The sequence below is a fragment of the Methanococcoides seepicolus genome (assembly GCF_023684405.1).
Taxonomy (GTDB): Archaea; Halobacteriota; Methanosarcinia; order Methanosarcinales; family Methanosarcinaceae; genus Methanococcoides; species Methanococcoides seepicolus.
Map to the genome: position 1 here is coordinate 1 of NZ_JAGSOI010000006.1, position 57671 is coordinate 57671.

47 protein-coding genes and 3 pseudogenes (1 of these 50 running past the window's edge) are annotated in these 57671 nt (G+C 40.7%); 27 read left to right on the plus strand and 23 right to left on the minus strand.

The window, feature by feature from the left end; translation table 11 throughout:
- The 3 genes and pseudogenes from KDK67_RS02480 to KDK67_RS02490 all read left to right on the plus strand — a co-directional run.
- Window positions 1-145, plus strand: a pseudogene (locus KDK67_RS02480) (IS1 family transposase); the annotation flags it as partial.
- Window positions 146-1074: 929 nt separating this feature from the next.
- Window positions 1075-1320 (plus strand): winged helix-turn-helix domain-containing protein, encoded by a 246-nt coding sequence (locus tag KDK67_RS02485; RefSeq protein ID WP_250867261.1) that lies wholly within the window; start codon window positions 1075-1077, stop codon window positions 1318-1320.
- Between the two features lie 230 nt (window positions 1321-1550).
- On the plus strand, window positions 1551-2228 hold the full coding sequence (locus KDK67_RS02490) for a right-handed parallel beta-helix repeat-containing protein (protein WP_250867262.1): 678 nt from the start codon (window positions 1551-1553) through the stop codon (window positions 2226-2228).
- Window positions 2229-2495: 267 nt separating this feature from the next.
- Here KDK67_RS02490 and KDK67_RS02495 read toward each other — a convergent pair whose 3' ends face one another.
- On the minus strand, window positions 2496-2693 hold the full coding sequence (locus tag KDK67_RS02495) for a hypothetical protein (RefSeq protein WP_250867263.1): 198 nt from the start codon (window positions 2691-2693) through the stop codon (window positions 2496-2498).
- 126 nt (window positions 2694-2819) lie between these two features.
- Here KDK67_RS02495 and KDK67_RS02500 point away from each other — a divergent pair, with 126 nt between their 5' ends.
- The 5 genes from KDK67_RS02500 to KDK67_RS02520 are packed head-to-tail and all read left to right on the plus strand — an operon-like array spanning window position 2820 to window position 5719.
- Window positions 2820-3248 carry a thioredoxin family protein gene (locus KDK67_RS02500; protein WP_250867264.1) on the plus strand — a complete coding sequence of 143 codons (429 nt, stop codon included), beginning with the start codon at window positions 2820-2822 and terminating at the stop codon, window positions 3246-3248.
- A gap of 12 nt (window positions 3249-3260) precedes the next feature.
- Window positions 3261-3545, plus strand: coding sequence for a ferredoxin-thioredoxin reductase catalytic domain-containing protein (locus tag KDK67_RS02505; RefSeq protein ID WP_250867265.1), 285 nt, complete (start codon window positions 3261-3263; stop codon window positions 3543-3545).
- Window positions 3546-3600: 55 nt separating this feature from the next.
- Window positions 3601-4059, plus strand: coding sequence for a (Fe-S)-binding protein (locus tag KDK67_RS02510; RefSeq protein ID WP_250867266.1), 459 nt, complete (start codon window positions 3601-3603; stop codon window positions 4057-4059).
- Window positions 4060-4075: 16 nt separating this feature from the next.
- Window positions 4076-5320 (plus strand): formylmethanofuran dehydrogenase subunit B, encoded by a 1245-nt coding sequence (locus tag KDK67_RS02515; RefSeq protein WP_250867267.1) that lies wholly within the window; start codon window positions 4076-4078, stop codon window positions 5318-5320.
- Window positions 5321-5719, plus strand: a complete 399-nt coding sequence (locus tag KDK67_RS02520; protein WP_250867268.1) for a formylmethanofuran dehydrogenase — start codon at window positions 5321-5323, stop codon at window positions 5717-5719.
- Between the two features lie 76 nt (window positions 5720-5795).
- Here the strand turns inward: KDK67_RS02520 and KDK67_RS02525 are convergent, their stop codons facing one another.
- Window positions 5796-6644, minus strand: coding sequence for a methanogenesis marker 8 protein (locus tag KDK67_RS02525; RefSeq protein ID WP_250867269.1), 849 nt, complete (start codon window positions 6642-6644; stop codon window positions 5796-5798).
- A gap of 75 nt (window positions 6645-6719) precedes the next feature.
- The gene (locus KDK67_RS02530) at window positions 6720-8021 is read right to left on the minus strand and encodes a phenylacetate--CoA ligase family protein (protein ID WP_250867270.1); all 1302 of its coding nucleotides are present in this window, start codon (window positions 8019-8021) and stop codon (window positions 6720-6722) included.
- A gap of 263 nt (window positions 8022-8284) precedes the next feature.
- Here KDK67_RS02530 and KDK67_RS02535 point away from each other — a divergent pair, with 263 nt between their 5' ends.
- Both KDK67_RS02535 and KDK67_RS14230 read left to right on the plus strand, forming a co-directional pair.
- Window positions 8285-9079, plus strand: a complete 795-nt coding sequence (locus KDK67_RS02535; RefSeq protein WP_250867271.1) for a UbiA family prenyltransferase — start codon at window positions 8285-8287, stop codon at window positions 9077-9079.
- A gap of 9 nt (window positions 9080-9088) precedes the next feature.
- Window positions 9089-9223 (plus strand): hypothetical protein, encoded by a 135-nt coding sequence (locus KDK67_RS14230; RefSeq protein ID WP_276575040.1) that lies wholly within the window; start codon window positions 9089-9091, stop codon window positions 9221-9223.
- An 81-nt stretch (window positions 9224-9304) separates the two neighbouring features.
- Here the strand turns inward: KDK67_RS14230 and KDK67_RS02540 are convergent, their stop codons facing one another.
- Complete coding sequence (locus tag KDK67_RS02540) at window positions 9305-10474, minus strand: ABC transporter permease (RefSeq protein ID WP_250867272.1); 1170 nt, start codon at window positions 10472-10474, stop codon at window positions 9305-9307.
- Between the two features lie 300 nt (window positions 10475-10774).
- On the opposite strand from KDK67_RS02540, the gene KDK67_RS02545 reads away from it, so the two are divergent.
- Together KDK67_RS02545 and KDK67_RS02550 are read left to right on the plus strand one after the other, a co-directional pair.
- Window positions 10775-12058, plus strand: a complete 1284-nt coding sequence (locus tag KDK67_RS02545) for a gluzincin family metallopeptidase (RefSeq protein WP_250867273.1) — start codon at window positions 10775-10777, stop codon at window positions 12056-12058.
- 146 nt (window positions 12059-12204) lie between these two features.
- Window positions 12205-13224, plus strand: a complete 1020-nt coding sequence (locus KDK67_RS02550; RefSeq protein ID WP_250867274.1) for a hypothetical protein — start codon at window positions 12205-12207, stop codon at window positions 13222-13224.
- Window positions 13225-13551: 327 nt separating this feature from the next.
- On the opposite strand, the gene KDK67_RS02555 is transcribed toward KDK67_RS02550, so the two are convergent.
- Together KDK67_RS02555 and KDK67_RS02560 are read right to left on the minus strand one after the other, a co-directional pair.
- Complete coding sequence (locus KDK67_RS02555) at window positions 13552-13740, minus strand: CxxC-x17-CxxC domain-containing protein (RefSeq protein WP_250867275.1); 189 nt, start codon at window positions 13738-13740, stop codon at window positions 13552-13554.
- A gap of 383 nt (window positions 13741-14123) precedes the next feature.
- A pseudogene (locus KDK67_RS02560) lies at window positions 14124-14471 on the minus strand (potassium transporter TrkG); the annotation flags it as partial.
- Window positions 14472-15435: 964 nt separating this feature from the next.
- On the opposite strand from KDK67_RS02560, the gene pscS reads away from it, so the two are divergent.
- From pscS to metX, 3 genes are read left to right on the plus strand one after another with little or no spacing between them, the layout of a single operon-like run.
- The gene (pscS, locus tag KDK67_RS02565) at window positions 15436-16815 is read left to right on the plus strand and encodes an O-phospho-L-seryl-tRNA:Cys-tRNA synthase (protein ID WP_250867276.1); all 1380 of its coding nucleotides are present in this window, start codon (window positions 15436-15438) and stop codon (window positions 16813-16815) included.
- Window positions 16816-16825: 10 nt separating this feature from the next.
- Window positions 16826-18121: an O-acetylhomoserine aminocarboxypropyltransferase/cysteine synthase family protein gene (locus KDK67_RS02570; protein ID WP_250867277.1), complete on the plus strand. Its 1296-nt coding sequence runs from the start codon at window positions 16826-16828 to the stop codon at window positions 18119-18121.
- Between the two features lie 2 nt (window positions 18122-18123).
- Window positions 18124-19590: a homoserine O-acetyltransferase MetX gene (metX, locus tag KDK67_RS02575; protein WP_250867278.1), complete on the plus strand. Its 1467-nt coding sequence runs from the start codon at window positions 18124-18126 to the stop codon at window positions 19588-19590.
- A 134-nt stretch (window positions 19591-19724) separates the two neighbouring features.
- Here the strand turns inward: metX and KDK67_RS02580 are convergent, their stop codons facing one another.
- The 10 genes from KDK67_RS02580 to KDK67_RS14405 all read right to left on the minus strand — a co-directional run bounded on the left by KDK67_RS02580 (window position 19725) and on the right by KDK67_RS14405 (window position 33744).
- Complete coding sequence (locus KDK67_RS02580) at window positions 19725-20270, minus strand: IS1096 element passenger TnpR family protein (protein WP_250867279.1); 546 nt, start codon at window positions 20268-20270, stop codon at window positions 19725-19727.
- A 180-nt stretch (window positions 20271-20450) separates the two neighbouring features.
- Window positions 20451-22856, minus strand: coding sequence for a phosphoenolpyruvate synthase (ppsA, locus tag KDK67_RS02585; protein ID WP_250867280.1), 2406 nt, complete (start codon window positions 22854-22856; stop codon window positions 20451-20453).
- Between the two features lie 175 nt (window positions 22857-23031).
- Entirely contained in the window at window positions 23032-23778 is a 747-nt protein-coding gene (locus KDK67_RS02590) for a hypothetical protein (protein WP_250867281.1), read from the minus strand.
- 146 nt (window positions 23779-23924) lie between these two features.
- Complete coding sequence (locus tag KDK67_RS02595) at window positions 23925-26441, minus strand: vWA domain-containing protein (RefSeq protein WP_250867282.1); 2517 nt, start codon at window positions 26439-26441, stop codon at window positions 23925-23927.
- Complete coding sequence (locus KDK67_RS02600; RefSeq protein WP_250867283.1) at window positions 26438-28309, minus strand: DUF7408 domain-containing protein; 1872 nt, start codon at window positions 28307-28309, stop codon at window positions 26438-26440. The genes KDK67_RS02595 and KDK67_RS02600 overlap by 4 nt, the downstream gene beginning before the upstream one ends.
- Window positions 28309-29190: a DUF58 domain-containing protein gene (locus tag KDK67_RS02605; RefSeq protein ID WP_250867284.1), complete on the minus strand. Its 882-nt coding sequence runs from the start codon at window positions 29188-29190 to the stop codon at window positions 28309-28311. Before KDK67_RS02605 ends, KDK67_RS02600 begins: the two co-directional genes overlap by 1 nt.
- Before the next feature lie 60 nt (window positions 29191-29250).
- Window positions 29251-30225: an AAA family ATPase gene (locus KDK67_RS02610; RefSeq protein WP_250867285.1), complete on the minus strand. Its 975-nt coding sequence runs from the start codon at window positions 30223-30225 to the stop codon at window positions 29251-29253.
- Between the two features lie 175 nt (window positions 30226-30400).
- Window positions 30401-31402, minus strand: a complete 1002-nt coding sequence (locus KDK67_RS02615; protein WP_250867286.1) for a DUF7502 family protein — start codon at window positions 31400-31402, stop codon at window positions 30401-30403.
- A 60-nt stretch (window positions 31403-31462) separates the two neighbouring features.
- Window positions 31463-32317, minus strand: coding sequence for a prephenate dehydratase (gene pheA, locus KDK67_RS02620; RefSeq protein ID WP_250867287.1), 855 nt, complete (start codon window positions 32315-32317; stop codon window positions 31463-31465).
- Between the two features lie 47 nt (window positions 32318-32364).
- Entirely contained in the window at window positions 32365-33744 is a 1380-nt protein-coding gene (locus KDK67_RS14405; RefSeq protein ID WP_250867288.1) for a sulfatase-like hydrolase/transferase, read from the minus strand.
- Between the two features lie 668 nt (window positions 33745-34412).
- Between KDK67_RS14405 and mtaA the strand changes: the two genes are divergently transcribed.
- The 11 genes from mtaA (at window position 34413) to KDK67_RS02680 (ending at window position 51182) form a co-directional block, all read left to right on the plus strand.
- Window positions 34413-35429, plus strand: coding sequence for a methylcobamide:CoM methyltransferase MtaA (gene mtaA, locus KDK67_RS02630; RefSeq protein ID WP_250867289.1), 1017 nt, complete (start codon window positions 34413-34415; stop codon window positions 35427-35429).
- Window positions 35430-35573: 144 nt separating this feature from the next.
- Window positions 35574-37184, plus strand: a complete 1611-nt coding sequence (locus tag KDK67_RS02635) for a methylamine methyltransferase corrinoid protein reductive activase (RefSeq protein WP_250867290.1) — start codon at window positions 35574-35576, stop codon at window positions 37182-37184.
- Window positions 37185-37486: 302 nt separating this feature from the next.
- Window positions 37487-40837: a PAS domain S-box protein gene (locus tag KDK67_RS02640; protein ID WP_250867291.1), complete on the plus strand. Its 3351-nt coding sequence runs from the start codon at window positions 37487-37489 to the stop codon at window positions 40835-40837.
- A 120-nt stretch (window positions 40838-40957) separates the two neighbouring features.
- A complete protein-coding gene (mtaC, locus tag KDK67_RS02645; RefSeq protein WP_250867292.1) occupies window positions 40958-41722 on the plus strand; it encodes a methanol--corrinoid protein MtaC in 765 nt (254 codons plus the stop codon).
- 12 nt (window positions 41723-41734) lie between these two features.
- A complete protein-coding gene (gene mtaB, locus KDK67_RS02650; RefSeq protein WP_250867293.1) occupies window positions 41735-43117 on the plus strand; it encodes a methanol--corrinoid protein co-methyltransferase MtaB in 1383 nt (460 codons plus the stop codon).
- A 792-nt stretch (window positions 43118-43909) separates the two neighbouring features.
- On the plus strand, window positions 43910-44680 hold the full coding sequence (gene mtaC, locus KDK67_RS02655; RefSeq protein ID WP_250867294.1) for a methanol--corrinoid protein MtaC: 771 nt from the start codon (window positions 43910-43912) through the stop codon (window positions 44678-44680).
- A gap of 13 nt (window positions 44681-44693) precedes the next feature.
- Entirely contained in the window at window positions 44694-46079 is a 1386-nt protein-coding gene (gene mtaB, locus KDK67_RS02660; RefSeq protein ID WP_250867295.1) for a methanol--corrinoid protein co-methyltransferase MtaB, read from the plus strand.
- A gap of 381 nt (window positions 46080-46460) precedes the next feature.
- A complete protein-coding gene (locus KDK67_RS02665) occupies window positions 46461-47015 on the plus strand; it encodes an acetate uptake transporter (protein WP_250867296.1) in 555 nt (184 codons plus the stop codon).
- Between the two features lie 108 nt (window positions 47016-47123).
- A complete protein-coding gene (locus KDK67_RS02670) occupies window positions 47124-47972 on the plus strand; it encodes a cation diffusion facilitator family transporter (protein ID WP_250867297.1) in 849 nt (282 codons plus the stop codon).
- A 39-nt stretch (window positions 47973-48011) separates the two neighbouring features.
- Window positions 48012-49928 carry a hydantoinase/oxoprolinase N-terminal domain-containing protein gene (locus KDK67_RS02675; protein WP_250867298.1) on the plus strand — a complete coding sequence of 639 codons (1917 nt, stop codon included), beginning with the start codon at window positions 48012-48014 and terminating at the stop codon, window positions 49926-49928.
- A 108-nt stretch (window positions 49929-50036) separates the two neighbouring features.
- Window positions 50037-51182, plus strand: a complete 1146-nt coding sequence (locus KDK67_RS02680; protein ID WP_250867299.1) for a GTP-binding protein — start codon at window positions 50037-50039, stop codon at window positions 51180-51182.
- A 466-nt stretch (window positions 51183-51648) separates the two neighbouring features.
- On the opposite strand, the gene KDK67_RS02685 is transcribed toward KDK67_RS02680, so the two are convergent.
- The 6 genes and pseudogenes from KDK67_RS02685 to KDK67_RS02710 all read right to left on the minus strand — a co-directional run bounded on the left by KDK67_RS02685 (window position 51649) and on the right by KDK67_RS02710 (window position 56845).
- Entirely contained in the window at window positions 51649-52347 is a 699-nt protein-coding gene (locus KDK67_RS02685) for an ATPase domain-containing protein (protein ID WP_250867300.1), read from the minus strand.
- Between the two features lie 70 nt (window positions 52348-52417).
- Complete coding sequence (locus tag KDK67_RS02690; protein ID WP_250867301.1) at window positions 52418-53485, minus strand: hypothetical protein; 1068 nt, start codon at window positions 53483-53485, stop codon at window positions 52418-52420.
- 61 nt (window positions 53486-53546) lie between these two features.
- A pseudogene (locus KDK67_RS02695) lies at window positions 53547-54011 on the minus strand (DUF835 domain-containing protein).
- The gene (locus tag KDK67_RS02700) at window positions 54002-55189 is read right to left on the minus strand and encodes a PAS domain S-box protein (RefSeq protein WP_250867302.1); all 1188 of its coding nucleotides are present in this window, start codon (window positions 55187-55189) and stop codon (window positions 54002-54004) included. The pseudogene KDK67_RS02695 and the gene KDK67_RS02700 overlap by 10 nt, the downstream one beginning before the upstream one ends.
- 151 nt (window positions 55190-55340) lie before the next feature.
- Window positions 55341-56447 carry an MFS transporter gene (locus tag KDK67_RS02705; RefSeq protein WP_250867303.1) on the minus strand — a complete coding sequence of 369 codons (1107 nt, stop codon included), beginning with the start codon at window positions 56445-56447 and terminating at the stop codon, window positions 55341-55343.
- Window positions 56448-56617: 170 nt separating this feature from the next.
- Window positions 56618-56845, minus strand: coding sequence for a hypothetical protein (locus KDK67_RS02710; RefSeq protein WP_250867304.1), 228 nt, complete (start codon window positions 56843-56845; stop codon window positions 56618-56620).
- A gap of 196 nt (window positions 56846-57041) precedes the next feature.
- Here KDK67_RS02710 and KDK67_RS02715 point away from each other — a divergent pair, with 196 nt between their 5' ends.
- Entirely contained in the window at window positions 57042-57563 is a 522-nt protein-coding gene (locus KDK67_RS02715; RefSeq protein ID WP_250867305.1) for a shikimate kinase, read from the plus strand.
- A 21-nt stretch (window positions 57564-57584) separates the two neighbouring features.
- On the opposite strand, the gene KDK67_RS02720 is transcribed toward KDK67_RS02715, so the two are convergent.
- Window positions 57585-57671, minus strand: partial view of a PFL family protein gene (locus KDK67_RS02720; protein WP_250867306.1) — the 3' portion only. Its footprint extends 1275 nt past the window's final position; the window shows 87 of its 1362 coding nt (coding positions 1276-1362); its start codon lies off the right edge, out of view; it ends in the stop codon at window positions 57585-57587.

A 57671-nucleotide genomic window follows, 5' to 3' on the forward strand; every position in this document is an offset into this window, starting at 1 on the left:
TGAAGGATATAACAGCATAATTAGGCACTTTCTGGCAAGATTGAGAAGAAAGTCAAAGTGTTATACTAAGAGTCTTGAAATGCTGAAGTACTCTGTTCTTCTTTTGATGAAGTACAGAAATAAAGAGTTAGCTATGTTTAGTTAACAATGCCAAAATTTCATTTGAAAAAGAAAAGTAAAACAAATAAAGCTCCATAAAGGAAGGAAGATGATAGCGATTTTCTAAATCATGCTACATCTTCCAAAAACCCGATGGATAAGGTCTATGAAAAATCCAATAAATTCGGATATTGACCTTCTCAGTTATAAGCTTACAGGCGATTTTACTTTTACTTCTTGTATTATCAGATAAATGAATTAGTGAGGGGACCAATTTTTGGTTTGCTTTTTTTTATAGATGAAACAGATAGTGTAAACCTTTTATTTTTGTCAATAATTTATAGTGAGATGTATGGATATGAATTTGTTGACCTTTTTGCTTACTCTCGTCCATCCCCTGAATTGAAACATATCTTTTACCATATTAGGGTCATTGGTGTAATTGATCGCAAAGTCATATTTTTGATTAGATTTTGATAATCGAAGGAGTAGTTGCATAAGGATCTTGTAATTTGAGTTTATGAATTGTCCCACATCGATCCTTTGAAGATATCTCAGAATGATGTTTCACAAGTTATCTTATAATAGTTTTTTGAAAAAGGCTATCTTGAGGCTTTCCTATTGCCATGCCTATGACAGCATGAAATAGATCTTACTATTAAGTCCATTTATTGGAATTTTAATAGGTTGATGTGGATTGTGGTGCATTTTTGACATATTTAGTAGGATTTAATTCAAATCGATCAGTAAGTGACCTTATTTTTCGATTGGAAATGCATGTGCAGGGAATTTTGCCACCTATAAGTGTATCGTCTGATGCCGCTTATATTAGTTTGAACTGTAATTTGTTCACTACTAAATTTTCTCCTAATCATTATGATGAGTATATATAAGGATTTCGTAACCTTTAAATAAAAGAAACACCCAGATTGATTGGGGATAATTAAATCAAATTAAAGATGTGGTGTAGGGAAAATGCGTCGTGGAAAGATTGAAATAATGGTAGATATTTTAAATGTTGTAAAGAAGTCACAGGTGACAAAAACTGCAATAGTTTATAATGCAAACTTAAATTTTAACAGGGCTGATCAGTATATCAACATGATGATGGATGTTGGTCTTGTAGAAAAAACTTCAAACAAGTATTCAATAACTGATCTAGGGTCTGAATATCTTTATAAGATAAATGATATGGGTTCGATCTTTTCTGCTGAGTTTTGATTTTAAATCCATTTTTTTTAATTTTGTTTTGATCAACTTTACCAGGTATCAATCCTAATTAATAGTTCTGACTATTGGTCATGACCTCACGTACTAATTATCCGTTCTAAAGTATAGTTCATTCTTCTTTATTACTTTTTTTAGCATTCTATCTACTGCAATTGGGGTGAAGGTACATAATGAACATTAGAATACATGTTATGATCAAATTATTCTTGTTACCATTACTTATGTCAGTCATCGTAACAAAGGTAAATTCAGCCACTATTGAAGTAGGGCCTGGAAAAGAATATTCCTGTATACAGGATGCTGTAAACAATGCAAATGAGGGGGACAAGATCATTGTCCATAATGGCATTTATGAAGAGAATGTGATCGTAAATAAGCAACTGACATTACAGGGAGTGGGAAGTCCTGTCATAGATGCAAAGGGATTCGGAAATCCCATTAATCTCTATGCCGGAAATTCGGTAGTTGATGGATTTGTTCTTTGCAACGGAAGAAGCGGATTATATATGGTTTCAAAAGATAATGTCATAAAAAATAATACTATAAAAGAAAACCAATATGGAATCTATCTTTTCAAATCCGGGGGAAATGTAATTGAACAGAATCTTATTGACGGGTACCTGAGGGATGGTCTATACCTTCTGACAAAAAGCAATAATAATGTGATCAGTGGCAATATGATCAATGATAATAATGGAAGCATCCGCATAATTGCTTCTGATGACAATAAGATATCCCTAAATAGCATGGTCAATAATTCTGTAGTTTCAAAAGGAGATCACCAGTGGGACAATGGAATTGGAAAAGGTCGATATTATAGTTTCTTTGATGAAGGCAGTGAAGGCTTCATCGATACAGTCGATGATAACTCTCAGATGTCTCTCACAAAATACCGGTAAGAGATGCTATTGGTATGTGTATGCTGACTCAGTATTGAATCCACACAAACAGCAGTATGCACACAAAATGAACCCGTTGAATGGGTGAAATTATGATCTCAGGGATATCTGAGTTCCCTGCTGCCACATTTCCTGTATTGAGTAGGATGGAATTATTCCTTACACTCAACAAAAAAAGAATTCATGTTCCGTCACAAATGCGAACTTTCTTTTTTTATAGTTCTACTTTATGTACTTACTTAATACTACCATCTAAAAATAAGTGATTCATTCACTCATTTTTCTGTGAATTAAGCCGCCCAGCCAGTAACCCACCATTCCTATAGCAAAAGCCAGTGGTACAAGAATGAGCATCTTGAAACCCATGGGGATGAGTAGGGGGAATGCTATCAGCACAAAAATAAATATAAATATGGCATATCCGCCATACTGCGCTTGTTTTTTGCTAATATTTTTCATCGACATAATAAATTCTCTATAAGCTGATACTATTTAAATGAAGCCTAAATCTCAAATGTGCAATGTTAAATAATTTACGTGCATATGATTAATGGTAGCATAAATTACATTTTAAATAAAAAGGTGTTATAAATGGGATTGGGAAGTTTTATCGGAAGCATTTTCGGGAAACAGAATCAAGTCAAATTTAATGAACCCGTGGTTGAGGAGTTGAACAAGAATCTCTTCATGATAAATACCCTTGCTTTTGAGGCAGAGGTGGAACATTCAGAATTGCCCGTTGTAGTTGATTGTTTTACAAAGACATGCCCACCTTGTAAAAAGATGGGGCCTGTATTCGAAAAACTGGCAGGTGAATACGAATCAAAGGTAAAGTTTATTAAGATTGACCTTAAAGGTTCACCTGAAATCGGAAAAAGGTTCAATATATTAGGAGTCCCTACTCTTCTTTTCTTCAAAGATGGGGATCTGGAGAATAATGTTGTTGGCTACACCAACGAAGATAAACTCCGAGAACATCTTGATAACTTACTGGAACAACCGTCCGGAAATAGTTCATGAGAAGTGAAAAACATGACAAATAATGAATCTACTAAAGAAGACATGCACGTATGGACATCCAAATATGCCGATAAGGCTGGATATATGTTAAATCCCGACGATGAGTCGTTGCATCTTGTTCTTGAAGGACTTGCAAGGAACAGGAACAAACACGGGAAGAACTACTGTCCCTGCAGGATCGTGACCGGTGATGATCAGGAGGACAAAAAAATAATATGTCCCTGTATCTATCATAAGGACGAGATCAGTAATGATGGCTCCTGTCATTGTGATCTGTTCTTTAAGAAAAAGGACTGAAAAGAAAGATAGCACATCTTTCCTTCGTTATTTTTAATATTTTTCAGGTGAATTCATGACAAATGCATTGGAAATATACCAGTTACTACCAAAAACAAATTGCAAACAGTGTGGTAAAGCGACCTGTATGGCGTTTGCAGCAGCACTTCTTTCAAGAGAGGTCGTGGTCGATGATTGCCCGCCTCTGAAAGAGGACAAGTTCAAAGAGAACTATGAAAAACTTTCCGAGATCATCACACCTGCAGGAGAGGCTTCTGAGTCGGGTATGATCGTGCATACTGAAAAATGCATTGGGTGCGGTAACTGTGTTGTTGCATGTCCTGTTAACGTGGCTGAAGATCCGTATGGTGCAGGTTCAGGAAATGCACCCACCAGTGACAATGTGATCCTTCGGGTAGAGGATGGTGTCGTACGTCTATCCAATGTAAGTCAGTGTCGCCGATTTGGTAAGAATAAGATACTATGCAATGGTTGTATCGTTACATGCCCCACAAAAGCAATTGAATTCGTCTGATCATGGTGTGAAACAAATGGAAAATGAATATTACGTTTGCACAGGTTGTGGACTTCTCTGTGATGATATAGAGGTCGAGCTAGAGGATGGTAAGGTTTCAAAGGTGAACAATGCATGTCTAAAGGGTGTAGCTCGCCTGAAAGAATGTAATAGACCTGCTGAGTGTAGGATCGATGGCGCACCCGCATCTCTTGAAGATGCTATCATAGAAGCTGCCCGAATACTCAAGGAAGCCGATTCTCCGGTGCTCTTTGGAATGGGGAACTCGACCAGTCAGGCACAGAAAAATGCTATTGAGGTAGCAAAAAGGACTGGTGCTTATTTTGATGATACTTCTTCGTTCTGCCAGGGACCTGTCGTCGAAGCAATACTTGAGAATAAGATAAGGACCTGCACACTTGATGAAGTAAAGGACAAGGCGGATGTTATTGTCTACTGGGGAGCAGACCCCTCTAACTCACATCCGAGACATCTGTCCAAATACACCTATTTCCCCCGTGGAAAAGAAAGACAACGTGGTTGGGAGGAAGATCGTACAGCTATTTGCATCGATGTGAGGAAGTCTGATACTGCTACTATCTGTGGTGATAAGTTCTACCAGATACCGCCACAGGCGGATGAAGAGCTGCTTAATGCACTCGCAAATGGTCTTTCCGGCAAGGTCCCCAAGGTTTCTTTCGGAATGGGTCCGAAGAAGATACTTGAACTTGCGAATATGCTTAAAAAAGCTGAATTCGGGGTGATCTGTGTTGGCTTGGGCCTTGTTTATTCACTTGAGGAAATTGAACCGCTAGTCCGTTTAATGGATAAGCTCAATGAAGTTTCCAACTTCCATCTCATCCCGATGGTAGGTCAGTATAATATGCGGGGATCCAATCATAACCTGCATGAGGAAACCGGATATATAAACCGTGTCAAATTCACAGGGAATGATGTTGAACATGGGGCACACTGTTCTGTTGTGGAATTGCTGAGGGCAAGAACCGTTGATGCAGCGCTAATAATAGGGTCTGACCCGATGTCAAGTCTTCCAGGCAGTATTGCAAAAGAGCTGTTGGACATTTCGGTAATCACTATTGATCCATGCAATACTCTGACGTCCCGAAAAGCAAAAGTGTCAATTCCAGCCGCAACTGCAGGATCCGAGTGTGGGGGAACTGCTGTCAGGATGGATGGTGTTGAAGTGGAGTTCAAAGCCATGACTGAAACTGATCGAATGTGTGATGCAGAGATACTGGAACGCATTATGGGGGAATTATAAATGGGATTTGGACAATTTCTCAAAGCTCCTGAATACGATATCAAGATAATAACCTACAGGGATATCTTCCAAAGCACCGCTCTTGAATCATCAGGATGTGGGGATGAATATGCCGAACGTTCAGCTGTAATTCTGCTGGATAAAGGTGACATGAAGAAGATGGTGCTTAAGGATGGAAGAAAGGCAGTTCTTAAGAACAACTTCGGAAGAGTTGTTGTGCATCTCAGACCTTCCGACTACGATGAAGGGCATGAAGGCATCGGATACATGACCAACAGCCCCTGGTCAAATGCCCTGGTATCTTCTGAGACCGGTGGTTCCGGAGTACCTAAATTCAAAATGATAACTGCATCCATCTCTGATGCAAAGGATGAAAAGGTCACCAGTTTTGATGAGTGACCTTATTCTTTTATTTATTAACAACTTGTTCTGGGCGTTGTCTATCAAAAGTTAGGGTACAAAGCCCGACTAAAGTTCAGATAAGTTCCTTAGGCTGCTTCTTTTTTGGCAATACTGGCAATGACATAGTATTAACAAGAATGGGGCTTTCAACTTCCTTTGCACGCTCAAGTAAAAGCTCTTTTCCTTTCTGTGTAAGTGCAAAAAGAGGTACTGCAGTACCTACCTGTGCCAGAGGTTTGATGACATCCCGTATCGCTTTTGATGCACAGGAAGTAATGATGTCAAGGTACTTTATTATCTCAAGGGCATTTTCCCTGCTAAGACCTGTAGTATGAGCTCCGATGATCATTAGCTCAAGGTCGTTCTCACCCTCAATTTCGCGAAGCATTCTGGCAGTTCCGGGGTCAACAACAGTAACAGCAATTCTCTTGAAACCGAGTTCAATTGCCTTAAGGACTCCTCCGACAGGATCGATTATGGCAGTAGATGGATTAAGCACAATACCGCCCATCTTCCCAATGCGGTCCATGACCTCATCAATAGGTTCGGTCTCCACAAGTCCCGAAATCCTTGCTCCCATTCCCTGAACAAGCACCGGATTGTTCGTGATAACAGTGCCTGCACCGTCACAAACTGTCACTGTAGTATCGAGGATGTCCCTTCCAAGTCCTGTCATCATAACTTCCGAAGCGCCAAAACCCACGAAAACATCCATCTCAAGCATACGGTCCTTTGTAAAAAGACCAAAATCCTTTATGCGAAACTCCATATTCTCCTTAACAGCCTCGCGTGTGATCCTTTTAATGCCTCTTGCTTTCTCGAACAGTGGGCACCAGTCTATTTCCGGTTCACCGACTTCAACCACTTCGCCATTCTCTACAACGACTTTCGTCTTTCCAAGGATCTCCATTACATGTGGCATTATCGCAACCTCACAACTGATATTTGAGAACAATTATTCTTATTGGCATGCAATATCTGGATGCAAAAAAGGGACTCAGATAGCTTCCCTTCTGTCAAAGACCCTCTTTGCTTTACCTGTGCTTCTTGGAATTGTTCCCTTTTCCACAAGTTCGACATTGGCCCTGATGTTCAATACGCTCTTAAGCTCGCTTTCAACAAGTCTTCTTGTTGATTCGAGGTCCTGTATCTCACCTGTGAATGCACCTTCATCGAGTTCTACCCTGACTGTTATCTCGTCCAGTTTCTTCTTGTTCCTGTCAAGATATATCTCGAACTGGTCGGTGATCTTCCCGATCCTCACAAGAACATTCTCTATCTGTGATGGGAAAACATTGATGCCTCTTACAATAAGCATATCATCTGCTCTTCCGAGTATCCTTGAGATACGGTTGCTTGTACGTCCACAAACACACTCGCTTTTAAGAAGTCTTGTGATGTCGCCGGTACGATATCTGATCACAGGAAATGCTTCCTTTGTTAATGAAGTAAGCACAAGTTCGCCCTTCTCACCTTCAGCAACCTGTTCGCCATCCTCGTCAAGCACTTCAACAAGATAATGATCACTCCATATGTGAAGACCGTCCTGCTCCTGGCACTCGAATGCGATACCAGGCCCCATCATCTCGGATAGGCCATAGGAATCATACGCTTTAATGTTGAACGCATCTTCAAGTTCCTTTCTGGTACTGGAAGACCATGGTTCTGCACCAAAGCATCCTACTCGTAATGATAATTTATCAAGGACATTCATTTCCCTGACAGTTTCTGCAAGGTAAAGTCCATAAGAAGGAGTACAATGAATAGCAGTAACGCCAAAGTCCTGCATCATTTCGATCTGTCTTACTGTATTTCCGGTCCCGCTTGGTACGGCCATGGCGCCAAGTTGTTCGATACCATAGTGAAAACCCAGTCCGCCTGTAAAAAGGCCATAATTAACGGCATTCTGGAAAACATCATTCGCGTCCAGACCGACCATAGTAAAATTACGTGCCATCATATTTGCCCATGTTTCGATATCATTGGCAGTATATCCGACAACCGTTGGTTTCCCACTTGTCCCTGAAGAAGCGTGGATACGCACAATATCTTTTTTTGGGACTGCGAAAAGACCGAATGGATAGTTGTCACGAAGGTCCGTCTTTTTGGTCATTGGTAACTTTCTGATATCATCCAGTGATCTGATATCATCAGGAGTGATACCCAGGGCTTTGAACTTCTCTCGATAAAAAGGCACATTATTATAGACTGCTGCAGCCGTTTTCTTCAAGCGATTCAATTGCAATTCAAGAAGTTCATCATGTTCCATCGTTTCATATTTTGGCTGCCAGTATTTCATGATGTGATCACCTTTTCACGTCTGAATGAATTCAATCTTTAAATGATTTACTATGCTTCGTTTAATGTCTTGCAGGTCATGAGCATTATCCAATTGATCAAAATATGGTGTCTTAATATCTTTATTTTTTTGAGAATGTATGAAATCCTTATCTCAAATCTCAATAAAATGTTCATGTAATAAGTTATTTTGTACATAATTATAGTTTTTGTGGGTAGATAGTTCTAATACGTGTGCAAAGATGTTTATGTTTGAGGATGTCGATGAGCAAAGGATGTACATTATTTAGAGATAGCACCAATAATCTGAACTTCCACGATATTACAAAGGCATTATGGAAAGATTTTATCTATGGAGGGCATATTTTTGCATTTGGGGCTATCTGCGTAGCTATTATGGCATCGATTATATTCGCTATTCCGATAACCTGGGACTTTATGTTGATCATCTACCTGATCTTCTATACGATATATGTGTACGACTATTTTACTGGTGCAGAGGAAGACAAGAACAATTACTCAAGTCGTTCAGAATATCTGCAGAACAATGACGAAAAAATGCTGTTAGCTACTATATATGGTTCCATTGTGGCAATAGCTTTCACATATTTAATTTACAGTGATATCAAAAACATGTTCATTGGGTTTGGGATCCTTGTACTGGGGCTTATGTATCATTCACATTTTAAATCCATCACAAAAAAATTGCCAGCATTCAAGAATTTGTTCGTATCACTCGTATGGGGACTCCTCATCTTCACCATGTTCGTCTATTATGGATATCAAATTGACATATCTGCAATGGTCATATCAGCTTTCGTATTCCTTAGAATGGTAGGTATCCAGATAATGTTCGACATTCGGGATATAGAAGGGGATCGAATAAAAGGGCTGTTGCCCATACCGGCAATATTTGGCCATGATAAGAGTATATCGTTGCTCAAAATGCTCAATATTGTAACCTTGATATTGCTTGCAGTTGGTGTCTATATGAAAATATTGCCAATTTTTGTCTTAATGATAATGTTGGTAATGGCTTATTCAGTAATGTATAAATGAAAAGTTCTAATGTCAAGAACTGATAACAGATGCTACATACTTGCAGCAGGGGAGCCTTTTGTGTGGGCAGTTCTTGTTTGCGGGGGCATAGTGCTCTCCAGACTAGTCCCTTATGCAGCCGACATCGGTACTATGATATTTTGAGGACCAAAGGTGTCAGCATCTGGCACTTATATAGGGCAGTTTCATTTAAACCGGCAGATAATACATCCAATCATTGAGCGTTCAATCGCCTTCAATGGATTCAACAGGATCGAGTCTTGAAGCACGTCTTGCAGGATAAACACCCGCAAGAACGTTCAGGACGAACGCAAAGGTTGCAGCATAAAAGAAGTTACTGGCAAGGATCGTAATTGGCATCGTCTCCAGTCCCAAATACATCTCACTGGGCAATTCAAGTTGATATGCTCCAATTGAAACAGATGCGATGTAGCCAATAATACAACCTGCAATAACGCCAAAAGCTCCGAGAACCGCTGATTCTATCAGAAATATGGAAGTGATGCTTCTTCGTGATACTCCCATGGCCATGAGCATGCCTATCTCTTTTTTCTTATCCATGACAACGGTAACCAGGGTGTTGGCAATACCGAATCCGGCAATGATGTAGATGAGTGCATAAAATATCCAGATGAATACACGCTGTGTATTAAGCAATTCCAGGATCTCCCTGTTGGCTTCCAGCCAGCTTGCCGCATCAGCACTGGTGTCGGTTTCAATTGAATCTGCAATTGCTTCCGCTTGATATGGATCGAACACTCTGACACCTATAGAAGTGACGACACCATTCTTCCTGAAAAGCTCCTGCAATGTTCCCAGTCTGGCATATGCAATACTTTCATCGATCGGAGTGCCGGTGTTGATTATCCCCACTACCTTAAAGACCCGTTTATTTGAACCTGGATAAATTGCTTCCACATTATCTCCGAGACCAACCTCAAGGTTGTCTGCAAGTTTATCACCAAGAACAATGCCATGGCCCGTAAGTGCAAGCATCGTAAAGCTTCCGGAAACGATGTCCTCACTGACATGCATTACATGATCTTCAGCTTCTGGCTCTATCCCTTTGAGCAGGACTCCTTCGGCATTGTCCTTATATTTTAGAGCCGCCTGTCCCGAAAGATAAGGTGATACTGCCACAACACCTTCTTTCTCGCTTATCACTGACATGAGATACTTGTAAAGGTGCAGTTCGTCACCATCTTCGGATTGTGGGCTTATTACGATATGTGGGGCGTTTTCGATAGTAATTTCAAGGAGCTCTTCCTGCAAACCGGTCATCATCGACATCAGGACGATTATGGTACTCACAGCTAATGCAACTGCCATTAAAGAAAAAAATGTATGGCGACGGCGTGAGTTTATGTGGCGTATTGCTATGGTGAACTCGAACATCAAAAAACTCCCAATAAACACACAGATACTGATATAGCAATAGTATTTGCTTCGATTTAATACTTGTTTGTTTTGTCTGTATCTAATTTATAACTTCTGAAAAGTTATGTGCAGATCTCATGTACACACAGCTGAAAGATATCATTTTCTTAAATTTGCTTAATGCATATTGAAAATTGTGCATTTATATATTATAATCAATCTTCGATTTTTATATATGCATTAAATCATGTGCACGAATTATATAATTCATGCCATGCAAGTTAAGTCTGTGTCCATGCGAACTTCTTTCTCATGAGGGTGTCTGAAAAGAAGGTCCTTGCAATAGATGCAGCAATAATACTTTTGCTCAGTTTTCTGTTCATAGCATCAGTAACTATCGTTGCAGCCGGGGGGGATGGAATCTCCACATCTGCTGAACTTAGTTACGAGCTTCTGGGTGACGAGAATATTGTCCATGTGACTAAAGAAATCACATTCACTAACCTCGATGAAAATACTCGTTACTGGCAGGGTTATTATGACACCTATAATTATTACATCCCCGATGGTGCTGAGAACATCAGGGCATATGATAGTTCCAGCAGTATGGAATATACAAAGGGTGATGGTGAATTTTATATATTTAATTTCAATGAACGAATGTGGTATGGCGATGTTTTCAAATTTAGAGTTGAGTATGACCTAATGGTCAACCAAAATACCGCTGTTTTCAATATATGGGATAACACTGATAGTGCAACTGCAAAGATCATCATACCTGATGAATATGAGGTGTATCTGAATAAACAGAATTGTGTGGTAGTACCTCTGAAAAACATGTATGTAATTGATCCCGGCAATTTGGGGATGAGTGTTGCACCAATAACAGTTGATCTTGTAAGGCATACTGAATTGAACAGTATGACTGAAACTGTGAAACTAAAGAAAAAAGATGTCCTCGTGACAGTCAGGTACTGGGATGGGGAAGAGCAGTGGGCGGAACATGTTATGGATACGACATCCAGTAGCCTTGTAATTCTCGAAGATCTGTGGGGTGTTGCATATCCTGCTGGTTATGGCATAACCATTACTGAAAGCAGTATGGAAGATACTGGTGGTTATGGGGGTCTTAATAACTGGAGCAAGGGTATATCACTGCTTCATACGTCAAGGGACATAACATTGATACATGAATTGGCCCATTACTGGACAGAATGCTGTTCTTTCGAACAACTGTGGATGGATGAAGGTTACGCTAATTTCTATGCTATGAAGGTTCTTGAAGAGCTCGACCCTTTGCAAGCCACGAAGGAATTGGATCGACTCTCAGATATTGGAGCTGATGAAAGGAACGATGGGAAGCTTGCCGATTGGTCAACACCTTCTGAATTAGCTTCAGGCTATGCATATCAGACCAAATTAAATTACAAAAGGGCATTTCTTTTAACTTATTCCCTCTACGGGGATGTTGGCATGGATACTTTCAGGGATGCTGGTGTGGAATTCATCAATATGGGGCATGTTGATAAAAGTGACCACATAAGTATCATGGAAAGTATTTCAGGCAAAGAGCTTGATGCTATCTATGATCAATATCTCTAACTCATTAAATCTGGTGAAAATGGGCATATGTTTTTAATTTAACAAGGAACATATTTTTATAGTTATCAAAGACTATTATGTTAAGCAAGTCTGCTCATGCATATATTCCGACAAAACTGCAGGTTTTGTTCCAAGGGGTGTCTCAAATGGATTTTATTGAAAAGCTTAAGGAAAAACAAAAGGATCAAAGTGCTAAGAACTGGTTTGACCTTGGGGTTCAAACAAAAAGTCAGGATAAGAAAGTGAAATATTTCACAAAATGCCTGTTGATAGAACCGGGAAATGCGCAGGCATTAAGACTTATGGCAGATGCTCAACAAGAACTGGGGCTGGTAGATGCAGCACTTGGTTCAAGAGCAAAGGCAGATGAAATGGAAGGTCTTGCAAGTGGTTTTGAGCAGGATGATGATGTGGCCCTTGAAACAAGCTCCTTTGAAAATGTAAACTTTGGCTCAGATACCCTTAATTTTGAAGAAGAGGCCATACCTGCACAACAAAGTTTTTCTTTTTCAAACGATTCTCCTATGGCCGGAGTTTCCGCAGATGAGGCCATTCCTGCTGATGATGTGATAGGGATAATAGAAGAACCGCAGGAAGGGCTGAAATCGGTGAATCCGGTAATCAAGGACAACAAGTGGACTGCGTTCGAAGATGCAAAGAACAAAGAGCTGGAATGGGAATCCGATGCACATGTTGAATATGATGCTGGGGTCCACACGCAAGATGAGTCTGAAATGGCTGAATCCCTCGTAATTCCAGAAGAGGATGGTGGGGGTAAATTCGTTGAAGCTGCAGAAGAAAAGAGCGAGAGTACCTTTGTTGAAGCTGTGGAAGAAAAGAACGAACCTACATTTGTTGAAGCTACAGTAAAAAAACCGACTATGGTAAAAGCAGAACCTGTTGTTGCAGTAAAGGAACCTGCACAAAAAGTTATCCGACAAGCAGATGAGAAAAGGGTAAATGCCTCTGTAACAGAACCATCTGTTAAAAAGGTAACAATGGTCCAGACTGCGCCTACTGAAGTTGCTCCTGCAATATCTCAATATAAGGTCACGGATACTGTACCTTTTACATTACCTATGAAAGAGATAATCAAGTTCTGGGTTGTAGGTATTGTTGCGATATTAGTTGCAGGGTTTATAATGACCGCATTAGTTGGACAATAAAGAAGAGTGCCATTGTTATGTGGTACCCTTTTTCACCATATTTTATTTTCCATTGTCGCTAATACGATCTATTTCGTATGGATTGGATAATGGTCTGAGGCTGCAAGGTCATTTTTCTGATAAATATGGGAATTCAATTAGATTTTTAGTTGTGACTGATCTGAGTTTATTCACTGAACGCTGGGATGGTCCAATTAGTCTATAAATTAATAATCGGTAGCACAAAAACCAATTAAAAATAGATAGCGGCGATCATGTCAGAAACATTTTATCTGATCGCACACCTTAATTTTGATTGTTTAAAAGAATAGTAAGATTCACATCCACTTAATATCGTTTAGGTGGTCTGTGGCTCTGGTAGCATTCCTTGCAGTATACTGGCCTGTCAGGGTCCGGTACGAAAGGCACTTCTGTTTCCTGACCGCAGTCAGCACATTTAGCTTTGTGCATCTCTCTTGGTCCACTGTTGAAACCACCGCTTCCGCCGCCTCTGCCGTTAAAGCTTCTTCTTTCCATCTGTTTTCCTCCCTTTATATTTTATACCAAATTCATCCAAAAAGATCCGCACGTGTAAATTCCTTATTCTTGGGAGGTCTTGATGGATTCGTTGACTGTTTCAATTCATGGTCTGATTATATATAGCACTGTTGGTTTTTTAGGTGCCTGGATATTCTAAATAAGTCAATGAAGTCTTTAGCTCCTTTTTTTATATGGTCTTAGGGAATTGTCTTTGAATAATTGATTGATCATAAAATGGACATATTGGTGAAGTAACTCATTATTTCAAGCTTTTAAGCAGGGGAATAATGCATTATGTGGGACATGTTTCTTTTCAAAAAATCCGATCTCATCATCGAAATCCTGCTCGGGATATTTCCTGCATGATACAATTATCATGTTCAACGCTTCCAAAAAGCTGGTGTTAACAACACAATAACTGTAAAAACCTCGAGCCTTCCAATCCACATATTAGCAATAAGGATTAATTTGCCAGGGTCAGGGATAGAATCAAAACTAGCCATCGGGCCTACGAGGCCGAGGCCGGGACATACATTGCCCAGAGTTGCAATGGAAGCACTCAGGGTAGTAACGAAATCCATTCCCATTAATGAAAGCAAGGTTGAGCTGGCAAAAAAGATCATGAGGTAAATTACCATGAAGGATACGATGGAATGTATGTCTTCTTCGGGGACTGTTTTATTATTGAAGCGGATCGGGATGATGGCTTTTGGATGAATTACCTTAAAAGTACTTTCTGTGGCCATACCCACGAACTGGAAATTATGCGAGCCAATGATCTATATCGGGGTCATTCCTTTACCCATTTTATGTGCGGCAGTTTGTCCGCTAGTAATCATCCCAAAGATGATAATATGTTCTTGTATTATGAAAATGTGGGTAGCGAGGATATGCATCTGCATCTGATACGAATCTTTTTGGAAATGGGTAAGGTGCATTTCAAACAGGAAAAGGTCTTTTAAAAGAAATGGTGCAGTGAGAGAACCATTATGGAGTGGTTTTTTAGATGGTTGAAAATGGAATTTTGAAATGGACTCAATAATTAAAGATGAGTTCGAAAATTGTCAACAATTTGTTCTATCAATTGATAATCGATGAAAAAATGTTAATGGTAAGTTGTTGATGTATCAGCATGCTGAAATTTTGAAGTTCCAGACATGCCAATACGGTTAGCCCCCACGACTTTTCAACCCCGAAAAGTTAAGGCTTTTCGACAATATTGCTTTAGGTCAAGAGAAACGGCATAACTCTTGACCTCTATTTATTATATAAATTTTTTAGTACTTAAAGCAAACGTTGTTAACAATGAATGTATTTTTAATAAATTTGCAAAAAATAATACTATTTATATGTTATCGTATTTTATTGTCTAAACTTCTAATGCGTTGAATTCTATTTTTTTGCTATTGGCACTTATAATGATACCTCTCTCTCAATTAAATTGCTCTTATATATCATGGAAGACTAAATTTATTTGAGTGCGGGAAAACTTCGGCAATTTGCATATATTGTCACGATAGGTAAATATAAATAAGAACTGAAGTAAAGCTACAGGTTGTTAACACCGTTAACCGCGCATCAGAGCCGGATAATCTTGCCGGTACATGTACAGCAAGCCGAACGCGATGGGAATTTGTAGCATTTGTAGCATTTGAAGCTTCACATATCCCGAACGAACAGGTGGTAACTGAATTGGATGAACAGATGAACAAAAAATATCTCGCCAACAAATTATTTGAAACCCAGTTTGCACTGGAAGATCTCAGGGAGATAGTCAGGCAGTCTTTACCTACGGGTATGAGCAATGATCAGTCTGCACGCTACGATGAGATCGTATCTGGTCTTGGCGGCCTTCTTGAGGATCTTGGTAAAAAGAATGGTCAAACACAACCCGTAAAGATCGTGGGTGACCTTATGTGCCGGACAAGGGAAGAGGAGTTCATAAATATCCAGCCTATCCAGGCCGGAGGAAGACTTACCCCTGAAGCACGTAAAGCGGTCATAGCCTATGGGGATGGATACTCTACTTGTGACAACTGCCGAAAACCGTTCAGGCTTGATAAGATCGATAAACCTTCTATCTCAACCTTCCACACGGACCTTGCAGAGTTTGTAGGTATGGACCAGGCACGTGTGGTTCCCGGTGCAAGAAGGGGATTCCAGGCTGTTGCTTCATCGATTATTGAAAAAGGCGACACTGTGGTCGTATCGGCATTTGCTCATTATACTGAGTTCCTTGCCGTAGAAGGTGCCGGAGGTATCGTAAGGGAAGCTCCTGTGAACGAGCACAACATTCTCACGGCTGAATCAGTTGCCCACAAGATCGATGAAGTGAAGAGAGAGACCGGAAAACTTCCAGCTCTCATAATGATTGATCACTTCGACTACCTGTTCTGTAATGAACACGACATCTATGGTATCGGAAAGGTGGCACAGGAATACGGCATCCCGTTCCTCTACAATGGTGCATACACTGTGGGCATCATGCCGGTAAATGGCAAAAAGATAGGTGCGGATTTCGTGGTAGGTTCAGGCCATAAGAGCATGGCATCAGTAGCTCCTTCTGGAGTGCTGGCGACCACTGAAGAATGGGCTGATAAGATATTCAGGACCACTCAAATGGTCGGAGATGTTACCGGAAGAAAATTCGGTATAAAAGAGGTCGAGTTCCTTGGGTGCACACTGATGGGAGCTCCATTGCTGTCAATGATGGCATCGTTCCCGCATGTGAAGGAAAGGACAAAGCACTGGGACGAGGAAGTCAAAAAGTCCAACTACTTCATTAACGAGTTCCTGAGGATCGAAGGAAATGAAGTGCTTAGCGAGTTCCCGAGAAAGCACGCTCTTTCCAAGGTGGATACCACCGGAAGCTTCGATAAGGTAGCAAAGACACACAAACGTAAGGGATACTTCTTCAGTGACGAACTGAAGAAACGCGGAATTGCAGGCGAGTTCCCTGGTGCTACAAGAAGCTGGAAGATGAGCACATACGGACTTTCATGGGATCAGATACACTATCTCTCCGATTCTTTCATCGAGATAGCCGAGAAATACAATATTAACATTAACTGAGGTATAAATAATGACTGACAAAACCTATGGATTAGATACAATAGCATTACACGGGGGCCATGTGCCAGACGCAACAGGTTCAAGAGCTGTTCCTATTTATCAGACAGCAGCATACGTTTTCAATGATGCTGAGCACGCAGCGAACCTTTTTGCCCTGAAAGCATTCGGGAACATCTACACACGTCTGATGAACCCTACCACCGATGTTCTTGAAAAGAGGGTAGCTGCCATTGAGGGCGGTACAGGTGCATTAGGTGTAGCTTCAGGCATGTCTGCCATCACTCTTGCAACCCTTGCGGTAACACAGCTTGGGGATGAGATCGTTTCTGCAAATAATCTCTATGGTGGCACGTACCAGCTCTTCAATCACACTTTCCCCAAACTTGGCAGGAAAGTAAATTTCGTTGATTCAACAAAACCGGAAGAATTCGAAAAGGCCATTACTGAGAAGACCCGTGCCATCTATGTCGAGATAATCGGAAACCCAAAGCTGGATATCCCTGATCTTGAAAAGATTGCTGAGATCGCTCACAATGCTGGTGTTCCGCTTATTGTGGACAACACCGTAGGTGTGGGTATTGCAAAACCCATAGAACATGGTGCCGACATTGTGGTTATATCTGCAACCAAGTTCCTCGGTGGACATGGTACTTCCATTGGTGGTATAATAGTTGATTCCGGAAATTTCAGCTGGGACAACGGCAAGTTCCCTGAGTTTACCGATCCTGACCCCAGTTACCATGGTCTGAAGTTCTGGGAAGCATTCGGTAATATTCCCGGAATGGGAAACCTCGCTTTTATACTGAGAGTACGCACACAACTTTTGCGTGACCTGGGGCCTGCAATGAGCCCATTCAATGCGTTCCAGTTCATACAGGGTGTGGAAACACTATCTTTACGTGTGAAAAGACACGGCGAGAATGCTCTGGCGGTTGCCAGACACCTTAAGTCACACCCACTTGTTGAATGGGTGAACTATCCCGGTCTTGAAGACCATCCCTCCCATGAGCTTGCACAGAAGTATCTTAACGGTAGCTATGGTGCTATTCTTGGGTTCGGTGTGAAAGGCGGACTTGAAGCAGGCAAGAAGTTCATCGAGAACGTTGAGCTGCTTTCACATCTTGCGAACATCGGGGATGCAAAGACCCTTGTGATCCATCCTGCATCCACTACACACCAGCAGCTTACAAAGGAAGAGCGTGAACAGACCGGTGTGACAGATGATTTTATAAGGATGTCTGTCGGATTAGAGGATATAGATGACATCATAGCTGATATAGATCAGGCATTGGAGAGGTCGCAGTAAGTATGAGTGAAAGGTCTGTAGGCATTGTGGCAACGAACTACCATACCATAGAAGGTGAGTTCCAGTTAGAAGGCGGTCATACCCTGAAGAACATCAGGGTGGCCTATGAGACCTATGGTAATCTCAATAAGGAGAAAAGTAATGCGATCCTTGTCTGCCATGCTCTAACAGGCGATGCACACGCAGCAGGCAGGCACAGTGGCGATGACATAAAACCGGGATGGTGGGATGACATCATCGGTCCTGGTAAAGCCCTTGACACTGACAGGTATTTCGTGCTATGTTCCAATGTTCTGGGAGGCTGTAAGGGTACTACCGGACCGGCTTCCCTCGATCCTGACACGGGCCGGCAATATGGTATCACTTTTCCGGTCATAACGATGGGGGATATGGTGAATGTCCAGAAAAAGCTGATAGACTATCTCGGCATCACCACTCTCTTTGCAGTAGTTGGTGGTTCCATGGGTGGTATGCAGACGCTTCAATGGTGTGTTGCCTATCCTGAACTTGTAAAGAAAGCTGTGGTCATTGCTTCTACTGCGATCTCATCTCCGCAGCAGATAGCTTTCAATGAGGTTGGCAGGAATGCCATTATCTCTGACCCTGACTGGAATGGAGGGGACTATTACGATGGTGAACCTCCGGTAAATGGTCTTTCCACAGCAAGAATGATCGCTCACATCACTTATCTTAGCGATGCTTCCATGCATGAGAAGTTTGGACGGAAATTGCAACAGGGTGAAAGCTACAAGTTCGATATGTCCAACGATTTTCAGGTGGAGAGCTATCTGAAATATCAGGGAGACACATTTACCGGCAGGTTCGATGCCAATTCCTATCTTTATGTTACAAAGGCTGTGGATTATTTCGACCTTTCAAAGAACGGTTCTCTGGCAGAAGGCCTTAAAGATGTGCAGGCAAAGATGCTGGTAATCTCAATAACTTCCGACTGGCTGTATTCGCCATATCATTCAAGAAAGATAGTCGAAGGTCTTACTGTAAAGGAACATGATGTAAGCTATCGCGAGATCGAATCCAGTTATGGACACGATGCCTTCCTGCTTGAAAGCGGCCAGATCAATTATGTCATTCATAATTTCCTGACCCACACGCTTATTTCTGATGTAATGACCGAAAAGGTTGCGACCATCAAAGAAGGCGTGAGCATCGAGAAGGCTGCAAAGGTAATGTTCGAGGAGGGCCTTACTCATCTGCCTGTCGTTAATGAGAACGGTTGCCTTATCGGTATCGTCACTTCCTGGGATATATCAAAAGCGGTCGCATTAAAGTGCAGCAAGCTGGAGAATATAATGACCAGGGATGTTCTGACGGCTTCCCCTGATGAACCGATAGTAGCTGCCGCCAAGAGACTGGAACGCCACAGCATCTCAGCTTTGCCGGTAGTTGGCGAGAAGAAAAGACTTATTGGTATCATCGATAGTGAGGACATCAGCCGATTGATCGGTTGATCCTTTTACTTTCGACTTTTAGACTTTTACAGGCATTTCATCTGCTATGTGATACAAAGAATGAAAAAAATGGAGGAAAAAAGTGAATTGTAATGTTGTGCTATGCGATAGCGCCTGGTTATCTCCTGAGCGTATTAGTAGAGTATTTCGTCGGCATAGTGATTCTCATGCTCCTTCTCCAGACAATCCTCGCATAAGAGCACTTCTCTTTGCTCTTCATCTGAGCATTCAATACAACTCCACGTGGCAATAGTCTTCACCATTTGCTCCTCACACGATTCACAGTATCGATATTTTGGTTTGTTCTTAGAAACAACACGAGGATATTCTGTTTCCTTTTCAGGTTCTACAATCTTTTCTAGCGTAATAATATGCTGAATATCATCGCCGAAATCGTAAACATACTCCATCGTATTGCCTTCTATGAGACCAAGTTGATCAATCTGTTTCTTAGCGCCACTACCCCTTCCATCTGGTTCGATTTCGCCGAAGCCTTTTGAGTACCACACTTGACCTGAATAGAATTCGCTCAGATGATCCCATGTATCATGATTGAATGCTTCACGAATGATATAATCAAAATCACCAAGCGTCTGATTGCCCTTAATTTCAATACGGCGCCAAAGCCTTTTCCGGTATTTCAAAGCAGCCTTAAATGCGTATACTTTCTCTTTTTTCATAATTATCACTCTTTGGATGATACTGTTGCGTATATATTATGTTTTTCTTAGCGCAGAGAAGGCAAATATGGGTTATAATATTCCATGACATCAGTTAACATAAATATTTAATTTGATAACAACTGTCAAATTCTATAGGGTTAAAAAATGGAACGTCAAAGTTGGGATAAAAGAGATAATTCATTCCATCTCTTTTTCAGTTTCCAGAACTTTCAATGATATCTTCATCACGGAATCCGGGTTGAGCGAGATCGATTCGATACCTTCTCTCACAAGGAACTCTGCAAATTCGGGGAAATCACTGGGTGCCTGACCACAAATTCCACTGTGTTTGCCATTCCTCTTTGCTCCCTGAACTGCCATGGATACCATTTTCTTCACAGCTTCATCCCTTTCATCAAAGGACGAGGCTAAGATCTCCGAATCCCTGTCCACTCCAAGGGTCAGCTGGGTAAGGTCATTGGAGCCGATGGAAAAACCATCGAAGTACTTGCTGAACTCATCGATCAACAGTACATTGCTTGGTATCTCACACATGACATATACCTGCAGGCCGTTCTGTCCCCTTTCCAGACCGTTCCTTTTCATTTCAGCGATCACTTTTTCCGCTTCCTCTACACGCCTGCAGAAAGGTATCATAAGGATAAGGTTTGTAAGTCCCATCTCATCCCTGACCTTCTTCATGGCCTTGCACTCAAGCGCAAATCCTTCTCTGTAGCGCTCATCATAATAGCGGGATGCTCCCCTGAAACCTATCATGGGGTTGCTCTCTTCGAACTCGAAATATTTCCCGCCAATCAGGCTTGCATACTCGTTCGATTTAAAATCGCTCATACGCACCACCACAGGTTTCGGATAGAATGAAGCCACAATGGTCGCTACACCCTGGGAAAGCTTTTCCACGAAATAGTCTTCCTTGCTCTTGTACCCGGCTGTGAGTTTCTCAATTTCTTCAAGCACACTTTCATCTTCAACCTTTTCAGGATGGATCAGTGCCATTGGGTGGACCTTGATATAACTCGAGATGATGAACTCAAGTCTTGCGAGTCCGATACCATCGTTCGGTATCATGGAAAGGGAAAAGGCCTCTTCCGGATTGCCGAGGTTCATCATCATCTCGGTCTTTGTCTTTCCCAGACCCTTGAGGTCAACGGTCTCTATGTGGAAAGGCAGTATGCCTTCGTAGACCCTGCCGATATCCCCTTCAGCACAGCTGACTGTGACATCCATCCCGTTCTTCAGTTTTTCAGTTGCATCTTGTGCACCCACTACTGCCGGGACCCCGAGCTCACGGCTGACGATAGCGGCATGGCATGTCCTTCCACCTTTATTGGTGATGATGGCGGCCGCACGTTTCATTATAGGTTCCCAGTCAGGAGTGGTCGTATCAGCTACCAGTATCTCTCCCTGTTTGAAAGAAGAAAGTTTGGAAACATCATCGATCACATGCACCGTACCAGTCGCTATCTTGTCACCTACACTTCTGGCAGTGACGAGAACATCCGATTGCTCATCGAGGAAATAGGTCTCAAGGACATCCTTTCTTTTCCTTGACTGCACGGTCTCAGGCCTTGCCTGTACAATGAACAGCTCATCAGTGTTACCGTCTTTTGCCCATTCTATGTCCATGGGTACGGCCTGACCTTTCTTTTTAGAATAGTGGTCCTCAATGGTGGCAGCATATTTTGCAAGCAGGAGTATCTCATCATCGTTGATGCAGAACTTTCTCTGGTCTGCAAGGGGAACTTCCACATTACGGGTAAGAATACGGGAATCCCCACGTCCGTATATCATCTTTATCTCTTTGCTGCCCATCCTTTTCTTGATTATAGGCATGTAGCCTTCTTTTAAGGTGGGTTTGAAGACGTAGAACTCATCCGGATTGACAAGTCCCTGCACGATGTTCTCCCCAAGGCCGTAAGCGCCGGTTATGAATACAACACCCTCGAAGCCGGTTTCGGTGTCTATGGTGAATATGACCCCGCTGGATGCAAGGTCTGAGCGTACCATCTTCATGACGCCTATTGACAGTCCGACCTTGAAGTGATCGAATTTGTGGTGCACACGGTAGGATATCGCCCTGTCCGTGAAAAGAGAAGCAAAGCACCGGTTACATGCATCTTTCAGGGAGTGGTAGCCGTGTACATTTAGGTAGGTTTCCTGCTGTCCTGCAAATGAAGCATCAGGAAGGTCCTCTGCTGTTGCAGAACTGCGAACTGCCACATCGGTCTCAGTTCCATACTCTTCGCTCAGTTTGTCGTAAGCTTCTTTTATCTCTTCCCAGAGATCATCCGGTATCCCTGCATCGAGTACTATGCTCCTTGCTTTTTTCCCTCTTTCTGCAAGGTCAGTGACATCTGCTGTGTCCAGTCCTTCCAGACTATCCTTAAGTTCTTGCAGCACACCTGCAGATTCCAGGACATGCCAGTAAGCATCCGCTGTAATCGCAAAACCGTTTGGTATCTTAATATCCTTCCCTGTCAGTTCCCTATACATCTCACCTAGTGAGGCATTTTTACCTCCGACAGAAGGTATATCCTCTATACGTATCTCTTCGAACCATCGAATGTATTTACTATCTCCCATTGATTAACCCCCAGCTATCAGAATGAATTATTCTTTTTAACTGTTAATAAGATTAATTTTTAAGGGTATTAGAGTTTTTGGAGAAAGGGATATAGTTGATAGAATTTATCCTAAAAAAAGAGGCATGGAGTAAAAGCTGATCACTTTTAGTATCCATGCAATTGCTATTCTAATTTCACTCTAATAAGACCACGATCTTCAAGGTTCCGCTTTGTGGCGGTAAACTTGCTGTGACCATTGGTCCATAGTAAGCTTCTATCCTTGTTCCTTCAGTAAGGTCTTCAATGGTAAGTTCGTTCCCATTGCTGTCTGTGATGGTTGTTTCCTGACCGATACTCAGGTAGATGTCACATGGATATCCTTCACCGATCTCAACATCATCCTCATCCAGAAGGATCATCGTGCTGCTGGTCCATTTTTCTGTTCCGAGAATGGTTCCGAGAGTCTTTACAGGTTGTAGGATACCTGGTTTTTCGTCTTCATCAAGTACGACAATGCTAACGGCTCCGCTTTGTGGTGGCAGGCTTCTGGTTGTAGCAGGTCCGTAATATGCTTCTATCCTTGTTCCGTTTTCAAGGTATTCAATGGTGAGTTCGTTCCCATTGCTGTCTTTAATGGTTGTTTCCTGGCCGATCTTCAGATAGATGTCACATGGATAACCTTCACCGATATCGCTCTCATCCTGGTCCAGAAGGAGAACTGTTGTACTATCCCATGTTTCGATTCCGATGATGGTAGCAATGGTATTCAGAGGTTGCAGTTCGTCGTTGTTTCCACCATCAACAGCAGGTGAATTTTCTGCTTCCAGTCCACCTTCATCTATCAGTATTTTTTCATCAGCATCAGCATTCATTATCATGGCACCGGCAGTTATGGCTGCGAGTACCGTGAGTACAAGTAATGGTATGTATGTGTTTTTCATGATATCACCTTGGATTATATGATGTTAGTAATTGGCTTCAGGTGATAGAATGAGTACTTCTTATATATCCATTACTTTAACTACAGTTCAATTTGTAGTCTTCTGAATGCGTTTTTTTAAAAAAGGAAGGCGAATTGGATCCGCCTTTAATCGCCCTTTTTCGACTCTCTGATCTCCCTTATACGCCTTACTGCAATTTCTCCAAGGAACAGCAATAACGCAGCGATCAGGAAGAAGAGTTTCTGGCTTTCGGACCTTTGTACACTCTTAAGGGAATTTCCTCTTGCATCCTTTAACAGGAGGGCAAGAGCTTCATTCTCGGTGTATGTCTTACCGCTATTTTCTTTGATGAACACCGGAAGATCTTCATTCATACCGACATCACGGTATTCGATGGCATAGTTCACAGCTATCGGATAGCCTGAAACATCGTGGAAACCAATGTTCTTCGGGTCGATCGTGGTCTCATAGGTGTTCCTTCCTGTGACTGCAAGTTCAAGGGTATTCCCTTTGTATCTCAGCACAGGTGTGTTCCCATCGTAATGGGTTATGTAAAGCGTAGCAGGAGTGCCGAACCACGTATCCTCAGCTTCAACAACAGTGCCTTCCTCGACCTGTGGATTGCCGATAGCCCAGTTCATTGTAGATGATATGAGCTTCGAATTGTTTGTTTCCCTATTATATATCTCGGAAGCCCATCTCGCTTCTCCACCTTCTCCGTTATCCGTGGTGATGGCTGCCACCCTGCCAAGTCCATATCTCCATGTGGTTACTACTGGTTTACCTGTGGATGTAATGATTATTCTGTCTGCACCTGGTTTTGGGGTAACGTCATTGTAACCTGTAATGTTACCTTCGATGTCGAAGTCGCGGGTGATGAAGTGATTTGGATTTAGTTCAACTAATTTGAAACTACCTGTTTCCTCAGTATTGTTTGTAGTTTCATCAATTGGTTCCGGTTGTAAAATAGTTGAACTTTCAATATTTCCTATATAAGATTCAGTTAAAATGTAGTTTGAAGTTGTAGCTTCACCTTCCACTTCTTCAATGAACATTTGTGCATAGTTTCTCGACGGTTCAAAATCGACATGGTGGATGAACAAAAAAGTAATTGATTGTTCTTCTTTCATCTCTTTAGCTATTGCAACACTTTGCTCATAAGAGTTAGCGATCTGACCATCTGACAATATTATTACTAATTTATCACCGGTTTCTTTAGATAACAGATCTTTAGTGACGCTCAATCCTGCATCAAGATCAGTTCCAGAACCAGATGTTAATTCCGATAAAATCGTTTTGAGAGTTTCCCTGTTTTCTACACTATTCAATGAGATCATTTCAGATTTTACAGTTGCTTCAGATGAGAATATAACTATCCCTGCGTTTGCATCCCACAGTTCATCATAATCAATTAGTTCATATGTCGATGCTCTCACTTTGTTCAATATCTGATAGCTAACATCTTCTTCTTCATCTTTTGTATGTGTAAGTGGGTTATATTCCGATCCACCTACATCAATAGAGCCACCAGAGCTACTGCCGGATGTATCTATTAAAAAAACAACTGTTTCCCCACCAGTCCATTCCGTAGCTTTTGAAATAACCGGAAGTAGCTCTTCTAAAGGAGAGTCGAGATAATCGCCATTGTTGTAAGCACGCTCGCCGCCAACTACTACAAGTCCGTTTCCTTCTGTAACATATTCTTTTAACATTTCTATGTCTGAATCAGAAAGGCTTGATATTATTTGATTATCCAGAACAACGGTTTTTTTGTTATTGATGCCTTCAAGACCGTTTTTGTATGTTGGACTGTAGAGATCGAATAATATTTTAGCAAGTGGAGCATTGATGTCATCTGTTACGAATTGTATCTTCGGTTTTGGTACTACGTAGATCGATTTGTAATACTTGTTGTTAATGGCATCTGCATCTTCACTCAGTTGTGTAAGTTCAACCCTTATCTCATGGGCGCCCAGTTTATCTAACTCAAAAGATGAAGTTGTGATGGTTCGTGTACGTGTATTTTGAGTAAATGTACCCTTTCTGATTGGCTTTTCACCGGCATATGCATCTAAGCTGTATTTTATCTCATCATTGCCTGCCTGGGAGACCAGTATATCGAATTGGATCTCATTGTTTCTGACCACGGTCTTTTCCCCAAGTATCTGGACACTTATATCGTTCTTTTTAAGCTCAGGTTCAACGGAGTAAACGATCGTACCCATCTCTTTTGCATACTGGAGGGATTCGTCGATGTCTTTGCCAAAATTGCTGTTACCGTCACTGACGAGCACGATCTGGTTGTCTCCGGTGGAATATTGCTCGATGACATCTCCAAGGGAAGTGCTCTCACCGGTCAGGCGGATGAATGTTGTCGGAGTATTGGCTGTGAGCGACTCATAGACGTTCATTCCTACACCTTCCTCGAACAGGCTCATACTGGCGGTCTCATCGGAAATTACCACAAGGTTCGGATTCTCGTCACTTGTCACATCACTGACAATGGCAGAGGGGGATGCAAGTGCGATGACCAGAAGTGAAAGCACGATCATGCGTGAGATGATAATTGGTCTTCTTGCTCCTTCCCTGAGAAGGAAAAGTCCTCCTGCTATTACAGGCAGTATCAATGCAAACATCAATGGTTGTTCGAACGTGAAGGTCATAGTTCACCCCGGTTTCTAATGATAAGGATCTCAAGGACTACCAGCAGCATTGCAATGATGATAAGGTAGATATCAACGTATTTATTTGCAGTATATGTGGTCTGTCGGATGATATCGCCTCCTTCATTTGACGTTGCTCTTTCAAGAACGTTCGAGGAGTCTACTGTGGTATCGGATTCCATATCATCGTAAAGGTTCACAGCTATTCTTTTGCCAGCTACCTCATAGACACCCACTTCATCATAGAGCAATCTGCTCGTGGTTATAGAACCTGAAGGGGTTGTAACCTCCTGCTCCTTTGACAATGCTGAAACGGCACCGGTCTGGACATTGTAATCTCCAATATCACCAGTACCTCCAAGCCATGCGATAACCTTTGCCCAGAACACAGGATATTCCGGAAGGTTGTGGAAATTGTTCCATGCATACTCTCCGAGCATATCGCTTAATCCGAGGTACATGACAGTACCGTCACCGACATTCCAATATGCAAGCATCGGTACATTCGATGGGGTATCAACAAGGGACACTGCATCAGACCTGATGGTCGAATTCAGATAAGTGTAGACGGCTATATCCTCGAACTTCACTTCATCTGTGAGCCTCGTGTCCTGTTCGACCTTCAATGCCACGCCTTTACTGCTCTCTGAGGTGGTAATGATCTTTACAGGAAGCAATTGCATAAGGTCGATGTTCGCATTCTTCGGGTCAAGTGCAGGCGTGGCGATAACAAGCACGTTCCCGCCGTCCTTAATAAAAGTGCTAAGCCTTGCAGCTTCTTCAGATGTTATTGCCCTTTGTTGTGTATCGACAACAATGACCTTATAATCACTAAGGTCGGCAGGCACATTATTGGATTGTGTTGCCTTTATGTTCGGCAGCAGTGAAAGGGCAGTTGACGAAGGTGATCTTTTAACATCGGTAACAAGAAGCAGTTCGTTCTGCACATTTGCCGGAATTGATACGTAGGCGACATTATCAACTGCAAGCTTGTCTTCCCTGTCTATCTTGATCTCCGTAATACCGGTTCCAAGGTCGGTCAGCTTGAATTGTTTAGTTGAAAATGGCCCTATATCGAGTGTCACACTCTTTTTGCTCTGGCTTCCCGGCGTATCGATGATCATCTTGACGTTCTGTGTCGTTTCCATGTAGTTCTTGACAACACAATTGTAAGTGTAGCCCGTCTCCTCGGCATCGATCCAGCCTTGTATTATACCTACATTGTCAGTTGGTGAACCTACCCTTACAAATGTCACTTTCAATCCGTAGGATTCAGCAAGTCTCATAGCCGATACAGGGTCTTCTCCCTGCCAGTTAGTGAAATCGGATATGACCACGATCCTCCCTCCCTCATTGGAAAGGGTTCTCATGGCATTGGTAATTGCACTTGAGAGGTCTGCAACAGAACCTTTCGGAGTAAGGCTGTCAAGGGCGTTCTTAGTAGCTGAAGATCCGCCGGCTTCCAGTACGTTCACCGGAATGTTCTCTGCGAGTATTATGCTGTTCTTCTTACTGACATAGGTCTTAGCAATATCAGTGGCACTATCGAACCTGCCCTCAGTGTTCATACTGGCAGAGGCATCAATGACGAATATCGTATGTTCGCCGCTAAGTTCCTCTTCAGCGGTATAGAACGGTCCGGCTATAGCAACGGAGATCAATATCAATATGAGCAGTTGAGCAAGGAATATCGGGTCCTTTATAAGTCGCCTCAATGATGCAAATCTCTTCTTTTTCTTCTCCGCACGCATCAGGAACATAAGGGAAGGTATCTTCAGTTCCAGGGGTTTTGGGCGTAACAGGTACAATATGATAAGTGGGATTATGCTTGCCAGGGCAGCGAGCCCGAGTATGTTCGCAAAAGGCATTACATGCGCCTCCTGTTGATGGCATTGAAGAACGCCTCGAAGATAGGAGTATCAGTTGTGAATGTATACAGGTCAGCACCTACATGGTTACAGATGTTCTGTATGCCATCGATGTGTGCCTGTAGTTCTTCCTGGTACTTATCCTTGAAATTATTACTAAGATAGGTCTTCAGCTCATCATTGGTCTCAAGGTCCATCAGCTTGACATGACCGTGCATTGACAGATCACTCTCGGAAGGGTCAAGCACCTGTATGAGAATAAGGTCATGGTTTGAAAGTCTGTAGATCGCGGATTCAATGGATTTGAGGTCTTCCATGAAATCCGAGATGATGATCACGAGTGAACGTGACTTTATCATTTTTTCATATAGCTGGACACAGTGGTCAAGAGCAGTCTGGCCTTTAAGCTCCACATCTGCAAGTCTATCGATATCTCTTAATAAATGACGTCTTCCCCTGTGTGTCTGGGATATGGATATGTCTTCAGAGTAGGTAGATATGCCAAATTTATCGTTATCCTTTGTAACAAGGTATGCAAAGCCGGCAGCAAGCATGGCACCATACTCGAACTTTGTGACAGTGTCAAGGGTATAGTCCATACTATTGCTTGAATCGAGAAGTATGTGTGTGGTCACTGATTTGTCTTCTTCGAATTCCCTGACATAGAGCTTCTCTGACCTTGCGTAAACGTTCCAGTCAATGGACTTGAGGTCATCTCCGGGGTGGTATTCCGTATAGCCTATCGTATCGAGGCCATGTCCCTTCCGGTGGGAGCGTCTGCTTCCTGCATAAGCACTGGAGACCCGCTTTCTTACCAGAAAAGTAAAGCGGTCAAGCTGGCGGAAGAAATCCACATCTATACGGTGTTTTCTGTCACTCATGGTCTAAGCATCATATTGGTGTTTGTAGGCTATTCCTTCTCAGACTTACCGATGCGTGTATCATTTAAGTTTGGTAAGTATTTCCTTTATCACATGATCTTGTGATATCCCACGTCTTTCGGATTCGAAAGTAAGGATTATTCTGTGCCTTAATACCGGATATGCCATTGCATTAATATCTTCAACACTTACAAAGTTCCTGCCTTGTACCAATGCACGAGCCTTGGCTGCCAGAATAAGTCCGATCGATGCCCTTGGAGAAGCTCCGAACTCAATGAATTCCTTCCATGTGCGGGTCGCCATAACTACTCTGATCGCTCTTTCTTTTATATCATCTGCAATTGGCATGTCCCTTGTAAGACGCTGGAGCTGTAATACCATATTCTTGTCAAGCACTTTACCAACATGCGGTTCGTCATATTTGGTGTAGCGTCTGACGATCTCTTTTTCTTCTTCAAATGAAGGATAGTCCAGAACGATCTTCAAAAGGAACCTGTCAAGCTGTGCTTCCGGCAATGGGAAAGTTCCTTCCATTTCGATCGGGTTCTGGGTTGCAAGTAAAAAGAACGGTTTGTCAAGGATGAATGTATCATTACCTACCGTGACCTGTTTTTCCTGCATGGCTTCAAGCAATGCAGATTGTGTTTTTGGGGAGGCACGATTTATCTCATCGGCAAGGACAATGTTGGCAAAGACGGGTCCTGGCTCGAATTTGAACTCTTTTTTTCCTCCCGTCTCTTCAATGATGTGTGTACCTGTGATATCTGCCGGCATAAGGTCAGGAGTACACTGAACCCTACTGAACCCAAGGTCCATTGTCTTGGAGATAGTAGAAATTGTAAGTGTTTTTCCAAGACCGGGGTTACTTTCTATCAGTGCGTGTCCGTTAGAAAGAATGGCAATGATTATCTGTTCTACCGTATCCTTCTGTCCTACTATGACCTTGGATATCTCATTGAAAAGTGCTGTAAATGCATCACCAGCACCTCTGTAAGTCTGTTCAAGGTCTCCTGATCTTGCATCATTGGAATTCATGTGGTGTTCTCCTTATATTGCAATTGGTCGAATTTGTTGGTGGTGTAAATTGATCTGTTAATGTGATAAATCGATGAGTATCGATGTTAATGTGATGAATCGATGAGTATCGATGTTAATTTAATGATGATGATATATTAATAAATCCATTGATATATTTATTGATATTATGTAGTTATCGGTTACTTGCCATCTGCTCAAAGTATTCTTTTATGATACTTTCATACCCTTCCGGCAATTGCTCATAGTAAGCAGGTGATGATATCCTTCCAACCTCATATGCTGATGAGCTCTCAAATTCAGGTGGAAGTGAGTCCTCATCTCCACTGTCAGTAAAACCGGTTCCTGCTCCCGGTGGCAATGAGAGGTCGACCTCTTCCCCCCCGACCACGATTATTGCGGTCTCTCCGACAAGGTCTTCACTGTTTTCCCCTGCATCTCCTTCAAGTGGGAACTGTTCATCAGGGGATGTTCCATTCTCTGCTGATGGTATGAACGGTATTTTTTCAATAAAATTATTAATTTCTTCAGGAGTTATGTCTGAACGCACATCAGTTGCTGTTACAAACGAAAAGGTTGAAAAGGTTATTATCAGTAACACAACATTTATTGTAAATTTTTTTTTGCTAAGAAATTTTGAGTATTGAGAATTTAATGATTTTTTATTCTTATTACTCTTATTTACTTTAACAGCATTTAATGATGAATTTGTTGCATCTTTTGATTTTTTTCTACTTTCTAATGTAAAGTTTCCAATTTTAGAAGTTGCTTCAATAACTGTTTCCCTTAAATCGTTTACAATAATATTGTCATTATTTTTGTTATCAGAAGCTGTTCTTAATTTTTCATTTAATTCGGGATATTTTATTTCTAATAATCGGATTATATTAACTTTTTCATCTTTAATATGTAATAATACTGTAATTATGGACGCAAATATAACTGAAAGTAGCATTATGGCAATAGTGCCTATTGAAACAGTTATTAAAACAAAGTTGTATGATTCACTTTCATAAAGTTCGAAAGTACGAAGTGTAAAAATCCATTTATCAATGTTCAATATCCACATTATTGAAAAGAAAGTGAAGACTATTGCAGAAAAATCTAATATTTTGTAGATACGCTGGTATTTATTGACCGTAGCTTCCTGTTTCTCTACAAAATTATCAATATCCATGATCACTATCCTCTCTAAAGCAAACTTGAATGAACATTCATACCTTATATGAACACTTTTTTAGTTATCCAGCTTGTATCCATTGTAGGAACCAAGGACTTTGAGCATAGATACTTTCGAATTTATATAATATAAAGCATCTTTTATAACTGCATCGCCTGTACTTCCTTCTATGTCAATATAGAACAGATAATCCCCCAAAGAACGTTTCGATGGTCTTGATTCAATGCGGGTCAGATTAATGTCTCTTTTTGCGAATTCCCCTATGATCTCATAGAGTGAACCAGGTCTGTCCTCATCAATATCAGCAATAATGGATGTCTTGCATGTATCATTTTTAGGTATGCAGGCCTCATCTTCCTGCCACTTACCTTGTTTTATGACAATAAAGCGTGTGTGGTTCTTCTCCCAGTCCTGAATATTCGGAACAAGTACCTTCAATCCATATTCTCTGGCGGATTCCTTTGATGCGATAGCTGCCATCTCACAGAACTCGTTAGCAAGTTTAGCAGCATGGGATGTACTTCCGGTCGTACGTATTTCTGCTTTTTTGAAATGTTTTCTTATGAACTTACTGCACTGGGCCAGTGCCTGAGGATGTGACATTATTATTTTGATATCCTTCATCTCACCCTTTGAGAGAAGGCAATGCTTAATGGGTACAACTATCTCCCCTATAATGGTCATGTCGCTCTCAAGCAATAGATCGAGCGTGATCCCAACGGACCCCTCTATGGAATTCTCTATCGGGATTATTCCTATGTCCGAATCTCCATTGATGACGGATGCAAAAGTATCGTTTATGTCATCATAATAGACAAGGGAAGTTCCCTCCGTCTTTGATTCTTTGCTTATCCAGCCTTTTGCTGCTTTTTCCGAGTAGGATCCGGCAGGCCCGAGTACGCCAATGATCATCGTTGCAAATGGGCTTGCCTCTTAAAAATAGTTTGTGATGGCAGGCTTTAACTTTTAACGACCCTGAATATTATTGCAAGTCCTGTCAGATTGATACTTATGATAAGGATCGAGCCAAGGGTTTTTCGCATTCCTTTTGGTATCATATCCTTATCCGTCCTTTTATCTACCTCGAACCGGATGACCTTATCGGAATCTGCAAAGACTGTTCTTTCATATGCCTGATTGTTATTTCCGGAAAGTTCAGCGTTGATGATGTATTCCTTTTCCGGTTCGAGTCCGTAGAAGATATACTCGCTATCACCTTCTGTTTCCAGAATGGTCCGTTTGTCCGAAGTGATACTAACACTACCGGTTTCTGTGAGTAATATTTTGAAATTAACATACCTTTTAGTGGCAAACGAATCTCCGGTTGAAAATCGTAGTTCGTTCGGCAGGTCAAGGATACTAAGGATAGTGGGTGCAATATCTTCCTGACCTAACTGTTCATCAACGAGCTTTCTTTCGATATTGGATGATGTTGCAATGAAAGGTATCTGAAGCACTTCCGGTGAGGTTGCATATTTTTCGGACTTGCTGCCACCACGTCCATTTACTGACTGGAATGCCATCCCGTGATCTGAAGTTAAGATGAAAGCAAGGTCATTATCTTCCGCTCTTTCAATAAGAGGCTGGATCATAATGTCGAGTTCTTCGATGCACTCGATATACCCTTCATTTCTGCGATAAAGTCCGGCAGTATCAATGGCACCGATATTTATTGTCAGTATGTATTTCTGGTCAGGATATTGCTCCATCAGTTCAATGACCTCAAGGGCTGTTTCGATCCCCCAGAGGTTGTAAGCGTTATAACGCTCGATCTTCCCTTCCTTATACTGCTGTACATAGGTTGGGCCCAGAATGGCATATTCTTTGAATATCTTTTCAACATCGATTATCATATCGGTATCGCGCTGACCGGAATTATCATTGAGCACGACTTTCATTTGCGGGTCATTTATTGATGTGGTGCTATCATATATGGCAACATCCTGTTCTGCAAGAAGTTCGGTCGTGTCACCCTTTTCCAGTATTGCGAACATGAGGTATCCATTGTCGCGGGCAACATCATAGATTGTGGCATCATTGTGTGTTATCATTGCAGAAGTGGCCCCTGGATTTCCTGTAACGATCACCGAATGCCCATTTTCACCTTCTGTAGAGGGTGTAAGAACACTGAATGCTTGAAGTCCATCTTTTGCAAGTGTTGAAATATTTTGGATATTTGGCTTTTCCATAGGGTTTCCATCAAGTGCATAAGGGATCTTTTCCGGATCTATATAGCTTGCACCGAGGCCATCTACTATCAGTATGACTGCACCATGATCGGTTTCTATGTTTTGGATATCTATTGGGGTGAGTGCCACAACAGGAGTTGAAAGTTGCACTATTATAAGACAAAATAGAAAAAAGATAGCTCTTATTTTTAAATTATGTTTTAATGTAGATACGTTCTTCACGATCACTATTATATTTTTTTAGACTATATAATTAATTATATTTCATTTCTTTGACATTTTTTTAAAATAGATATTGTTTTTTGTTTTTTTCCTCTAATAATGTCAGGTATTTCATAATTTTATATATGTACTTTTCTACTATCAAATAGCTATTTTTTAAATAATTAATTCTGATTATTATAAATTATGCTTATTGATATCGTTTATTACTCTTATATATTTAATTATAGATTTTTAGCAGTAGCTTTGTATTTATATTAGTTTTATTTTTCAAATTTTCAAGTATTATATATAAGAATTTTGGTATTAAATTATATGTTAATTTTTCAGAAAATCTTGTATTTAGTAAAAACGCTATCAATCGATATTATAATTTCAATAAATAATGCTGCTCAAAATACGTGCCATATAGTAACATATTTATACTAAATATGAAACATACATATGTTTATATATGATTATTCCAGTTTGAAATTTGGGTATAGCTACCCAATATCAGTTGTTCCATCTCTGGATTAATTGGATGGTGTGAACGACGATCAAAAAACATCAGCATCCGGATGTACCGGGTCTTTAATTATGAAGGAGTGATCAAAATGACCGATTTAAACCCAAAAGAAAGATTATTGAACGCGTTAAACCGCGAACCAGTTGATAAAGTCCCGGTAGTCTCTGTAACACAGACCGCTATAGTTGATCTTATGGATCAGACCGGTGCAGAGTGGCCTGAAGCTCATTCTGATGCAGAGAAGCTGGCAACACTCGCCGTAGCATCACACGAGATCGCAGGTCTGGAAGCTGTGAGATATCCATATTGTCTGACAGTTCTTGCAGAAGCTATGGGTTGTGAAGTTAATATGGGAACAAAGAACAGACAACCATCTGTAACTGATCACCCATATAAAGGCGTTGACAACCTCGTAATGCCCGAGAACCTTCTTAGCAATGGCAGAATACCTGCTGTGCTTGATGCAACGAAGATCATCATCGACAAAGTTGGAGATAAAATTCCTCTGGTAGCTGGAATGGAAGGACCTGTAACCCTCGCATCCGATCTTGTAAGTGTAAAGAAGTTCATGAAATGGTCTATCAAGAAACCAGATGACTTCGAGACTATCCTTGACTTTGCCACAGATGCATGTATAGTGTATGCAAATGCACTGGCAGATGCAGGTGCAGATGTAATATGTGTGCCTGATCCTGTAGCATCCCCTGACCTTATGAACCCTGAAACATTTGACAAGATGCTTAAGCCAAGGCTTGCAAGGTTTGCAGAAGGGGTCAAATGTCCGATGGTGCTTCATGTTTGTGGAAATGTCACTCCTATTCTCGGTATGATGGCAGACTGTAAATTCGAGGGACTTAGCATTGAGGAAAAGGTAACAGACCTTAGGGGAGCTATCAAAACTGTCGGAGACAGGGCTGTAATTGTTGGTAATGTATCCAGTCCGTTCACATTACTTTCTGGTGATGTGGAAAAGGTCAAAGCAGATTCAAAAAATGCCCTTGAAGATGGTGTTGCAGTTCTTTCTCCTGGATGTGGTATTGCACCAAATACTCCTGTAGATAACGTCAAGGCTTTGGTTGAAGCAAGGGACGAATACATTGCATAATATCTGTAGATACGAAATATATATACAAAAATCTGAACATCCAGTCGGAAAGGTCTTGTTTTGCAGGACCTTTCATTTATTTCTTTTTGATCATCTGCCAATAATTATCGATCACATTGATCGGTCGGGCAAGAAGGTAATACTATGCGAACAGGAATTGCAATAGATCTTGGTACAAGTGGTTTCAGGGCACAAAAAATAGACCTTGGATCAGGTGAGATACAGAGAACTGTCATCACAATGAGAAATCCTCTGCCCGGTGCGAACGTTATGGATCATCTGGATTTTGCCATGACATATGGTCAGGACAAAGCTCATGACCTTGTAATCAATGCTTTCATTCACATCCTTAATGAACTTGAACCGGAAGGTGGACTTGTTGAGAGAATCGCAATATGTGGAAATCCTATACAATTATCATTGTTCCAGGGAATTCCTATCGATGACCTTGCCTATGCAGGAGAGCGAAAAAAGAAGTTGATGAATATCGAGGAACAAAAAAGGAATGCTTGTATCATTGAAAGCACTCAGGTAAAAGGCCTTGAATTCCTTAATTGTAAAGTAGTTATTCCACCTGCAATCAAACACGAGGTCGGTGCAGATGCTCTTGCATTGATCGTAAAATCCGGAATGCTTGAATCAGAAAAGATATCCATTGCAACCGATTATGGTACTAATGCGGAAATGGCGTTAAAGGTTGGTAATGTCATCTTCACAGGTTCTGCAGCAGCAGGTCCTGCGCTTGAAGGTCAGGAGATCGGGGACGGAAGTATTGCACGTCCATTTGTGATATCAGATGTTGAATTTAATAATGGGGATATATTGAATTACGTTCTCGATGAGGAAATGAACACGGTAAGTGGTTCCCTTGTTAACTACAAAAATGGGGCTGTTCTCAAAAATGGTGATTTGCATGCAATTGGCATCACAGGTACCGGTGTTATTGCACTTATCGATGAGGCCATAAAAAATGGCATCATAAAATTACCAAATATAAATACGCCTGATAAAAAACTTTATCTTCAGGATGATCTACATTTCACAGAAAAAGACCTTGCTGAAGCGGGAAGGGCCATCGGTGCGATACGTGCCGGTCATGTGACATTATGCAATGCTGCGAATATTGCAATGGAAGATGTAGAGGTCGCATACATGTCCGGTGCTGCCGGTACCTATATGGATGCGATAAAAGCTCATCGTATCGGCATGATACCTTATAATGTCTCAAAGATCTGCCAGATAGGGAATACTTCTCTTATCGTTGCAAGGGAGATACTTATTTCAGAAGAACGATTATGGGAGCTTCAGGAGATCGCAGTAGAGATAGTTGGCACACATGTAATGTTTGCAATGGATGAAGCATTCAAGGACGCTTACATCCTTGAGCTTTCCTATTGGAACGAGGGTATGCCTTTCAAGACACTGAAAAAATATCTTAAGAAAAAAGGTCTTCCTACAATTGATGAAGTAACTAAGGAGCCGGAAATCGAAAAAAGAGTCGAGAAGGACATTCCTGATCTTGGGAATGAAGGGCTTCATGTGCTCGACCAGATAGGTACATTTCTAGTAATAGATATGGAAGGCTGTATCGATTGTAAGAAATGTGTGGACGTGTGTCCAAATAATGCATTGGAACAGGATGATCGGTCTGTAAGAATAAGAACTGATCTTTGTGATGGTGCACACTGTCAGAAATGTATCCATACATGTCCGGAAAATGTCCTCGACTGGCATCTTCTCAAAGTAGTGGAATAACTTTCACGAAGTGAACATTGAATTATTTGCTCACACCCGTTGTACTGATGTACTGGATATAGATCTAAAAAGTAAACAGATTGGATCGAAGGAAGCTACTATAGATCTTAGATGTGAGCAATTTTGTTTATTCATTGATTTAAGATAATTCTTTCGTTCAGAAAGATCGTCAAAATATGGATATTCTATCTTTACGGAAGATAAGATATAAATCATGGCTTGTTTACTTATAATAGGATTAAAAACAAATTCCATTATCAAAAACAAAAAATCGTTTAGATCAAAAAACGCAAAAACGGGAGATGTATAAGATATACAGTTCCATGGAAAAGACCGGTAATATATCTGTCAAAATGACTTCATCTAAAGTTGTGTCTGATGAAATATCAGAACCTGATAGCTGTAGTTCTTTCTCTTTTTCCGATGATCCTGGAAATTATTTCGAGGCTATAGTAGCATCTTTGAAAGAAGCTCTCATGATACTTGATCTGGATCTGAACCTGATATATGCGAATGATTCATTCTACAAAATGTTCAATGTTAAACCTGCTGAACTCTTGGAAAATGATGCTGACATATTTGTTGATTTCAAGAAAAATTCACCTGAACTGTTTGACAGGCTTAGCAGAGTTTGTAAAGAAGGTTTCTTACTTGAGGAATTTGGACTGACCTATCCTTTTAGCAATGCCGGTACAATGTCTGTGCTGATCAACAGGAGGCAGATCATATGCGATGGCGGCTGTGTTGCTCTCGTTACCTTTGAATATATTGACGAATTGAAAACCTCGGAAGAGGGAATTATCCAATACGAAGGTCAATATTCAACGTTGGTCGAAAAAGGTAATGAAGGGGTAATTGTTGTCCTTGACAATGAAATACGGTATACAAATGAGAAGTTTTGTGAACTGACAGGATCGTCAAAAGACAATATCATTGGTTCGCCTTTCCTTGATCATATTTCACTTGAATATCGCAGAATGGTCTCCAAAAAATACAATAAATGTCTTTCAAGCAAGAAGAATGACTCCAATATTTATGAAGCAAATATTATTTCGCTTACTGAAGGTGAGATCCCTGTGGAGATCACTACTTCTTACATTGAATACGAAGGACAGTCTGCGGTAATGCTGAACTTAAATGACATTAGGGAAAAAAGAAAAGCAGAGAAAGCTCTTGTTGATACTGAAAAGAACTTCAGGATAATCTTTGAAAAATCTCCCATAGGTATAGTTCGTTTTGACCGAAAAGGAATTATAACGAATTCAAATGAAGTATTCAATGAGATATTCGATCACTTACGGGATGTGATCACAGGCTATAATGTCCTCGATCTTTTTAGTGACAAAGATGTTCGTAGCGATATAAGTGATGTGATCTCGGGAAAGATAAGGAACTATGAGAATGATGTTCACCTAATTGTAAATGATAATAGTTCTATCTTGCATGTCACTTTCAGTTCTTTGATCGTAGATGGATCATTGCAGGGTGGAATGGGTATATTTGAAGATGTCACCCTGAGGAAGATGGGTGAACATTCTCTCCAGCTAAACGAGTCTCGTCTTGAGATACTTCTTGAACTCAACCAGATGTCTGATGAATCCATTGAAGATATATTATATTTCACTTTGGAGGCTGCTGCAAGACTCACTCAGAGCAATATCGGTTACCTTGTCAGTGTCCGTGAAGACAACTCTTTTGATATGGTCTTCCTCCTTTTAACAGACGAAAAGGGTCAATACGAACTGAGCAAGGACCTGGGTGATTATCCGTTTGACATTTCCAGCAGGGCTATCAAAGTGAGCTCAAGTGGGAAATATTTGCTTTCAAATTACCCGAATGATCTTTTTGAAATGGAAAAAGACCATAATATGACCGGTACGATCACACGCCATTTTGATATTCCGGTCTCCAATGAAGAAGGTGAGCGATTCGTTCTGGGAGTTGGCAACAAAGATTCTCTTTATGATGATCTTGATACTCGTAACCTGGCACTATTGATCCAGGAAATAACAAAACTGATCGAGCATAGGGAAGCTGATGAAGCTTTGCGTGTATCGGAAGAAAAGTACTCCAATCTCGTTAAGAACGGGAATGACGGCATTGTCATAATTCGTGATGATGTGCTGGGATTTGTAAATTCAATGTTCTGTGAGATTGTTGGTTTTACTCCTCAAAAGGTGCATAACTCCAGTTTTTCTTCTTATCTGTCACCTGAATATCGGCGAATGGTGACTAAGCAGTTCTCGAAGATAATGGAAAAACAGAAGAGCAGCTCTAATAAATTCGAGGTCAATCTGCTTGATCGTAAGGGTGAAACTGTTCCTGTTGAGATAAGCCCTTCACGCATATATGATCAGGGCAAGCCTGCTGTAATGGCTATTATACGTGACATAACTGAACAGAAAAAGAAAGAACAGGAACTGCTTGATTCACTGGAAGTACAAAAGGTATTGCAAACGGTTATCAAAAGCAGTCCGGCAATTGTATTTTTCTGGAATGCGCAGTCGGGATGGCCAGTTGAATTCGTTTCTGAGAACATCGATACATTTGGATATTCTCCGTCGGATTTTCTTTCTGGCAAACTACAATACGGTGACATTATTCACCCTTCTGATGCGGAAAGGGTGCATAGCTATTTTGCCCGGAAATTTGCAGAAAATGCTTCTGAATATCGTCTCGAATACAGGATAATCACCAGTTCTGATGATGTTCGATGGGTTGTTGAGAGGTCCACTCCGCAGTATGATGAGGAAGGTGATCTTGTGCATATACAGGGTATCATCATAGATATCACTGAGCGTAAGAGGATCAATCAGTTCCTGAACATTGAATCCGAGGTCGGTAATTTCTTCACTCCTTCAGGGGACCTTCAGGAAACCTTTGACCAGCTTCTGGAATTTGCTTTACATATAGAAAGTATTGATTCTGGTAGTCTCTACCTGATAGACAAGAATAATGGCGGACTGAACCTTATATCCCACAAAGGACTTTCGGAAAATTTTGTAAAAACTAATTCTCATTACGCAGCAGATTCCATGCAGAGTCGATTTTTCATGATGGGTTATCCGCTTTATAAAATGTATTCCGAGATCTATCCTGTGACAAAGCGTGATAACAGGGTAGATGAAGGGCTGCTGGCAACAGCTGTGATCCCGGTGAAGTATCAAGAGGAAGAAGTGGCTGTTCTTTTCCTTGCATCGCGTACTGAATATGAAATGCCGTACAATATTCGTACATCGGTAGAAACAGTTGCTGAACAGATGGGTTCCATCATCGGTCGCATTGAAACGGAAGTAGATATGCAAAAGAACCAGAACGACCTTAAATCACTTGTTGATGGCATTGAGGATCTGATCTTTGTTCTGGACAGTGAGGGTTGTGTACTCTACAGCAATGAGGCAGTCTCGAAAAAACTAGCTTACTCAAAAGAAGAGATCACTGGTATGAATTTCATAAAAATACATCCGCATAATAAGGTACTCGAAGCAGCAAGTCTCTTTGGGGATGCACTTGCAGATAACAAGATCGAGTTCAGGTTACCTTTGGTTACAGGTACTGGCATGCTTATGTCTGTGGAAACAAGATTGCAAAAGGGTAAATGGAATCGTCAGGATGCGATCATTGCTATCTGTCGGGAGGTTGGCAAAAATTAAAGGGACCTTTATGTTTTGTCTGCCTGGCAAACAATGTTCTTATCACATGTTTGCATTTATCTTATCACATCAGTATAGTTGTAGGCATTTATATTAATTATTTTAATGGAGGGCTAAATTGTGATCGATATTAATCCTCAACGCATATTAGTACGATATAATGTAAAAGTGGAAAAAGAAATGACTCCTGAAGAGGTGGCCGAGAAATTATTCCCTGTGGAAGAAAATATACGGGAGGTCGCAAAGGCTATCTTTGAAGGAGATGAAGACGAGGTTGTGGAAAGTATCCAGAATGCGATCAATAATGGACTGGACCCACTGAACCTTATTAACAATGCACTGATGGTGGGTATGGAAATAGTCTCCACTCTTTATGATGACGGTGTTCTCTACCTTCCAGATGTCATAATTTCAGCGCAGGCAATGATGGAAGGTATCGAATATTGTAAAGAACATTTCGGTCAGGACCATGAATACAAGGGTAAGATCGTTTCCTATGTTGTGGAAGGGGACATCCATGATATTGGTAAGAAGATCGTGACCGTTCTTCTCAGGGCGAAGGGGTATGAAGTTGTAGACCTTGGAAAGGATGTCTGTGTGGAAGAGGTCATTGCGGCTGTCAAAAAGGAAAAACCCATTATGCTTACGGGAACGTCGTTAATGACGACAACTATGATTGGTTTCAAGGATGTGAATTCCCGTTTGCTTGAAAGTGATATCAATGTACCTGTTGTGTGTGGTGGAGGTGCGGTAACACAGGATTTTGTATCCCAGTATGAACTTGGTCTTTATTGTGAAGAGGCTGCTGACGTACCAAAGATCGCAGATGCTATCATCAACGGCTTGAATATTAGCCAGCTCAGGAAGGAGTTCCATAAACACTGAGGAGGAATAGGTTTGAGTTTAAAACGTTATAATAAAATGGCTTATGATGACCTTGAAGATATGGTCTTTGGACATTCTATCTATCCTGTTAAGACAGGTTTTGATCTGGAGATCGGGGCAGGATATACTTCAGCGGAAGTCAACTATGCACCAAGACCAGCAGCGGGTGAGTCTAAAGAGAAACTTATTGCAGAATACCAGAAGATCACAACGGATGTCCTGCAACGAATGGTACAGGTTGGTTTCCCTTCGGTGGTGCTTGAAACGGAACATGTGCAACAAATGACCGTCAATCCGTCATGGGGTGCAGAGATAGCACATGAACAGAAGACCATTATGGAAGAGTTTTATGATGAATATGGCATCAAATGTGCATTGCGCCATACGCCTGCTGATATTCGAGGTGGAAAAGAATCCCTCGATCTTAGAGGCGATTCTTATGGTATGTTGCTGGAATCTTTTGAAGAGGTTGCTTCCAATGGAGCTGACATGCTTTCCATTGAATCACTTGGTGGTAAGAGCGTCTTTGATTCATCAATATTAAGGAACGATATCTCAGGAGTGCTTTTTTCAATAGGTATCCTCGGCACTCTTGATGTGGAGTTCATATGGGAAGATATTAGCAAAATAGCAAAGAAACATGATGTTGTGGCTGCTGGAGATACTGATTGTTCTCAGGCTAATACTGCAATGTTCATTGCAGGTGGTCTACTTGACAGAAAACTTGCCCACACGCTTGCTGTTGTGACAAGAGCGGTTTCAGCACCGCGTTCACTTGCTGCCTATGAAGCAGGAGCTGTCGGTCCCGGTAAAGATTGTGGATATGAAAACACTATAATCAAGGCTATCGCTGGTGTCCCTATCTCACAGGAAGGAAAGGGATCAACTTGTGCTCACTCTGATCTCATGGGTAATCTCGCTATGCAATGTTGTGATCTCTGGTCCAATGAATCTGTGGAGTACCGTGGTGAGTTCGGTGGTACAAGCGTTCAATGTTGGGGGGAGACTCTATCTTATGATTGTTCCATGATGAATACGGCAATAGAGGCTGGATATGCGAAGGTCTTCAGGGATGTTTTCATGGTCTCAGATAGATATAGGGATTCTCAGGCATTCATACTTGCATTCGATAATGCTTATAGGATAGGTGAATCGATCGTAAAGGATGGTAATGATATTTATCTACGTGCTAAGAATGCTGCGATCGAGGCATGTAACATCGTTGATGAAGGTTCTCGTGGACAGCTTGAACTTTCGCGCTTTGAGAAAGCATCTCTTGCAAAGGCGATCAAGTCCCTTCATTCACTTACTGATGAAAAGGATGTTTTCATTGAAGAGAATATGGACAAATTTTCAACTATGGAGAACTTCATACCTAAAAATTACGGTTACTGAAGTTTTCATTTTTATCTTTCATATCTTCATATTACGGCCCATTTTCTCTTTTTCTTTTCGTTACGATTGTCGTGCAATGAATTTTTCAGTCATCTACTCTCATTTTCTAGATTGGATCTTTGATGCCTCAATATGTAGTATTTAACTGTTTTGTATTATTCGAAGAAATATGAATTAATAATTATATATAATATTTAGTTAATACTTTGTGCATATACATATTATTGTTTAATTTTGTTGATATAATAAAATGATCTTGAATTGTTATTTCCAGTTAATCCTTTTATTGATATCGTTTTCTTTTCATTTGACCAAAACTACACAATGATATTTAATATTTATAAATTTCTACTATAAAGTGTATATATTTCTATAAAATCAATAGATATGTTTAAAAATAAGCATCAATAGCCTTTATTTATTAATATTAGTATCGATTAAAGATTTCCATTTTACAAATGGTTTATATATTAGTTATTTTTAAAGCTAACTTAATTATATTATATAAACGTATTTACTAAATTTATTTTGTTTGTTTTCGATATTGTTAATTTTATTATGTATTTTCGACATCAAGAAAGCTTATTTTTTCTCTATTTCACCTTTGCACTTTTTTTTAATCAAATCGTAATACATATATATAAAATCATTTGAAAACAAATGTTTATATATTGGTATGAGAGACGTTTGAATAGGTTTTCAGAACGAAATCCTATGATTGGATCGAGGGTGGTATTCTTCCCAAGAAGAATGGCACTTCATTTATTATTAAAAAAACAAAGGAAGTAAAACATGACCAGTTTGGATATAGACCCCAGTGATATTCTGGTAAGATATAATGTGAAATTGGAGAAGGCAATGACGCCTAAAGACGCTGCAGCTGAACTTTATCCTAAGGATGAGTTATACAGACAAATTGCAGTAGCAATCTTTGACGGTGAGGAAGACGACGTTATCGAAGGTCTCGAAAAGGCCATCGCAGCAGGAAAGAACCCAATTGCTCTGATCGACGATGCTCTAATGGTTGGCATGAAAGTAGTTACTGATCTGTATGATCAGGGAACGATCTTCCTGCCAAACGTAATGATGTCCGCAGATGCAATGCTCGACGGTATCGAGTTCTGTAAGTCACAGTCCGATGAAGCACCTGTTTCAAAGGGCAAGGTTGTCTGCCATGTTGCAGAAGGAGATGTTCACGACATCGGTAAGACAATAGTTGCTGCACTTCTCAGAGCAAACGGATATGAGGTAGTTGACCTTGGCCGTGATGTTCCTGTGGATGAAGTCATTGAAGCTGTCAAGGCAGAGAAACCTCTCATGCTTACAGGTACTGCACTGATGACCACAACAATGTATGCTTTCAAAGCAGTCAACGACAGGTTACTTGAAGCAAGTCTTAATGTTCCATTCGCCTGTGGTGGTGGAGCTGTAAACCAGGACTTCGTATCTACCTATGATTTGGGTATTTATGGCGAAGAAGCTGCTGACGCACCTAAGATCGCTGACAAGATCCTTGCAGGATCTAGCATTAGTGCACTGAAAGAGGAATTCCACAAACACTGAAGAGGTGAGAAAAATGGCAATCAACAGATATACAAAAATGGCATATGATAGTGCAGATGACATGATCTTTGGTAAGTGTAAGCACCCTGTAAAAACAGGACTTGGACTCGAGATCGGTGGCGGATACACTACACCTGAAATTAACTATGCACCAAGGCCTGAAGCCGGTGCATCAAAAGAGAAGCTCGTCAAAGAATACCAGAGGATAACCACAGATATCATGAACCGTATGGTCCAGGTAGGTTTCCCTGCTGTTGTCCTTGAGACAGAACACGTCGAGCAGATGACCAACAACCCAACATGGGGAGGAGAGGTCGCACACGCACAGAAGACCATCATGGAAGAGTTCCACGATGAATACGGCATCAAATGCGCATTAAGACACACCCCAGGTGATATCCGTGAAGACCGTGATTACCTTGATCTTAGAGGTGACAAGTTCACAGTTCTTATGGAATCATTCGAAGAAATTGCAGCAAATGGAGCTGACATGCTTTCCCTTGAGTCAATGGGCGGTAAGGAAGTATTCGACTATTCGATCCTAAGAAATGATGTACCTGGTATGCTTTATGCAATTGGCTGCCTTGGAACCATGGATATGGATTTCATCTGGCAGGAGATCAGCTCTGTTGCAAAGAAGCACGGAGTAGTCTCCGCAGGTGACACTGACTGTTCCGAAGCAAACACTGCAATGTTCATTGGTGGCGGTCTTCTTGACAAGAACCTTGCACACACCCTTGCTATCATCGCAAGAGCTATCTCTGCACCAAGATCACTTGCAGCATATGAAGCAGGTGCTGTAGGGCCCGGTAAAGACTGTGGATATGAAAACACTATCATAAAAGCGATATCCGGTGTACCTATCTCACAAGAAGGTAAGACCTCCACATGTGCACACTCTGATGTCATGGGTAACGTTGTCATGCAGTGCTGTGACCTCTGGTCCAACGAATCGGTTGAATACCATGCTGAATTCGGTGGTACATCTGTCCAGTGCTGGGGAGAATCCCTTGCGTATGACTGTGCTTTGATGAACACAGCAACTGCAACAGGTCAGGAAAAGACTCTCAGGGACCTCTTTATGCTTTCTGACAAGTACAGGGACCCACAGGGCTATGTTCTTGCATATGACAACGCATACCGCGTGGGTGAAGCTATTGTCAAGGACGGTAATGACATTTACCTCCGTGCAAAGAACGCTGCACTCAAGTCAGTAGAGATCATGGAAGAAGGAATAGCTGGCAAGCTCGAAATGACCAAGTTCGAAAAGGGCGCCCTTGCAGACGCAAAAGCTGCACTTATGGCACTCACAGACGACCAGGATACTTTCATGAGCGATTGCATGACCAAGTACAAGGAAGAAGTTAAGGTCTTCCTGCCAGAGAACTACGGTCTCTAAGCATTTAGCATCGAAGTCTCCAAACGTGGACTGTAGCCCCGTATTGCTCGGGGCTACTCCCATCACCTTGAAAAATGTGTATTGCACGATATTTTCAATTTGACCTTATAATCACAAACATTTTCTTCTAAAACATAATACGGGAGGTGATATTCAGAAATTTAAAACCCCTTTACTCCTTTATGTCTTTTTGATATTTATTAATGGGTGCAGTTTTGCCCAGAATCACATTTAACAATCATTTGTATATGTCGAGTTATAATATTATTTATTGTATTTCATAAAATTTATTAATCGAACTAACGGAAGTGATCATATTTGACAAATAATGAAGAAATACCAGAGAACTGTATTTTATGTAACCCTGCGGATGGATTTCACATGATCGATAAAACAGCAGATCATGCACCACTCGGATTTGCAGGACTTGGTTTTGCAGCCACAATGCTGGGAATGATGGGTTCAGGTTTTTTCGCAGATGCTACAATGGTCGTCTCAATGTCGATCTTCCTCGGAGGATTTGCACAGGTATTTGCAGGTATCCAGGGCTGGAAAAAAGGTGATGTATTCGGTGCAACTGCTTTTTCAGCATTTGGTCTGTTCTGGTTCTCCTTTGCATTCATCTTGATGTCCTCAGGTCTTGCAAGCGGAGTTCTTGGAGCAGCCAGTGCAACTTCAATAGGCTTCTATCTATTCATCTGGGGGCTTGTTTCCCTTGTACTGCTGCTTGTAACATTCAAGATCGGGGTTAAGGCGATAACCATCGTTTTCATCACTCTTACTCTGACATTTTTCCTTAACGCAGCGGCAAACTTCGGAATGGGCATTGGTCCACTTGCAGGTTACATGACTTTGTTACTTGGGATCTCAGCTTTGTACACATCTCTGGCGCTTGTAACAAATTCAGTTTTTGGAAAGACAGTAGCTCCACTCTAAGCTAAGATCTAGCTAGAATGTCAGATACGTAATATTCAGACCGTGACCGTCCATAAGGTCGGTCATTCCCCTCCTTAAAAACAAAAATAAAATGCCAGGTGGTAACAATTGAGGACCTCTACCAGAAAGAACGGAACTGGATATCTTGCTCTTTCCGTCTTTATCGAAATAGCTCTGTTAAGGATATTTGCAGGGACCTATTCTGATATTCTTGCTGTGCAGGTTACAGGATATTTTGCCTTATTTATCGGTATCATTGCCTTAGTTCATCACTTTGTACCTAGTATCATCTCACTTTCGACCGACCATTTTCATCCATACGGGTACAAAAAATACAGTTCTCTGATATCATTGTTCATTGCACTGATCTTTATTCTGGCAAGTCTGTATATCCTCTCTGAAGTTCACTCTACCGTTAATGGAAGTAACTCTCTATTGCCGGATACTTCCATCTATATCTTGCTTTTAATGTCTGTTATTCTATCAGTAGCTATTCTGAAATATTGCTCTTTGGATGAATTTGATCAGGCTGGGATATCCCATTCATTTGCACTTAAATTAGATGTTATGTTTTCAGTTTTGATCGCTCTGACCTTGTTCATTCAAGTCAGTCCAACTGTTTTAATGTTGGAAACGGTGTTGCTAATTCTCGTACTTACGAAATATTGCATATCGATCGTCATCATGTCTTGCAACGTATTATGCGATGCATGCTGTCTTGATGAAAGCAATGTTCGACGTCTTGTAAGGTCCATTGAAGGAATTGAGAATTGCTATAAAGTGCGAACTCACGGTTCACCGGACGATCTGTTTGTGGATATTCACGTGAAAGTGGATTCTGATATCTATGTTATGGAAGCACAGAGAATAGTTGAAAGTATTGAAAAAGAACTTAAAAGAACATTTACAGGGATCTCAGATGTACTTGTACACATCGAGCCTCCTGAGAGGCGATGAAATAATTGAATACTATTTTATTAGGATCATGGTGAAATAATGCAATATAGTCTTGGTATCGATGCAGGTGGAACCTATACTGATGCAATTCTTATAAGTGATCGTGACAGGTCTGTAGTGATGTCCAACAAGGCATTGACCACCTATCCTGATCATATTGAAGGAATACGGAATGCAATTGACGGGATCGATGAAAAATATCTGAAAAATGTAGATGTCATATCGGTTTCAACCACACTTGCAACGAATACTGTGCTGGAAGATACTGGCTATCCTGTGGGTCTTATTCTCATAGGGGATCATTCTCTCAATAAGAATTTCCCGACAAGTGATATCATCTTTGTAGCAGGAGGTCATGATCACATGGGGGATGAATTAAAGCCGCTTGATGTTGATGCTATAAAGAATTTCGTCCTTGGTTCAAAGGGCAGAGTATCTGCTTTTGCGGTATCGTCCCATTTCAGTATAAGGAATCCTGAGCATGAGCTAAAGACAAAACAGCTCATATCAAAGCTTACGGGAATGCCAGTCGTTTGTGGGCACGAGCTAACACAGGATATTGGTGCTTACGAAAGAGCAGTTACAGCATACCTTAATGCACAGCTTTTACCTGTCGGTGAGAATTTCATAGAAGCGATGATCTCTGAGATAAAAAGGCGTGATATGGATGCAAGATTACTTATGCTCAAATGTGACGGTTCTGTCGTTGGTATCAGGGATGCACTTGAAAGACCTATCGAGACGATATTTTCAGGTCCGGCTGCAAGTCTTATTGGCGCTTCTTTTCTTTCAGGTCTTGAAAGTTGCGTTGTGATAGATGTCGGCGGTACAAGTACAGATGTATCAATGCTCTGTGAGGGCGTACCAGATATTAGTGAGTCTGGTGCAGTTGTCGGAAAATGGCAAACGCGTGTAAAAGCGATCCACATGGAAACATCGGCAATGGGGGGTGATAGTCATATATGGACAAGAGATAAGGATCTGGTCATTGGTCCCAGAAGAGTGGAGCCGATCTGTGTTGCAGCGGTCAAATATCCTGGTTTTCCTGAAAAACTTAAGAACATTAAATGGATCGCACGCAGACTTCTGGATGAAAATATACAGCCTACAAAGTTCTTTGTAAGGACCAGGCAGGAACCTATTGAATTGAATGAAAATGAAAAGGTGTTAATATCTGTTATTGGAGATGATCCTGTCTCATTTGAGGACATTTTCATAATGCTTAAAGGACCACCTTCAACTTTTGTCTTAAGCTCTCTGATAAGCAAAAGGCTTGTGCAGGCTATTGGTTTTACCCCTACTGATGTATTGCATGTCCTGGGAGAATATGATCAATGGGATCAAGAAGCTTCAAAGCTGGCTGCCGATGTTCTGGCTAAATTGAACAATATAGGCAAATATGAAATGTGTTCTTTACTCAAAAAACGTTTTGCGAGAAATATGGCATTCGAACTGATGTCGTACCTGTTGCCAGGCGTTGATTCGGAGAGCATCGGTGGTATCGTTGATCACAATTTCAAAGCAAGGTTCGATGTAGAATTGCCAGTAGTGCTTATTGGAGGGCCTGTATCTGCTTATGGGGATGAGATTAGTTCCTTTATCAAAGCGGACATCATAGTTCCTCAACATTCAGATGTAGGGAATGCAGCAGGAGCTTTGTTTGGTAAAGGTGTCAAACGTCTGGAAATAATGATCAAGCCATTATCTCTGAATGATCCGGATAAAGAATTCTTTGTCTATTCACCTGAAAGAAGAGAGAAGTTCAATACTTATGTAGAAGCACTTGAATTTGTTAACGAGCATGGCAGGGCTTTGATCCATTCCTATATGGCAGAGTGTGGGATCATGGAAAACAAAGTAAGCATAAGTGTTACAGAAGAACGCCTCTCACCGGAAGGTTGGCATCATCCTCCGATGGAGACTAAACTTATATTCGTAGGCTTGGGTTTTGTTTAAGGCCTAGTATTTGAATTGTCAGAAGATATATCGAAGATATAAAAAGAAAAGAACGTATCATTTTTGGATCGGATGATGCGTTCATGAAAAAAAAGAGGAGCTAATAAAATGTTAACACTTGTAGTTGGCGGTTTTCTTGGAAGCGGAAAAACTACCACGATAATCAATATGGGGAAGTACCTTGTGGACAAGGGGCACAAAGTTGCTATTATTGTCAACGAGATAGGAGAGATCGGGATCGACGGTGATATCATCAGCAAGTTCGGTTTCGATACAAAAGAGATAACGAACGGTTGCATCTGTTGTTCACTCAAGATGGGACTTCGCTCAACTGTGATAACGTTATATAATTCTTACAATCCGGATGTCCTTATAATAGAACCTACCGGAATTGCATTTCCAAATGTGATCAAAAGAGAGATCGAGCTGATGGACCTTGGAGAAGGTGCGGAAATAGCACCTCTTGTGACCCTTATAGATGGCAGCAGGTTCAAACACTTGTTAAAAGAGATGAGACATTTCTCCACTCGCCAGATAGAGGATGCAGATATCCTTGCCATCAATAAGATCGACCTTATGGACAAGATACAAATATCTATCGTAGAAGAATCTGTACAGCAGCTCAACAGAAAAGCAAAAATAATACGGATCTCTGCAAATAATAGCGATGAAAAGTTCTATAGTTTCATGGACATGATACTTCCTGATGAGCTGCTTAATAGATCTCTTGATGTCAAAGTTCAGGAAACGAAGCCAAAAGAGATGGGAAAAACATCCATTGCCCCTGCAAATGGCATATCCCTTGTCAGCAAGAACGATATGGAGCTTATCAGGAATGAGCAGGAAACAGAAAGCTCCATTGATGCATCAGGTGTTGCAACCTATGCTGCAGAGTATAAGATCAAAGACAGGACAGATATCGATAGGGCAAAGCTGATCGCAAAGGAGCTCATGACGAACATAAAAGCAGAAGTTATGGAACATAGCCCCGAGTTCATTGGCCATATCAAGATGTTCTTGAATTCTGATACAGATACAGTAAAAATGAATGTAACTGCATACTTCGAAGATCCACAATTAGAACTGATCGAAACAGGAAAGAATGAGATCCTTAAGTTAAAGATACTTTCAGCAATCTCGAAGATGGAAAAAAAAGAACTTGTGAAGATCGTCGATACCTTCGCAACAGATGTATTCAAGCGTTATGGAATTGAGATCGAACAGCTTGAAGCACATCATGAGCACAATCCTTGAGACGGTTACTAACAATTTCAGTATGCTCCTAACAAATATTTAATTTTGGAGCAACTCTTTTTTTTGCATAATATGCATAGAATTTGACAAATACATGTAATTTAAAATACAAACAAATGTAACAATATTAAGAAAAAGCCAATAAATATTTCCAACAAACCAAGATTAAAACCGGTGCAATCGATGAAAAATCCTTAATAATGTTCAAATATATTCGGGACTCATATTGTTCTGGATACATATATACAACAATCTACCAATCATATACCCAATCCGGTATGTTGTATTGTTCATCGACCTTAACAACTGATTGATAAAAATAATTTGTTATAGAAAGATGAAAAACAAAGTGAGTATAACTGTAATGGAAGAACGCCTCTCACCGGAAGGTTGGCATCATCCTCCGATGGAGACTAAACTTATATTCGTAGGAGTGGGGTTTGCTTAATATCTGGTACTTGAAATTTCAGAAGATATTTCCTCTATACACCTTAAGTCCCTCATCTGAGACCGTAAGTATGAAGGGATCCATGCTGTGTGCTGAAGCACGCATTTTTCTAGCTTGTATATAACGTTTCGTTGTATTGTCCTTCATGTGAATTCCCAGTTCTATGATACCGTCTGCAAGATAACTTTCAAAGTTATCTGCATAATTCATTCCAAGGGATTCAGTGGTTTCAAGTATCACGAACGTTGTCAGATTTTCACGCCTGAGTGGTTCGAAAAGATGGTAAAGTCTTTTTCTCATCCTTTGAGGTTCAACATCGAGGAGCGAGTAAAGGGCACCAAGGGAGTCCAATGCTACACAAGTAAACTTATCGCCCATCTTCTGCTTATATTGCAGGATATTTGTCTCTATAAGGTTTAGCAGATCGCCTGAAAAATCATCGTATTGAAGTCTATAATCGCTAAAATCAGATATTGATAGATTATCCGAAAGTTCCAGTCCCATACTTTCCATGTTCGCAAGGTGGTTATCTTTGCTTTGCTCAAGGGTAATGTAGGTCCCGAACTCTCCGACATTATTCAGGTATTTTGAAAGGATGGAAAAAGTAATTCCGGATTTAAGAGTTCCAGGTGCACCTGTTATTAAAACCACACTTCCTTTTGGTATATCTGTACTGAATATCTCGTTCAGCCCTTCAATAGTATCAATAAATCTCACAAAATTCCTCCACTTTCTATAATAACGTTGACATAATTAAATTTTATTTATACTATAATGCGATCAATTATCATAAAACATTTTGTTCCTGTCTGGATAAATTTTTGATCTTAAGGATATGTTTTATTGTTTCAATCCCTTTTTCAGTAAGGATATTTTCAGCGTTTATCACTTTACTTTCGAGCATTTGTTTCATTGACATCTCAAGTTCATGAGGTTCAATGTACAGAAGATTGACTATATCCTTTTCTTCCTTAATACCTACGAAAAGGCAATTCAATACTCTTGTATGCAGATTTTCTTTCATATTCAATATTTTTGATAGTGCCAGAAGAACTCTATTATCTTCTGATTCTATCAATATGGTTGCACCTGATAGATTCTGCAAATGGAGTTCCATATCGAAAATATCGATCTTATTTATGCTGATGTTCCTGATCTCAGGGGATAGGACAAAATACCAGAGATCTTCAAGAAAAACAGTCCCTGATACTGATGAATATTCATATTTTTTAGTATATCTCACAATATTGCTCTTTGGTGTGAATGTGTTGGGAATTTCACTTGATGAGAACAAAGATGGCAATGTTAGAGCATTATCGAATGGATTTTCTTCTTTGATATTTTCAAGGTAATAATGGCCCTGTTGTGTTATTTGTGCATTTTCATCCACAAGTTTTCGTATCTTCAGTGTATCAAAAGCACGCTCGAGAACTTCCCCATCAGTTGAAACAAGTGAAATATACCTATTGATGTCCTTTGTTTCTCTTGTAAGAAGACTTAAAAGTCTTGTTTCTTCTTCCTTCAATCCGTCAAAATCCGTATTTGCTCTGAAACCGATCCTTTCAAGCAAATGAGTTCTTATATATTCTATATCTTCAGGATTCCCTGCAAATATCATTGAATAGTTGATATGGGAAGAACCAAAGATTAAATTCTTCTTATAATCGATAGCTATCTCTGCACTATATCCTGTATCTGCTCGTACATTATTTCTTACGGAAGGAGATAGTTCACGGTCCACAGTTTCGATCGATTTGTAAGGGATCATGTTCCAACCGGCACCTGAAGGGAACCAAATATCATTGTCTGTGAAAGCCACAACAGCATTTTTCCATGCCAAGCTATGACTACTCATATTTATCATAATCCGTTGCAGATCGATAACGTATGATAACTTAATTTCCATCTCTCTTCACTCACACATTATAATTGTCTTCCTCTGTAAGCGATCTCATCCACCTCTTCAAAAGATGGTGGTCCTTTGTATCGAAAATTAAAGGATCGATCTGAAGGATCAATCTGGAATCAGATGCCATTATCGAGTCATTGGTCTGTTCCATGAACTTAATAACTGACCTGAGATCATTTTCAAGTATGAGATACTCAAGGCTATCTATCAGTACAATGCCGTCATCTACCTTTTTGATAAAATTATCTATTGTAGGATGAAGTTTGAACTATTCTGCAGGATCTACCGAAGGACATTCTGATCCTTTGGCCTTCGTAAGCCAGACAATGGGCGTTTTTGTAATATTGTACTTGCTCCTTATCTTTGCAGGATTTTCTCTTGTTATGCAAAGTCCAGGTCTTCCTTGCTTGACCATGGTGGCGAATATTTCATAAGAAGTATTCAGATCGCCACTATCCTGTATTAGGTACAACTTGCTTCAAGTTTTGGAGTATCTTTTATTTCTCTATTCTCTTCGATAGAAGGAGCAATCAAAAGTCCGCTTAGTTCGGAAATATCCTGAAGTGTGACAACAAGTCCTTTCTTATTCTCGTTCTCCATTATGACAGAGGTTGCTATGTTAAGATCGATACAGTTCCCATCTTTTTTAGATAGTCCTACAATAAGGTTATCCTGATCAGCAAATTCGAACAATTCATTATTGCAAGTTATTGTGGATATCGAATTATCGATAATCTCATCATTGGCATACCCAAGAAGTTTTGTAGCTTTCTCATTAGCCGTAACGATGTTTTGTTCGCTGTCAAGTACAATTGTTGCAATTGGTGAGATCCTGGTAAGCAGATTAAGGTGTTCATTAGCTTTTTTAAGCTCCTCTTCCACGATCTTACGAGCGGTTATATCCTCTCCTGAACAGAGAATTTCCGCTTTGTTCCCGTCCTTATCCTTCAGTTTGATAGCATTCCATGAAAGCACTTTCTTCTGCCCTGACTTTGCAATAATGCTCATTTCGAACACAGAACATTCTTCTGTTTCCACCTCACCTTGAAAGTCGTTAAAGCGTTTTTTTATGAACTCTCTGTCTTCCACAGGGATAAAATTATCAAAATAGTTTATACCGATCAGTTCCTCATCGGAACATTCGAGTATCGTTTTCCCCTTTTTGTTGATCTCGACAATATTCTGATCCTTGTCGATTATTAGTATCATGACACCTGCAACATCGAGATATTTCTGGGCAGTATCCCTTTCTTTGCGTACCATATCCTGTTGTTGTTTCAGCTTCAACAAAGAATGTACCCTTGTCTTCAGTTCCAGCATATCAACAGGTTTGGAAAGGAACTCATCGGCTCCTGATTCAATACCTTTTATCTTGTCTTCTTTTTCAGATAATGCTGTAACAAGAACTACAGGGATGAATTTCGTGCTGTCATCTTTCTTGAGGATCTCACAGGTTCGGTAGCCGTCCATTTTCGACATTAGGACATCGAGAAGGATCACGTCAGGCTCAAAATCCTTTACTTTTTCAAGGGCTTCAACACCATTAGTAGCCATTGTAAGTTCATAATCACTTGAAAGGTATGCTTCCATTAGCTCAAGGTTCCATGGTTCATCATCGACAACAAGTATCTTTGGAAGCAATTCACTCATATGGTAGACTCCTAAAAAGTAAAGGTATTTCTGATACGATTTTCATCCCTTTGTTTCCCCCTCTTTAATACTGGCCTAAGGAGATTTCATCTTTAAATTGTTATTACTTAAATAAATATGTTACTAGATATAATTGCATATTAAGATAATGTCAATCCTTGCTTAGAAAGATCGTTAGGCCGAAAAGAATAGCTGTCATGAAAAAAATCGTCTTTATCTCTATACTCTTTGCAAGTGCTCCAGCCATCAATGGCATCAGTGCAAGTCCTGCATAGATACAGGTATTATAGACACCCATTGCAATACCCTTTTCTACCTTCATGGAAGCGATAGCAATTGGAAGTCCTACAAGCATCAGACCAGTGCCAGTGCCAATGATGAAAAAACCTAACATCGGGCTATAAATTGTAACTACTATGCCAACGGTTGCCATCAGTATGCCTCTTTTAATGAGCTTTGCATGGCCGGTATCCATATAAGATGCCAGAAGGGATGAGATCATTGTAGATACATAGAGTAGCGAGATCGATATGCCCAGTTCTGTCTTTGAGAGTGTATCGATCCCATATTCGGGATAAAGGGATATAAGAACGCCGCTTGATCCTGCAAGTATGAACGAGATGATCCATATTCCGCGGGTATCCTTTGAGGTGAAAATATGTGACTTTGAGTGTTCTCTTTTACTTACTTTCTTTTGAAGTTCTATTTTTCCCATGGTCCTTGAAGGGACCATAAAAAGGTATATTGCAAAGATCATTGTAAAGAATATCAAAATAGAAAAAAGAATTATCCCGTTCTTAATATTAGTATGAACCAAATAACCAGTCACTGCAACACCGGCAGCTAGTCCGGCATTGATGAGAAAACTGAATTCCCCCATATAACGTGCTCTTTCTGTACAACCTGCCAGTCTTGAATATGCGGCAGGGAAGAATGCACCACATGCAACTCCTTCAATGAAGCGTGCTGATATAAATATCATGAAGTTATCCGTAAAGATCATCCACAGCCCTGATATAAAAGATAGCAAGAGACCAAGACTGATCAATTTCAGATTGTCAGTTCTATCACTTAATATTCCAAATGGAAGCAGAGTACTTAATGCTCCGAGGAAGAACGAAGAATATAGCAAACTTGAGGAATTTATTCCGTAGATCTGTCCAGTGGCAGAAAGTTCTGGTAGAACAGGTATGACAGCATTTGAAAGTCCCATTATAACTAAAGCTGATGAATAGATCAAGAACCTGTCATTGTCCATAATAGCTGATAATATAATGGAAGATAGATACGTCTTTGTATCTGTATATGATAACTTTTAATGCTCCTTAAAAGAGCTTGTTCATAAAGTAGGACAGTTGCAGTAGTGAGAATGAAGTATGAACGAATGTCTGCATTGGACATTAATTTCTCATTGGAGCCCAGATATCGTTAGTGGAGGATCTCATATTTTTTATTGAAAGTATTCTTTTCAACTACAGATACCTTTCCGGACCTATCTTTTATGATGTAATCTCTGGCTTTCCCCTGTAATGTACCTTTAGGAGTTTTCACACTAAAATCGGCAGTCATTCTTAATGCGTGACCGACCGGTGTTTTCTGTATCTCTTCATCGGTTGAAGCTGAATTTGTATGCAGATCTTTCTTTGATCTACTCATATTATCCCTCCCTCATAATTATGGGTCATTCATTGCTTATATATTTGTCCGACATACTTAATTATTTGCGAGTGTGTATAATTTTATAGTTATATTTATTCCATTCCTTCCGTCTAACACCTTTATTTCGGATTATTTCATACTATACTATTTATTCCAGGTTGACAAATGAGGATAGAAAGAATCTGGAAAGAGCATGAACATTACACTTATTGGCATGTCTGGAGCAGGCAAATCCACGATTGGAAAACAGCTTGCAAAAAAACTTGATCACAAGTTCATAGATATTGACGATCTAATACGAGGAAAGATCGGTACGGACCTGCAAACATTCATAGATGCTTACGGTGACGATGAGTTCATTGAACTTGAAGAACAGATCGTTATTGGACTTCATGCATTGGATAACTATGTTATTGCAACCGGCGGTAGCATAGTCTACTCGGAAAAAGCGATGAAACATCTAAAGGAAATTTCCACGATAGTTTATCTGGATGTGTCTTTTAGTCAGATCGCCAGGCGTATCTCTCCTTCCAAAAGAGGACTTGTTGGTTTTAAGGACAAGGGGCTAAAAGATCTGTATCATGAGCGAAAAAAGTTATATGAACGTTATTTAGACGTTCGGATAAAAATAAAGAAAGGGGAGAAAAAAGGGGATATTGTAGAACGCATCATTTTTTCATGTTCTGATAACGTTTCTACTTCTGGAAGTGTCTAAAATATATGCCGGTTTCAAATTTCAATTCGTTAGTGCCTGAATGGGGGCAGGTATCCTTCCACCGCGTGCTATAAACTTTTCTGAACTGAATTCAGAGACTTTCATGAC

Coding starts and splice junctions, on each gene's coding strand:
- KDK67_RS02485 (WP_250867261.1), top strand. CDS start 1,075: ATGCGTCGTGGAAAGATTGAAATAATGGTAGATATTTTAAATGTTGTA.
- KDK67_RS02490 (WP_250867262.1), top strand. CDS start 1,551: ATGTCAGTCATCGTAACAAAGGTAAATTCAGCCACTATTGAAGTAGGG.
- KDK67_RS02495 (WP_250867263.1), bottom strand. CDS start 2,693: ATGTCGATGAAAAATATTAGCAAAAAACAAGCGCAGTATGGCGGATAT.
- KDK67_RS02500 (WP_250867264.1), top strand. CDS start 2,820: ATGGGATTGGGAAGTTTTATCGGAAGCATTTTCGGGAAACAGAATCAA.
- KDK67_RS02505 (WP_250867265.1), top strand. CDS start 3,261: ATGACAAATAATGAATCTACTAAAGAAGACATGCACGTATGGACATCC.
- KDK67_RS02510 (WP_250867266.1), top strand. CDS start 3,601: ATGACAAATGCATTGGAAATATACCAGTTACTACCAAAAACAAATTGC.
- KDK67_RS02515 (WP_250867267.1), top strand. CDS start 4,076: ATGGAAAATGAATATTACGTTTGCACAGGTTGTGGACTTCTCTGTGAT.
- KDK67_RS02520 (WP_250867268.1), top strand. CDS start 5,321: ATGGGATTTGGACAATTTCTCAAAGCTCCTGAATACGATATCAAGATA.
- KDK67_RS02525 (WP_250867269.1), bottom strand. CDS start 6,644: ATGCCACATGTAATGGAGATCCTTGGAAAGACGAAAGTCGTTGTAGAG.
- KDK67_RS02530 (WP_250867270.1), bottom strand. CDS start 8,021: ATGAAATACTGGCAGCCAAAATATGAAACGATGGAACATGATGAACTT.
- KDK67_RS02535 (WP_250867271.1), top strand. CDS start 8,285: ATGAGCAAAGGATGTACATTATTTAGAGATAGCACCAATAATCTGAAC.
- KDK67_RS14230 (WP_276575040.1), top strand. CDS start 9,089: ATGTCAAGAACTGATAACAGATGCTACATACTTGCAGCAGGGGAGCCT.
- KDK67_RS02540 (WP_250867272.1), bottom strand. CDS start 10,474: ATGTTCGAGTTCACCATAGCAATACGCCACATAAACTCACGCCGTCGC.
- KDK67_RS02550 (WP_250867274.1), top strand. CDS start 12,205: ATGGATTTTATTGAAAAGCTTAAGGAAAAACAAAAGGATCAAAGTGCT.
- KDK67_RS02555 (WP_250867275.1), bottom strand. CDS start 13,740: ATGGAAAGAAGAAGCTTTAACGGCAGAGGCGGCGGAAGCGGTGGTTTC.
- KDK67_RS02570 (WP_250867277.1), top strand. CDS start 16,826: ATGACTGACAAAACCTATGGATTAGATACAATAGCATTACACGGGGGC.
- metX (WP_250867278.1), top strand. CDS start 18,124: ATGAGTGAAAGGTCTGTAGGCATTGTGGCAACGAACTACCATACCATA.
- KDK67_RS02580 (WP_250867279.1), bottom strand. CDS start 20,270: ATGAAAAAAGAGAAAGTATACGCATTTAAGGCTGCTTTGAAATACCGG.
- ppsA (WP_250867280.1), bottom strand. CDS start 22,856: ATGGGAGATAGTAAATACATTCGATGGTTCGAAGAGATACGTATAGAG.
- KDK67_RS02590 (WP_250867281.1), bottom strand. CDS start 23,778: ATGAAAAACACATACATACCATTACTTGTACTCACGGTACTCGCAGCC.
- KDK67_RS02595 (WP_250867282.1), bottom strand. CDS start 26,441: ATGACCTTCACGTTCGAACAACCATTGATGTTTGCATTGATACTGCCT.
- KDK67_RS02600 (WP_250867283.1), bottom strand. CDS start 28,309: ATGCCTTTTGCGAACATACTCGGGCTCGCTGCCCTGGCAAGCATAATC.
- KDK67_RS02605 (WP_250867284.1), bottom strand. CDS start 29,190: ATGAGTGACAGAAAACACCGTATAGATGTGGATTTCTTCCGCCAGCTT.
- KDK67_RS02610 (WP_250867285.1), bottom strand. CDS start 30,225: ATGAATTCCAATGATGCAAGATCAGGAGACCTTGAACAGACTTACAGA.
- KDK67_RS02615 (WP_250867286.1), bottom strand. CDS start 31,402: ATGGATATTGATAATTTTGTAGAGAAACAGGAAGCTACGGTCAATAAA.
- pheA (WP_250867287.1), bottom strand. CDS start 32,317: ATGATCATTGGCGTACTCGGGCCTGCCGGATCCTACTCGGAAAAAGCA.
- mtaA (WP_250867289.1), top strand. CDS start 34,413: ATGACCGATTTAAACCCAAAAGAAAGATTATTGAACGCGTTAAACCGC.
- KDK67_RS02635 (WP_250867290.1), top strand. CDS start 35,574: ATGCGAACAGGAATTGCAATAGATCTTGGTACAAGTGGTTTCAGGGCA.
- KDK67_RS02640 (WP_250867291.1), top strand. CDS start 37,487: ATGTATAAGATATACAGTTCCATGGAAAAGACCGGTAATATATCTGTC.
- mtaC (WP_250867294.1), top strand. CDS start 43,910: ATGACCAGTTTGGATATAGACCCCAGTGATATTCTGGTAAGATATAAT.
- mtaB (WP_250867295.1), top strand. CDS start 44,694: ATGGCAATCAACAGATATACAAAAATGGCATATGATAGTGCAGATGAC.
- KDK67_RS02665 (WP_250867296.1), top strand. CDS start 46,461: ATGATCGATAAAACAGCAGATCATGCACCACTCGGATTTGCAGGACTT.
- KDK67_RS02675 (WP_250867298.1), top strand. CDS start 48,012: ATGCAATATAGTCTTGGTATCGATGCAGGTGGAACCTATACTGATGCA.
- KDK67_RS02680 (WP_250867299.1), top strand. CDS start 50,037: ATGTTAACACTTGTAGTTGGCGGTTTTCTTGGAAGCGGAAAAACTACC.
- KDK67_RS02690 (WP_250867301.1), bottom strand. CDS start 53,485: ATGAGTAGTCATAGCTTGGCATGGAAAAATGCTGTTGTGGCTTTCACA.
- KDK67_RS02700 (WP_250867302.1), bottom strand. CDS start 55,189: ATGAGTGAATTGCTTCCAAAGATACTTGTTGTCGATGATGAACCATGG.
- KDK67_RS02705 (WP_250867303.1), bottom strand. CDS start 56,447: ATGGACAATGACAGGTTCTTGATCTATTCATCAGCTTTAGTTATAATG.
- KDK67_RS02710 (WP_250867304.1), bottom strand. CDS start 56,845: ATGAGTAGATCAAAGAAAGATCTGCATACAAATTCAGCTTCAACCGAT.
- KDK67_RS02715 (WP_250867305.1), top strand. CDS start 57,042: ATGAACATTACACTTATTGGCATGTCTGGAGCAGGCAAATCCACGATT.